At 38.8% G+C, this 55,772-nt stretch carries 63 protein-coding genes, 2 pseudogenes and 1 other annotated feature (1 of these 66 running past the window's edge); of the genes and pseudogenes, 14 read left to right on the forward strand and 51 right to left on the reverse strand.

Going from position 1 to position 55,772, the window contains the following annotated elements:
• Positions 1-91: 91 nt before the first annotated feature.
• The 4 genes from ACO1DI_RS26165 to ACO1DI_RS26180 all read right to left on the reverse strand — a co-directional run bounded on the left by ACO1DI_RS26165 (position 92) and on the right by ACO1DI_RS26180 (position 4,549).
• Positions 92-922, reverse strand: a complete 831-nt coding sequence (locus ACO1DI_RS26165; RefSeq protein ID WP_028412981.1) for a carbohydrate ABC transporter permease — start codon at positions 920-922, stop codon at positions 92-94.
• On the reverse strand, positions 922-1,854 hold the full coding sequence (locus tag ACO1DI_RS26170) for a carbohydrate ABC transporter permease (protein WP_014459692.1): 933 nt from the start codon (positions 1,852-1,854) through the stop codon (positions 922-924). Before ACO1DI_RS26170 ends, ACO1DI_RS26165 begins: the two co-directional genes overlap by 1 nt.
• 89 nt (positions 1,855-1,943) lie before the next feature.
• Positions 1,944-3,203: an ABC transporter substrate-binding protein gene (locus ACO1DI_RS26175; RefSeq protein WP_014459691.1), complete on the reverse strand. Its 1,260-nt coding sequence runs from the start codon at positions 3,201-3,203 to the stop codon at positions 1,944-1,946.
• Between the two features lie 314 nt (positions 3,204-3,517).
• The gene (locus ACO1DI_RS26180) at positions 3,518-4,549 is read right to left on the reverse strand and encodes a LacI family DNA-binding transcriptional regulator (RefSeq protein WP_423145748.1); all 1,032 of its coding nucleotides are present in this window, start codon (positions 4,547-4,549) and stop codon (positions 3,518-3,520) included.
• Positions 4,550-4,882: 333 nt separating this feature from the next.
• On the opposite strand from ACO1DI_RS26180, the gene ACO1DI_RS26185 reads away from it, so the two are divergent.
• Positions 4,883-5,638 carry a hypothetical protein gene (locus ACO1DI_RS26185; RefSeq protein ID WP_208733374.1) on the forward strand — a complete coding sequence of 252 codons (756 nt, stop codon included), beginning with the start codon at positions 4,883-4,885 and terminating at the stop codon, positions 5,636-5,638.
• Between the two features lie 9 nt (positions 5,639-5,647).
• Here the strand turns inward: ACO1DI_RS26185 and ACO1DI_RS26190 are convergent, their stop codons facing one another.
• The 6 genes from ACO1DI_RS26190 to ACO1DI_RS26215 form a co-directional block, all read right to left on the reverse strand.
• The gene (locus ACO1DI_RS26190) at positions 5,648-5,863 is read right to left on the reverse strand and encodes a DUF3951 domain-containing protein (protein ID WP_208733373.1); all 216 of its coding nucleotides are present in this window, start codon (positions 5,861-5,863) and stop codon (positions 5,648-5,650) included.
• Positions 5,864-5,939: 76 nt separating this feature from the next.
• The gene (locus ACO1DI_RS26195; protein WP_208733372.1) at positions 5,940-6,395 is read right to left on the reverse strand and encodes a GNAT family N-acetyltransferase; all 456 of its coding nucleotides are present in this window, start codon (positions 6,393-6,395) and stop codon (positions 5,940-5,942) included.
• A gap of 170 nt (positions 6,396-6,565) precedes the next feature.
• Positions 6,566-7,483: an alpha/beta fold hydrolase gene (locus ACO1DI_RS26200; RefSeq protein WP_423145749.1), complete on the reverse strand. Its 918-nt coding sequence runs from the start codon at positions 7,481-7,483 to the stop codon at positions 6,566-6,568.
• A gap of 301 nt (positions 7,484-7,784) precedes the next feature.
• On the reverse strand, positions 7,785-8,921 hold the full coding sequence (locus tag ACO1DI_RS26205; protein WP_423145750.1) for a glycerate kinase: 1,137 nt from the start codon (positions 8,919-8,921) through the stop codon (positions 7,785-7,787).
• A gap of 20 nt (positions 8,922-8,941) precedes the next feature.
• On the reverse strand, positions 8,942-10,210 hold the full coding sequence (locus ACO1DI_RS26210) for a GntP family permease (protein ID WP_140451482.1): 1,269 nt from the start codon (positions 10,208-10,210) through the stop codon (positions 8,942-8,944).
• 126 nt (positions 10,211-10,336) lie between these two features.
• Positions 10,337-11,437 carry a sugar diacid recognition domain-containing protein gene (locus ACO1DI_RS26215; protein WP_423145751.1) on the reverse strand — a complete coding sequence of 367 codons (1,101 nt, stop codon included), beginning with the start codon at positions 11,435-11,437 and terminating at the stop codon, positions 10,337-10,339.
• A gap of 158 nt (positions 11,438-11,595) precedes the next feature.
• On the opposite strand from ACO1DI_RS26215, the gene ACO1DI_RS26220 reads away from it, so the two are divergent.
• A complete protein-coding gene (locus ACO1DI_RS26220) occupies positions 11,596-12,780 on the forward strand; it encodes an iron-containing alcohol dehydrogenase (RefSeq protein ID WP_423145752.1) in 1,185 nt (394 codons plus the stop codon).
• A gap of 32 nt (positions 12,781-12,812) precedes the next feature.
• Here ACO1DI_RS26220 and ACO1DI_RS26225 read toward each other — a convergent pair whose 3' ends face one another.
• The 6 genes from ACO1DI_RS26225 to ACO1DI_RS26250 all read right to left on the reverse strand — a co-directional run bounded on the left by ACO1DI_RS26225 (position 12,813) and on the right by ACO1DI_RS26250 (position 17,836).
• Positions 12,813-13,160: a DUF805 domain-containing protein gene (locus ACO1DI_RS26225; protein ID WP_098999501.1), complete on the reverse strand. Its 348-nt coding sequence runs from the start codon at positions 13,158-13,160 to the stop codon at positions 12,813-12,815.
• 160 nt (positions 13,161-13,320) lie between these two features.
• Positions 13,321-14,322 carry a DUF3231 family protein gene (locus tag ACO1DI_RS26230; protein ID WP_014459675.1) on the reverse strand — a complete coding sequence of 334 codons (1,002 nt, stop codon included), beginning with the start codon at positions 14,320-14,322 and terminating at the stop codon, positions 13,321-13,323.
• A gap of 256 nt (positions 14,323-14,578) precedes the next feature.
• On the reverse strand, positions 14,579-14,857 hold the full coding sequence (locus ACO1DI_RS26235) for a hypothetical protein (protein WP_140451478.1): 279 nt from the start codon (positions 14,855-14,857) through the stop codon (positions 14,579-14,581).
• 112 nt (positions 14,858-14,969) lie between these two features.
• Positions 14,970-15,881, reverse strand: a complete 912-nt coding sequence (locus ACO1DI_RS26240; RefSeq protein ID WP_226555375.1) for an NAD(P)/FAD-dependent oxidoreductase — start codon at positions 15,879-15,881, stop codon at positions 14,970-14,972.
• Positions 15,882-16,061: 180 nt separating this feature from the next.
• Positions 16,062-16,871 carry an HNH endonuclease gene (locus ACO1DI_RS26245; RefSeq protein WP_226555373.1) on the reverse strand — a complete coding sequence of 270 codons (810 nt, stop codon included), beginning with the start codon at positions 16,869-16,871 and terminating at the stop codon, positions 16,062-16,064.
• Between the two features lie 152 nt (positions 16,872-17,023).
• Positions 17,024-17,836, reverse strand: coding sequence for an amino acid ABC transporter substrate-binding protein (locus tag ACO1DI_RS26250; RefSeq protein WP_182421449.1), 813 nt, complete (start codon positions 17,834-17,836; stop codon positions 17,024-17,026).
• 319 nt (positions 17,837-18,155) lie between these two features.
• On the opposite strand from ACO1DI_RS26250, the gene ACO1DI_RS26255 reads away from it, so the two are divergent.
• Entirely contained in the window at positions 18,156-19,232 is a 1,077-nt protein-coding gene (locus tag ACO1DI_RS26255; RefSeq protein WP_226555371.1) for an LLM class flavin-dependent oxidoreductase, read from the forward strand.
• Positions 19,233-19,265: 33 nt separating this feature from the next.
• Here the strand turns inward: ACO1DI_RS26255 and ACO1DI_RS26260 are convergent, their stop codons facing one another.
• The 16 genes from ACO1DI_RS26260 to ACO1DI_RS26335 all read right to left on the reverse strand — a co-directional run bounded on the left by ACO1DI_RS26260 (position 19,266) and on the right by ACO1DI_RS26335 (position 30,805).
• Positions 19,266-19,403: a hypothetical protein gene (locus ACO1DI_RS26260; protein WP_226555369.1), complete on the reverse strand. Its 138-nt coding sequence runs from the start codon at positions 19,401-19,403 to the stop codon at positions 19,266-19,268.
• Positions 19,404-19,603: 200 nt separating this feature from the next.
• Complete coding sequence (locus ACO1DI_RS26265; protein ID WP_098999499.1) at positions 19,604-19,960, reverse strand: DUF805 domain-containing protein; 357 nt, start codon at positions 19,958-19,960, stop codon at positions 19,604-19,606.
• A 51-nt stretch (positions 19,961-20,011) separates the two neighbouring features.
• Complete coding sequence (locus tag ACO1DI_RS26270; RefSeq protein ID WP_182421451.1) at positions 20,012-20,359, reverse strand: DUF805 domain-containing protein; 348 nt, start codon at positions 20,357-20,359, stop codon at positions 20,012-20,014.
• A gap of 274 nt (positions 20,360-20,633) precedes the next feature.
• Entirely contained in the window at positions 20,634-21,050 is a 417-nt protein-coding gene (locus ACO1DI_RS26275) for a DUF4275 family protein (protein ID WP_423145793.1), read from the reverse strand.
• Positions 21,051-21,134: 84 nt separating this feature from the next.
• Complete coding sequence (locus tag ACO1DI_RS26280; protein ID WP_423145753.1) at positions 21,135-22,364, reverse strand: MFS transporter; 1,230 nt, start codon at positions 22,362-22,364, stop codon at positions 21,135-21,137.
• Between the two features lie 67 nt (positions 22,365-22,431).
• Positions 22,432-22,676, reverse strand: a binding site (T-box leader).
• 42 nt (positions 22,677-22,718) lie between these two features.
• The gene (locus tag ACO1DI_RS26285; protein WP_226555365.1) at positions 22,719-23,333 is read right to left on the reverse strand and encodes an AmiS/UreI family transporter; all 615 of its coding nucleotides are present in this window, start codon (positions 23,331-23,333) and stop codon (positions 22,719-22,721) included.
• Positions 23,334-23,481: 148 nt separating this feature from the next.
• On the reverse strand, positions 23,482-24,663 hold the full coding sequence (locus ACO1DI_RS26290; RefSeq protein WP_028412960.1) for a NupC/NupG family nucleoside CNT transporter: 1,182 nt from the start codon (positions 24,661-24,663) through the stop codon (positions 23,482-23,484).
• 19 nt (positions 24,664-24,682) lie between these two features.
• Entirely contained in the window at positions 24,683-25,081 is a 399-nt protein-coding gene (locus ACO1DI_RS26295; protein ID WP_013057475.1) for a cytidine deaminase, read from the reverse strand.
• 59 nt (positions 25,082-25,140) lie between these two features.
• Entirely contained in the window at positions 25,141-25,815 is a 675-nt protein-coding gene (gene deoC / locus ACO1DI_RS26300; protein WP_013057476.1) for a deoxyribose-phosphate aldolase, read from the reverse strand.
• A gap of 21 nt (positions 25,816-25,836) precedes the next feature.
• Complete coding sequence (locus ACO1DI_RS26305) at positions 25,837-27,138, reverse strand: pyrimidine-nucleoside phosphorylase (RefSeq protein WP_057235789.1); 1,302 nt, start codon at positions 27,136-27,138, stop codon at positions 25,837-25,839.
• A gap of 182 nt (positions 27,139-27,320) precedes the next feature.
• A complete protein-coding gene (locus ACO1DI_RS26310) occupies positions 27,321-27,644 on the reverse strand; it encodes a hypothetical protein (protein WP_221780349.1) in 324 nt (107 codons plus the stop codon).
• Between the two features lie 5 nt (positions 27,645-27,649).
• On the reverse strand, positions 27,650-28,594 hold the full coding sequence (locus tag ACO1DI_RS26315) for a sugar-binding transcriptional regulator (RefSeq protein ID WP_026106623.1): 945 nt from the start codon (positions 28,592-28,594) through the stop codon (positions 27,650-27,652).
• A 174-nt stretch (positions 28,595-28,768) separates the two neighbouring features.
• On the reverse strand, positions 28,769-29,095 hold the full coding sequence (locus tag ACO1DI_RS26320; protein ID WP_115654166.1) for a nucleoside triphosphate pyrophosphohydrolase: 327 nt from the start codon (positions 29,093-29,095) through the stop codon (positions 28,769-28,771).
• A 34-nt stretch (positions 29,096-29,129) separates the two neighbouring features.
• Positions 29,130-29,756 (reverse strand): glycoside hydrolase family 25 protein, encoded by a 627-nt coding sequence (locus ACO1DI_RS26325; RefSeq protein ID WP_243556596.1) that lies wholly within the window; start codon positions 29,754-29,756, stop codon positions 29,130-29,132.
• A 244-nt stretch (positions 29,757-30,000) separates the two neighbouring features.
• Positions 30,001-30,312, reverse strand: coding sequence for a hypothetical protein (locus tag ACO1DI_RS26330; protein WP_014459656.1), 312 nt, complete (start codon positions 30,310-30,312; stop codon positions 30,001-30,003).
• A 304-nt stretch (positions 30,313-30,616) separates the two neighbouring features.
• Entirely contained in the window at positions 30,617-30,805 is a 189-nt protein-coding gene (locus ACO1DI_RS26335; protein ID WP_016764545.1) for a hypothetical protein, read from the reverse strand.
• A 465-nt stretch (positions 30,806-31,270) separates the two neighbouring features.
• Here ACO1DI_RS26335 and plsY point away from each other — a divergent pair, with 465 nt between their 5' ends.
• Positions 31,271-31,858 carry a glycerol-3-phosphate 1-O-acyltransferase PlsY gene (gene plsY, locus ACO1DI_RS26340; protein ID WP_014459655.1) on the forward strand — a complete coding sequence of 196 codons (588 nt, stop codon included), beginning with the start codon at positions 31,271-31,273 and terminating at the stop codon, positions 31,856-31,858.
• 172 nt (positions 31,859-32,030) lie between these two features.
• On the opposite strand, the gene ACO1DI_RS26345 is transcribed toward plsY, so the two are convergent.
• Together ACO1DI_RS26345 and ACO1DI_RS26350 are read right to left on the reverse strand one after the other, a co-directional pair.
• Positions 32,031-32,708: a DUF1129 family protein gene (locus tag ACO1DI_RS26345; protein WP_209366805.1), complete on the reverse strand. Its 678-nt coding sequence runs from the start codon at positions 32,706-32,708 to the stop codon at positions 32,031-32,033.
• On the reverse strand, positions 32,698-33,036 hold the full coding sequence (locus tag ACO1DI_RS26350) for a PadR family transcriptional regulator (RefSeq protein WP_013083614.1): 339 nt from the start codon (positions 33,034-33,036) through the stop codon (positions 32,698-32,700). The genes ACO1DI_RS26345 and ACO1DI_RS26350 overlap by 11 nt, the downstream gene beginning before the upstream one ends.
• Before the next feature lie 251 nt (positions 33,037-33,287).
• Here ACO1DI_RS26350 and htpX point away from each other — a divergent pair, with 251 nt between their 5' ends.
• Positions 33,288-34,160, forward strand: coding sequence for a protease HtpX (gene htpX / locus ACO1DI_RS26355; protein WP_014459652.1), 873 nt, complete (start codon positions 33,288-33,290; stop codon positions 34,158-34,160).
• Positions 34,161-34,202: 42 nt separating this feature from the next.
• On the opposite strand, the gene ACO1DI_RS26360 is transcribed toward htpX, so the two are convergent.
• A complete protein-coding gene (locus tag ACO1DI_RS26360; RefSeq protein ID WP_423145754.1) occupies positions 34,203-35,189 on the reverse strand; it encodes an MBL fold metallo-hydrolase in 987 nt (328 codons plus the stop codon).
• Between the two features lie 307 nt (positions 35,190-35,496).
• Between ACO1DI_RS26360 and ACO1DI_RS26365 the strand changes: the two genes are divergently transcribed.
• On the forward strand, positions 35,497-35,820 hold the full coding sequence (locus tag ACO1DI_RS26365; protein ID WP_115654170.1) for a YnfA family protein: 324 nt from the start codon (positions 35,497-35,499) through the stop codon (positions 35,818-35,820).
• 90 nt (positions 35,821-35,910) lie between these two features.
• Here ACO1DI_RS26365 and ACO1DI_RS26370 read toward each other — a convergent pair whose 3' ends face one another.
• The 4 genes from ACO1DI_RS26370 to ACO1DI_RS26385 form a co-directional block, all read right to left on the reverse strand.
• Positions 35,911-37,218, reverse strand: a complete 1,308-nt coding sequence (locus tag ACO1DI_RS26370; protein ID WP_423145794.1) for a suppressor of fused domain protein — start codon at positions 37,216-37,218, stop codon at positions 35,911-35,913.
• Between the two features lie 181 nt (positions 37,219-37,399).
• Positions 37,400-38,683: an ABC transporter substrate-binding protein gene (locus ACO1DI_RS26375; RefSeq protein WP_423145755.1), complete on the reverse strand. Its 1,284-nt coding sequence runs from the start codon at positions 38,681-38,683 to the stop codon at positions 37,400-37,402.
• Positions 38,684-38,753: 70 nt separating this feature from the next.
• Positions 38,754-39,581 (reverse strand): carbohydrate ABC transporter permease, encoded by an 828-nt coding sequence (locus ACO1DI_RS26380; RefSeq protein WP_013057493.1) that lies wholly within the window; start codon positions 39,579-39,581, stop codon positions 38,754-38,756.
• On the reverse strand, positions 39,581-40,543 hold the full coding sequence (locus tag ACO1DI_RS26385) for a carbohydrate ABC transporter permease (RefSeq protein WP_013057494.1): 963 nt from the start codon (positions 40,541-40,543) through the stop codon (positions 39,581-39,583). Before ACO1DI_RS26385 ends, ACO1DI_RS26380 begins: the two co-directional genes overlap by 1 nt.
• A 224-nt stretch (positions 40,544-40,767) precedes the next feature.
• On the opposite strand from ACO1DI_RS26385, the gene ACO1DI_RS26390 reads away from it, so the two are divergent.
• Positions 40,768-41,607, forward strand: coding sequence for an SDR family oxidoreductase (locus ACO1DI_RS26390; protein ID WP_115654172.1), 840 nt, complete (start codon positions 40,768-40,770; stop codon positions 41,605-41,607).
• Between the two features lie 70 nt (positions 41,608-41,677).
• On the opposite strand, the gene ACO1DI_RS26395 is transcribed toward ACO1DI_RS26390, so the two are convergent.
• The 7 genes and pseudogenes from ACO1DI_RS26395 to ACO1DI_RS26425 form a co-directional block, all read right to left on the reverse strand.
• A complete protein-coding gene (locus ACO1DI_RS26395; RefSeq protein WP_014459643.1) occupies positions 41,678-43,009 on the reverse strand; it encodes a TIGR00366 family protein in 1,332 nt (443 codons plus the stop codon).
• A 125-nt stretch (positions 43,010-43,134) separates the two neighbouring features.
• A complete protein-coding gene (locus ACO1DI_RS26400; protein ID WP_050690496.1) occupies positions 43,135-43,620 on the reverse strand; it encodes a GNAT family N-acetyltransferase in 486 nt (161 codons plus the stop codon).
• Positions 43,621-43,727: 107 nt separating this feature from the next.
• Positions 43,728-43,962, reverse strand: a pseudogene (locus ACO1DI_RS26405) (hypothetical protein).
• Positions 43,963-44,062: 100 nt separating this feature from the next.
• Positions 44,063-44,248 carry a DUF4083 family protein gene (locus tag ACO1DI_RS26410; RefSeq protein WP_013057499.1) on the reverse strand — a complete coding sequence of 62 codons (186 nt, stop codon included), beginning with the start codon at positions 44,246-44,248 and terminating at the stop codon, positions 44,063-44,065.
• 90 nt (positions 44,249-44,338) lie between these two features.
• Entirely contained in the window at positions 44,339-45,445 is a 1,107-nt protein-coding gene (locus ACO1DI_RS26415) for a CapA family protein (protein ID WP_014459640.1), read from the reverse strand.
• Positions 45,446-45,758: 313 nt separating this feature from the next.
• Positions 45,759-47,003 (reverse strand): YeeE/YedE family protein, encoded by a 1,245-nt coding sequence (locus tag ACO1DI_RS26420; protein WP_339997565.1) that lies wholly within the window; start codon positions 47,001-47,003, stop codon positions 45,759-45,761.
• Between the two features lie 173 nt (positions 47,004-47,176).
• The gene (locus ACO1DI_RS26425) at positions 47,177-48,214 is read right to left on the reverse strand and encodes an EAL domain-containing protein (RefSeq protein ID WP_339997563.1); all 1,038 of its coding nucleotides are present in this window, start codon (positions 48,212-48,214) and stop codon (positions 47,177-47,179) included.
• Positions 48,215-48,413: 199 nt separating this feature from the next.
• On the opposite strand from ACO1DI_RS26425, the gene ACO1DI_RS26430 reads away from it, so the two are divergent.
• Positions 48,414-48,746 carry a hypothetical protein gene (locus ACO1DI_RS26430; protein ID WP_339997561.1) on the forward strand — a complete coding sequence of 111 codons (333 nt, stop codon included), beginning with the start codon at positions 48,414-48,416 and terminating at the stop codon, positions 48,744-48,746.
• Positions 48,747-48,783: 37 nt separating this feature from the next.
• On the opposite strand, the gene ACO1DI_RS26435 is transcribed toward ACO1DI_RS26430, so the two are convergent.
• Together ACO1DI_RS26435 and ACO1DI_RS26440 are read right to left on the reverse strand one after the other, a co-directional pair.
• A complete protein-coding gene (locus ACO1DI_RS26435; protein ID WP_339997560.1) occupies positions 48,784-49,956 on the reverse strand; it encodes an iron-containing alcohol dehydrogenase in 1,173 nt (390 codons plus the stop codon).
• Between the two features lie 85 nt (positions 49,957-50,041).
• Entirely contained in the window at positions 50,042-50,932 is an 891-nt protein-coding gene (locus ACO1DI_RS26440; RefSeq protein WP_423145756.1) for a LysR family transcriptional regulator, read from the reverse strand.
• Between the two features lie 208 nt (positions 50,933-51,140).
• Between ACO1DI_RS26440 and ACO1DI_RS26445 the strand changes: the two genes are divergently transcribed.
• From ACO1DI_RS26445 to ACO1DI_RS26460, 4 genes are all read left to right on the forward strand, one after another.
• Entirely contained in the window at positions 51,141-51,287 is a 147-nt protein-coding gene (locus tag ACO1DI_RS26445) for a hypothetical protein (protein ID WP_013057506.1), read from the forward strand.
• A gap of 167 nt (positions 51,288-51,454) precedes the next feature.
• A complete protein-coding gene (locus ACO1DI_RS26450) occupies positions 51,455-52,366 on the forward strand; it encodes a DMT family transporter (RefSeq protein ID WP_116740784.1) in 912 nt (303 codons plus the stop codon).
• A 446-nt stretch (positions 52,367-52,812) separates the two neighbouring features.
• On the forward strand, positions 52,813-53,214 hold the full coding sequence (locus ACO1DI_RS26455; protein ID WP_014459632.1) for a hypothetical protein: 402 nt from the start codon (positions 52,813-52,815) through the stop codon (positions 53,212-53,214).
• 43 nt (positions 53,215-53,257) lie between these two features.
• Complete coding sequence (locus ACO1DI_RS26460) at positions 53,258-53,926, forward strand: VOC family protein (protein ID WP_140451463.1); 669 nt, start codon at positions 53,258-53,260, stop codon at positions 53,924-53,926.
• Positions 53,927-54,008: 82 nt separating this feature from the next.
• On the opposite strand, the gene ACO1DI_RS26465 is transcribed toward ACO1DI_RS26460, so the two are convergent.
• The gene (locus ACO1DI_RS26465; protein WP_028412932.1) at positions 54,009-54,521 is read right to left on the reverse strand and encodes a topology modulation protein; all 513 of its coding nucleotides are present in this window, start codon (positions 54,519-54,521) and stop codon (positions 54,009-54,011) included.
• A gap of 253 nt (positions 54,522-54,774) precedes the next feature.
• On the opposite strand from ACO1DI_RS26465, the gene ACO1DI_RS26470 reads away from it, so the two are divergent.
• Positions 54,775-55,005 (forward strand): hypothetical protein, encoded by a 231-nt coding sequence (locus ACO1DI_RS26470; RefSeq protein WP_013057513.1) that lies wholly within the window; start codon positions 54,775-54,777, stop codon positions 55,003-55,005.
• A gap of 43 nt (positions 55,006-55,048) precedes the next feature.
• Here ACO1DI_RS26470 and ACO1DI_RS26475 read toward each other — a convergent pair whose 3' ends face one another.
• Positions 55,049-55,408, reverse strand: a complete 360-nt coding sequence (locus tag ACO1DI_RS26475; RefSeq protein WP_014459628.1) for a hypothetical protein — start codon at positions 55,406-55,408, stop codon at positions 55,049-55,051.
• A gap of 62 nt (positions 55,409-55,470) precedes the next feature.
• Positions 55,471-55,569 (reverse strand): annotated as a pseudogene (locus ACO1DI_RS26480) (2-deoxy-D-gluconate 3-dehydrogenase); the annotation flags it as partial.
• A 63-nt stretch (positions 55,570-55,632) separates the two neighbouring features.
• On the opposite strand from ACO1DI_RS26480, the gene ACO1DI_RS26485 reads away from it, so the two are divergent.
• Positions 55,633-55,772: the 5' end (the start) of a hypothetical protein gene (locus tag ACO1DI_RS26485; protein ID WP_423145757.1), read on the forward strand. The gene runs 322 nt beyond the window's last position; 140 of the gene's 462 nt are visible here — the first part of the coding sequence; the start codon lies at positions 55,633-55,635; its stop codon lies beyond the right edge, outside the window.

Consider the following 55,772-nt stretch of genomic DNA (forward strand, 5'->3'; position numbering starts at 1 on the left):
CAGTCTCCTAAAATATTTTTTGCAAAAACTGTACTTCCCGCTCCAATAAATGTGATTTTAGACATCGTCATCTTCCTTCCTCGTATTGGTTTTATCCTTTTACAGATCCTGATGAAAGCCCTGCAATAAAGTATTTTTGTAGAACTAAAAATAAAATGGTCATTGGAAGCATCGCAATGATCGCAGCTGCTCCTACTAAGCTAAGATTATTTTGATTTTCGGCAAAAAAGCTCGCTAACGTAACGGTTAATGTATGCATTTCCTTATCTTGAAGGAAGAAAATTGCAAACTGATAGTCGTTCCAAATATAGACGCTTGCAATAATTAAAATAGACGCAGTGACAGGCTTTAGCAGCGGAAATACGATTTTAAAGAAAATCGTTAACGTGCCGGCCCCGTCGATTCTTGCTGCTTCCTCGAGCTCTTTAGAAATAGTGGAGCGAATGAAGCTCGCATATAAAAAGATCGTTAGCGGCAAAAATGCTGCGACATTATTTAAAATAGCAATTTGATACGTGTTCATCATCCCCATATTCACAACCATTTTGTACAGCGGAACTAGTGCTGTTAAAGGCGGTATTACCATCACGGCGATAAAGATAAAATAGACGTACTTATTTAGTTTCGTTTGGCGTCGCGCTAAAGGATACGCAGCCATTGATCCTAAAAAAATAAGCAGAATCGCCGAAACGAATGTAATGATAAATGTATTAACAAAAGAATTTCCTAAGTTCGCTTGCTCCCAAGCCGCTGTGAAATTTTCAAGGTGTATGCTTTTTGGAAATACCCATTTTGAACTAAAATCCCCGGTTGCCTTTAAAGAAGTCGTAACTAGAATATAAAAAGGGACAATATGAACGAGCGTTATACAAAGCGCTAGAAAGGTAAAAAATCGTTTTTTCCGTTTATTTGTATAGTCCATCACGCTTCTGTCTCCTTTCGCTTAAAGTACACAAGTGCTGATAAGCTAATGACTAAGATAATGAGCGCCATGCACACACCTTGAGTTGCAGCATAGCCGGCGTCCTGTCTTCTAAAATATAAATCATACATAAAAGTAGACATTGACTGCGATGCATCTCCAGGCCCTCCTCCTGTCAGCGCAACAATGACGTCAAACAGTTTTAAACCTCCGATAATATTTAAAACGACGTTAATTGTAATCGAAGGCATAAGCAGTGGAAGCGTGATGTTTTTAAACTGCTGAAGAGCAGATGCTCCGTCAAGCTGCGCTGCCTCGTAGTAATCTTTTGAAATACTTTGCAGCCCCGCTAAATAAATAATCATCGCAATTCCAACGAATTGATACGTATTGACGAACACAATAATCCAAGAGTTAAGCTCCGGGGTCCCCAAAGCATTAATCTTCTCAAAGCCTAAAAATACAAGAAGGTCATTTAAAGCGCCTCCTTGGTAGGCAAAAAAGAAGTACCAAATATACCCCATAATAATTGGGCTGATAATAACCGGAAGGTAGACAATTGTTCTTGTTACAGCTTTCATTTTAATGCTTTGATTGAGAAGCAAAGCATATAACAAGCCAATAATGTTTTGGAAAATTGTACTGCCTATTCCGTAGAGCAGCGTATTTTTTATCACAAGCCAAGTCGTTGGATCTGCAAGCAAACGTTTATACTGCTGGAGCCCAATCCAATCGTATGTTTGTGAAAATCCATTCCAATTAGTAAAGGAAAGTCTAATTCCGTTAATAAAAGGATAGATAATAAAAACGGTGATAATTACTAAGCCGGGAAGGTACATCCACCATAAAGAAGACTCTGTTTTTAATTTTTTCTTTCGTTTTTCCGTATCTCTTACTACAGAAACCGGCTCTTTCCTGACTATTTCATTCATCGTGTTCACTCCTATTTCAGCTTGTGTTGAAAAGAAGCAGAAGCCTATCTCCCTGCTTCTTAGCGAACAAGGAACTTTTGCACACTATTTTATTGTTTACTGAGACGCTTGTACTCTTTTTCCATCTCTTTTGATAATTGCTTTGGCGTTAAACTTCCCGCTAGCAATTCTTGACCTGTAGAAGACATCACCGCCCACATGCCGCTCGGTAAATACTTCCGGTCGAAGTATGGCTCAACTTTAATATCGCTATACTTATCGTAGTATTCAGAGTAGTAGTTTTGGGTTTTATTGTTTGTCAGAGCCGATGCTGAAGACGTTCCTTCGGCAATCTTTTTGGCAACTTCCGGCTGTGACACAAATTCAATAAATTTTTTCGCTTCTTTAAGGTGCTTAGAATCCTTCCACGCAGCAAGGGTAAAGCGCTCTCCGCCAATCCAGCTTTGCGTGCCCCCTTTATGAATAGCAGGCACCGGTACCGTTCCTACTTTTACTTCAGGGTTTAATTCAGTTGCATCAGGCCCAAGAGATCCCCCCACAAATGTAAAAGCAATTTTATTTTGAGCCATTAATTCCGTTGCTTGAGATACTTTTGCGGTTAATACATCTTCATTCAGCAGCCCTTTTTTCTTCATTTCTGCCATTGTTTCCGCTAGAGGCGTGTAGTTTGACCAATTAAATGTTCCTTTTTCTAACTGCTTAGCATAGTTCTTATTTTTTGCTGTAATAAGCTGAGGTGTAGCCAGCTGATCAAACACTTGAGCAATATTGCCATTTTCTCCTCCTGGAATCCATAAAGGAGCTACTTCTCCTTTGCTTTTCTTCTTTACTGTTTCTAACGCTGTTATAAATTCATCCATTGTGTTAGGAGGCTTTATTCCGTACTTTTTTAATAACGTCGCATTATAGCTAATTCCGTCTTTTGCTTGATTTAAAGGATACGCATACACTTTGCCGCTTTTATCTTTTAAAATTTGATTTAGCGCTGGATCCAAATGCTGAACCCAATCCATATCCTTTAAATCTGCTACATACTCCCCGTAGCGAAGCTGAGACCAGCCGTGCGTATCAAATAAATCCGGCATATCATTTGCACCCATTTTCACACGAAGCATATCTTCATAGCCGTTACCCGGAAAATTTGCATCAATTTTAATATCTGGATTTTGCTTTTCAAATTCTGCAATCGCGTTTTGAAGCGCTTTTCTCTCGCCTTTATTACTCATCGTAGAAAAAAGCGTTAACGTTGTTTTCCCATTTCCGCCTGTTGACGCTTCTTTATTTCCGCAGCCCGCTGCCACAACAGAAAAGACTAGTAATAGAACGAAAAGATACGTAAGCTTTTTCATTTATCTTCTTTCCTCCTTATACTCTATCAAGTTATAAATAACTGAATATTCAGTATTTTAATCATAGACAAATTCATTGCACAACGAAATAAAGTCACTTATAATTTAGTCCTATACTTTTACAAAGGTTCAAAGAGTCCTAGAGATGAAAAAGCTTTTTCATTTACATACTTATCTGCCAATAAGTATGTAGTTTCTAGAGCTTTTTAACCTGCCTTTTTTATGATTTTTTCTATTTTCCTTCCCCCTTATCACTCTTTATGTATGAATTCTGCTTTTTTATCACCCCCTTTCGAGTTATAGCTTTTAGGTTACTACTTCTTGAGTAAAGCTCCGCAGCTTTCACGGTAAATTAATTTAGTCGGTACCATGACTTTTAAAGGAATAGACCTGCCGCTTAGCCGATCTACTAGCATTTTAACAGCCTGCCTTCCCATTTCTTCGGTATATACTTTAACCGTGGTGAGCGGCGTGCTCGCAAATGCTGCGACATCCACATCATCAAAGCTTACAATCGCTACGTCTTGAGGAACCTTTATAGTTGATTGCTGCAGGGCACGCATCGACCCTATCGCCATTGCATCACTTGCGATAAAAAATGCCTCAGGAAGATTTCCTTGCTTAATCGCTTGTCCCATCAGCTCATATCCTTCAGTCATTGAGTACTCCCCTATATAAACTTTCTCGGAATCAAGCAGGCCTTTTTCATGCATAACGCTTTCAAAAACTGTTTGACGCTGATCTTCAATAATAGAACTTCCATTTATATAGTGTTCTCTTTCTGTCCCTCCGATATAGCCAATTCTTTTATAACCGAGGTCAAATAAATGATTTAATGCATGTTTAGTAGCTTTCTCAAAATCAATCATGACCGAATCGTACAAATCCTCATCCGCTTTGTGATTGATAAAAACAATAGTATCTAAATGATTGCTCACTTCTTGAACCGTTTCTGGACTAACTCTTCCCACTACAATTACTCCATCAAGATCCTGCAGCAACTCTTCTTGCTTCATGCCTTTTAGTCTAAATGACTTTACTGTAAAAATTTCTTTTTCTGCGCATTCACTCTCTATTCCATGGCGAATAGAAGAGAAAAAAGGGTCCACTAACTCTTCTTCAAGCGATTGAGCAAAAATAATGCCTATCCTTGGAGCTTCTATGTCTTTTCCGTTTGCCGTTCCTTTTCGTATCTTCACAGGCGTATATTGCAGCTCCTTGGCTGCATGAAGAATGCGCTCACGGGTAACCTCAGATACAGAAAGCGTATGATCATTATTTAGTACTCTGGATACGGTTGAACTGGAAACATTAGCGTACGCCGCTATATCTTTTAAAGTTGCCATCTTTTTACCTCTCTATTATAATCTTCTATTTTTACTAAATATTTATCTCTTATATTGGAAGAATAGCACATTAATAAAACGCTTTCAATAAATAATTTTAAAATTTCAGTAAATTTATTAAAATATTCTCCAAAATTCTTCATTTCTTTTGTTAGTTTCGCCGTTAAAGTGACAAAAAAGCCGCTACCACTGCCTTGTTTTTATCAAACCGCACTAAAACTTAAGTAAACTTTTAGTAAATATTAATTTTTATAAGAATTTGTTCATATTTGATATAAAACGGTTTGTTGGGGAAAATAAAAGAAGAAATACTGATAAGGAAAGAGAGCGCATATGATTAGCAAACATTCTTATTTTCAACAATGTCTGCCTGCCCTTCAACAATTGCATAATATGAATTTCACGAAAGAACAGCTGTTGCAAAAAGATTTTTTAATTCGGCAAGAAAATGGATTAAGCATGTATTACTCACCTCATAACGACTACATAAATCCAGACGCTCATATTTTCATTGCGGGCATCACACCAGGCTGGTTTCAAATGAAAACCGCTTTTAAACAATGCGTTTCCAGCCTGTCCCATCATCATCCGCTTGAACAAGTACTGTACGAAACAAAAAAAGCCGCTAGCTTTAGCGGGACGATGAGAGTAAATTTAATAGACATGTTAGACAGGTGCGGCGTTCAAAAAGCGATCGGTATAGACAGTGCCGCTGAGTTATTTGCTTCACAGCGAGATTTACTGCATACAACTTCTGTACTGAAATATCCCGTGTTTTATAAAGGAAAAAACTATACGGGCCATCAGCCGCCAATTGAACGATCAGCGCTTCTTTCTCACTATGCTTTTGAAGTGTTCACGCATGAATTGAGCGAAATAACGAATCCATGTTTAATTGTTCCACTAGGAAAAGCCGTTGAGAATGTTTTAAGAAAGCTTTCGGGTGAACCTTCGTTTTCTCGGCATACGTATTTATTTGGCTTTCCTCATCCATCCGGAGCAAATGGACATCGAAAACGGATATTTGAAGAACACCTAGATGAATTCACGGAAATTGTGGAGGGGTGGGCTGTAAACAGAAGGAGTTGAAAACAACCTTTAGCTCTTTCTGTTTGCAACATCTCCTTCTTTTTCTTCTAGTTCTCGTTCATTTTGCTCTTCATGAAACTCTTCTTCTGTTTGTGCAGCAAGATAATCAAACGGCGTATAGTAATTACGGGGAAGCTTTCGATGCCACACCGTTTTAATCATAATAATCATCAACGGAATACTCACCATTAAAATAGCGGCTAAAACTAGTAGCGAAAAAATCATAGATTATTTCCTCCTGCTTTATGAACCCTTCCTCTTAAAATAACAAAGCGGATACCCTACATTCATTCACTTATATTTAATCTACATTTACTGTCATCAGTATACGAGATTCATGAGTAACAAAACCGTTCTTTTCAAAGAAACGTTCTGGTTTGCCTTGGCCTCTTTCAGTAGACACATAGACTTCTTTCACTTCTTTTTTTATAAGTAACTCGTTAAGGAAAGATAAAAGACTCGTTCCTATGCCAGTTTGCTGAGTCTTGCTTAACACACAAATTTCATTTACATAAAACGTCTTATAGTTCGCCCACTGTTCTTCATTTCCTACTATAAATCCTATGAGTTTATTATTTTCACTATGAAAGAAACCTATCCCTATGTAACCTGGAGTTTTACTGATATTGTATAGACGAGCATAAGCAGTGTTTATACTCCAAGGCTCATTCCACGGTGACCCACTAAAAACATTTGTATAGATGATTGCTGCTTCTTCTAATTCTTTATCCCTTAGTAAACGAACTTGACTTTTCATCATGTTACTCCTTTTCCTATCAACTTTCTTAAAATTCACTTATACACAAAAAATTACAGTTATTGGTTAATTATAACATTTATATACATAGAACGAATAAATTAGTTATCGTTCTTCACTGTACTAGAAAAAGGAGATCCAATGTTCGGACTCCTTTTCTTAAATCAACTTTATTTCCTTGTACTTGAATTAATAGATGTATCTATAAAATCATTCACATATTTGCTCATTTCTCTGTACTTCGTCCAGTGTAAATAGTGATGACCTTGTAAAACAACTAGTTTTTGCGACAATACGTGACTTAATTGATCTTGATAAAACGTGATATTCGATTTTCCTTCTTTTGCTTCTTTATCTATTTTTCTAGTAAAAATCATTACGGGCATTTTTGAAGGAAACGACATATCGAGAGTTTTATTTATATTGTTGTTCAGTTCTTTTGCTTCATCAATGACGTTTTTGTTGTAGCCTTTCCAGCTGGAGATTGCTTTTGTCATTTTTAAATTTTTTGCTGTATACGTTCCTTCTTCGGCTAGCGGTAGATACTGATTAGGACTAGTAAGCAGGGCTAAGCGAGCAACTCCACTTGGCGCTAAAACACTCATCAAACTTGGTATATTCGGCGCTTCTTCTTTAAAATAATCCGGCGCTTGTGGTAACGTAGGGTCTATTCCAATAATTGCTTTTACTTCATCTGGATATTTATTGGCGTAATACATGCTGTAAACGCCAGAAACCGAGTGTGGCATTAATATATACGGACCCTTTATATTTGATTTTTGCAAAGCTTCTCTCATCTCGCTTACACTATTTTCTACCGTACGTTTTTTATTCGTAGTGTCACTCCATCCGTATCCAAATGGTTCTACTACCACAACTTTATTATCCTTCGACAGTTCATTTACTAACGGTTCAAAATCAAGTGCAGGCGCAGCCGTTCCTAGGCCGGTTAGTAGTACAATTGTATTTTCCCCTTTACCTTTTGTATATACATGAATATCTCTGCCATTAACCTCTACTAATTGACCAATAGGCGGGTACTTTTTCTTTTCCACTGCCGTCATTACTTGATTCGTTACAATCCACATGATGCATATCCCCAATATAGCTACTATCACGTTTCGTAGAATTCTCAAGAACCTAAACTTTTTTTGCACGTTTACCTCTCCTTTCCGTAAGTAGCAGTTAGTAAGCCGACGAGAATGCTAGCGAATCTTTGTAACTGCTTACTTACTATGACGCTTTAGAAAATGTTTAGTTCTATTTCCTATATAAAATTTAAAAGAATGATAGCAGCTTACTTCAGCACTAAACGAAAAAAAGGCCTCTTCTGATGAAAGAGACCTTTTACTATTTATTAAAAAGAGAACAATAAAAACTGTAACTTCTTCACTTGATGCCTAAGCGTATAACTGACGCTACGTTTTTAGCCGTTCTTTCAATGTTTTCACTCGCTTTTTCCAGCGCTTCTGACAGATCGACCGCTCCGGGCACGACGCTGAATAACGCAGAAATACCATGTTCATATACAGCTTCGCTTCCCGTTCCAATGCTCCCTGCTATCGCTATCACGGGAACTCTATGCTTTTTTGCTGTTTTCGCTACTCCAATGGGGGTTTTTCCGTAAATGGTTTGTCCATCTATTCTTCCTTCACCGGTAATGACAAGATCAGCATCTTTAATATAGCTTTCTAGCTGAGTTGCTTTAATGACTATGTCTACACCTGGCTTTAACTCCGCAGATAAAAATGCCAGCAGCCCGCCTCCTAGCCCTCCTGCTGCTCCGGCACCAGGAACGTTCTGAATATGAATATCCATTTCTTTTTCAATAACTGCTGCGTAATGAGCTAGATTACGGTCAAGCTGTTTAACCATATCCGGAGTTGCACCTTTTTGAGGGCCAAATACCGCAGATGCTCCGGTTTCACCCGTTAACGGATTGTCTACGTCGCACGCAACTTCTACTTTGACTTCAGCAAGCCGGGAATCCAGGTTTGTCAGATCAATAGCAGCTAACTGGTTTAAACTGCCGCCTCCTTCTTTTATTTCTGCTCCGTTAGCATCAATAAGCTTTGCCCCTAAAGCCTTTGCCATACCGGCTCCTCCATCATTTGTAGCACTTCCTCCGATGCCAATAATGATATGCTTCACTTTATGATCTAACGCTTTAAGAATCAGCTCGCCCGTTCCTCGCGTTGTTGTGATAAGCGGGTTTCGTTTATCGACAGGGACATGATGAAGACCTGAAGCGGCTGCCATTTCAATAACAGCCGTGTTGCCGTCTCCAAGAATTCCGTAAAAAGCTTCAACCTCTTTACCTAAAGGTCCGGTTACTCGCGCTTGTATAATATCTCCACCCGTTGCGTCTACAAGCGACTGAACAGTTCCTTCTCCACCGTCTGCCATAGGTACTTTACTAATCTCAGCGTCTGGAAAATGAGCTTTTATTCCTTTTTCAACCGCTTCACAAACATGCAGAGCCGTTAAGCTTTCTTTAAATGAATCAGGTGCAATCACAATTTTCATAGAAACACTCCTTTTTGTTTTTACCCGTATAGCTTTAATACACCAAATATAAGCGTGGATACAATTGCCATAATGAGTCCAATCAGCGATTCGTAAGGGATTAATTTTAAACGTTCTTTTATTTTCATATTTACACTTCCGCCCGTTGCGTGGAAAAAGCTTCCGTGCGGAAGGTGATCAAGTACGGTTGCTCCGGCATGAACCATAGCAGCCCCGGCTAAAGCAGAAACGCCTAGCTCTAAAATCGTCGAGCCAAAAACTTGGCTTGCGACTGCTGTTCCTGCCGTTGTCGAAGCGGTTGCGGCTGACATAAAAATACCTGAAACCGGAGCTAAAACATAAGCTGGCAATCCAATGGCAGACAAGCCTTGAATAATCACATCTTTTAGCTGAGAGTTAGCAATGATTCCTGCCAATGTTCCTGTTCCAAGCAGCATAATGGCTACACCTGACATTTTCCCTAAACCTGAAATAGCGTATGTATTAAGCTGTTTTCCTTTTTTCATCACAATGGCACCAACAATCCCTCCTGCAGGAAGTGCAACCATCGGATCAACATTAAGATCAAAAAGCGGACGCAGCGCCAGTAGCACGATGGTAACAATAGGTGCTATGATAGCCGTTAAAAACAGCGGTAAGCTGCTTGCATCCACTGTATCTATTTCTTCAGCTTGAACCATTGTTCCTTTTTTCACTAATCGTTTGGCTACTAGATAAGTGGCCGCTACGCCAAATACAGCGGGAATGATTCCTGCAGCCATCACGGATGTAAGCGGAATATTAAATGCATCTGAAGCAGCAATAGCGTTAGGATTAGGAGACATTAAATTCCCTGCCTTTCCCCCTCCAATCATTGCTAATAAAATAGCTGGCTTTGACATACCCGTACGTTTAGCAATCGCTAAAGCAATAGGAGCCACTGTGATTACAGCCACATCAACAAACACGCCTACTGTCGTAAGAATGAGTGTGGCTAGCGCTAGAGCTAAAAGCGCTTTTGTTTCACCTAGTTTTTTTACAATGGTTTCTGCTATAACCGCTGCAGCACCTGATTCTATTAATACGCCGGCTAATATTCCAGCTGCAAGAATTCGTAGCACTGCCGGAATGATGCCTTGCGCTCCTTCAATCATTAAAGTAACGGTATCAGCAATATTAACTCCGCCAATCAGTCCTCCAATTAAAGCTCCGGCTATCATTCCGTATGCTGGAGCCACTTTCTTTAAAATTAATATAATGGCAATCACTAATGCACAAATCGCGCCTAATGCGCTTACTTGAACGTCCATAAAGCATCCCCTTTCTTGTTTCCTCTATCCCCAATGCTAATTGTAAGCGCTACCTTTAATTCTTTCATTAGTCATTTCAACAAAAAAAGACCTTGCTATCACAAGATCTTTTATGCACGTGCACAATTATGAAATTTTAGATAGCAGTAGCGCTACATACAGTTCGAGAAGGTCTTTTACTTTCCTTGGATCTTTTCCCGTGATATCTTGAATTTTATCTAAACGGTAGCTTAGCGTATTTCGATGAATAAAAAGCTTTTTAGCTGCCGTGCTTCCTTCGCCATTTTCTTCTATGTAGATCGTTAACGTTTCGATAAGCTCTTTTTTCTTATCATATTCCTTAAGCTTTTCATAGTATTGCAACAAATCATGATTTTCTTGAAAACCGGCGCGTTGACGTAACAGTACTGGAATTTGATAATCCGAATAGCAGTAGAAATCAGCTTCTTGATGAAGCTTTGAACCAACCGAAAGCGTATCTTTTGCCTGCTGATACGATGTATGAAGGCCTTTAAAATCAGCTTGAACAGATCCTGCAGATAACTTATAAGGACAAACAGACGCACGAAGCTGCTTTTCCAGCTGTTCAGCATAGCTACTGGCGCTGCCCGCTCCTATAGATTTTAATATGACTACTCCGTCTGGAAGCATAGCGTATAAATCATTATTAGCTATGTATTTCTTTACAACCTTCATAACTTCATGGCGATTTTCAGTTTTAATAATTAGTGCCATTCTTGGAAGGTATAAGTTAATATTAAACCGATTCGCTCGTTCAAAAAATAAGGAATCAAGCGGCTCTTCTTGTTGAAGAAGCTGATGAACCAGCTCTTCTTTTAATCGTTCATCCCACTGAATTTCCTCTATTAAAATCATTTCTTGAAAAATCATTTCAGCCGCCATGCGCACGAGCTTTCCGTAATTACGAATCTGATCTGGCAGTCCTGTTAATCCTACAACCCCAACAATTTCTCCATTAAAGAAAATAGGCAAATTCACGCCCGGTTTGGCTCCACGCAGCGTGTCAGCCTGCTGCTGAGTAATTTCGTAGGAACTGCCGTTTTTTAATACCATCAACGCTCCTTCGTGGATTTGATCCATTCGATTTTTGTCACCAGACCCAATAATGACTCCTTTTTCATTCATCACGTTAATGTTGCAATCAATAATCTCCATTGTTCTACCGACAATTTTCTGAGCTAATTCTTTTGTTACGTATCTCAACATTTCCCCATCCTTTGCCTCTATGAAGTAAAGCTCATTTTTTTCGTGACAGCTAATTTGCATTCAATGAAAAATTTACGATACTTCATTATAATATACGTAGAAGCAAAACCACATCTTTGAAACCGCCACCAAAACAGTATCTACAGGAGGACGAAAAAATGACCATTTCAAAACTAGTTTTCACCCCTCTCAGCTACACAGGATGGGGATCACTTCAGCAACTGCTTCCGGAAGTAAAAAAATATGGCCCTGCTCATATTTTAATCGTCACAGATCCCGTGTTAAAAGACATTGGACTTGTCGATAAAGTGAGTGCTCCTCTTATCCAAAATGGATACGAAGTAGATGTATACGCAGATACGGCACCAGAGCCGCCTTTAGCGCTTGGTGAAAAACTCGTATCTTACGCAAAAAGCCGAAAATTTGATTTAGTCATTGGAGTTGGCGGCGGCAGCGCATTAGATTTAGCAAAGCTTACTGCCGTTTTAGCCGTTCATGACGGAGCTGTAGAAGAATACTTGAACTTAACTGGCACAAAACAAATTACGGAAAAAGGGCTTCCAAAAATTTTAATTCCTACGACCTCCGGCACAGGCTCAGAAGTAACGAATATTTCTGTATTATCTCTTGAAAGCAGCAAAGACGTCGTGACCCACAACCATTTACTTGCGGACGCCGCCATTGTAGATCCCGAGCTTACGCTGAGCGTTCCTTCTAAAGTAACGGCGGCTACAGGGATTGATGCATTAACTCATGCCGTTGAAGCTTATGTATCGGTAAATGCAAATCCAGTAACGGACGCCTTAGCCCTAAAGGCTATACGCATGATCAGCTCTTCTTTAAGAACAGCTGTAGAAGATGGCGAAGATAAAGAAGCGCGAACTCAGATGAGCTACGGAAGCTATTTAGCAGGTCTTGCTTTTTTTAACGCCGGTGTTGCTGGTGTTCATGCGCTTGCTTATCCATTAGGCGGTCAGTTTCATATTTCTCACGGTGAATCAAACGCCGTACTGCTTCCATACGTTATGGGCTATATCCGCAGCAGCTGCGTGACAAAGATGCGGGATATTTTTGAAGCACTAGGCGGAAACGCTACTTCTTTATCAGAAGAGAAAGCTTCTTATCAGTGTGTAAAACACCTGCAGTCACTTGTTAAAGACGTCGGCATTCCTCAAACCCTTCGCGGATTTGATATTCCAGAAAGTGCCCTTCAAAGGCTGACAGAAGATGGCGTCCAGCAAAAACGAATTCTTGCTCGCAGTCCTTTACCTCTTCATGAAAAAGACATACGAGCCATTTACCAATCGGCTTATGATGGAGCTATAGTGGAACCTGTGCACTAAAAAACTCCCCCTTATATAAGGGGGAGTTCTATTTATGCTGCTTTGGCCGTTGTACCAAAACGATTTTCTTTTGGATCGCTAGGCTGGCAGAATAACACAATTAGCCAAATACCGCCGATAAGTGGAACCAATGTAATAAGCTGCCACCATCCGCTTTTTCCCGTATCGTGGAGTCTTCTTGCTCCTACCGCTAACGATGGGACTGCAACCAATAACGAATAGATAACCGGCAGAAAAAGAGGCTTATCAATAACGAACTGAAGGAACGAAAGAATACACGAAATAACAAAGTTAACTAACACAAACATCCAGTATTCAGTTCGGCTTGCTCGACCAGAAAATACCCCGTAATTTTTTAACACCTTTATGTACCATTTCATCTGCAAAATCCTCCTTTTTTATCATATAATTGTAAATTTATAGTTTATATATCCTTTTTATTCAAAAAACAAACCGTTAAATGAACAAATAACGACATTTTTATCCAAAAGAAAAAACTTCTTTTAAAAAAAGAAGTTTTCTTGATGTATTATGATCTTTCTATTTAATCAAATCATTTCGGTCTTCCATACTTGGCGGTTCCTCAAGCCATCCGTTTTTGGCCATGATTTTTCCCCCGTCTTGCCCGTATGTTAAAATGTCTTTGGCCGTACTGACAAGAGTAAGGGGAAGATCTCCACGCAAACTAAACGCAGTGCCTAAAGCGTTGCTCCCCAGCCCGAAACTGCAGAATAAACTCACGCAGTACATCATCAGTTTATCTGAAAAAGGTGCTACTTTTGATTCTGTCGCTTTCGCTCCCCAAGTAGCAGGCGTCTGAATATCGCTCTCCAAAAGAATCTTGCTATAATTACTTACAACTTTTTTAGCCAGCTCTTTTCCTTTTATAAAATACTTTTTTACTTCAGGCTCACTTGCTACTTGAGCGAACCCTGTAATCATTTGCATGCCAAGAACGTTGCTTTCGATAGCGTAATAAATATGTGCTACCTCTACAGTATTTAATGTACGTTTACTCGAAAATAAATGGATTCCGTTCATGTAATCTGTGCCTTCAGCAAACTTCGCTGTTTTAGGTACTGAAACAGCTGGAGGTCTTGGAAGCACGTTTTTTTCCTGAAGATAATCTACACATTTGTCGTACACATCTTGCGTGAAAGCGGTAAGCTCTTTATAAAAACGAATGATGTCTTTTCTGTAGGACATCGTTAAATGCAGCGTATGTAATCCCATACTAATTTCTTTTAAAAGGCGAAGAAACATAATATCAAACATTTTATCATAGAGCTTAGAAACGCCAACATTTACGTCTTTTTCTGTATATCCAACCGGTATGGCAGCCCCTTCATTCTTTAAAATTATTTTAATATCTTCAATGTAGTTCACCACTTGGGTATACGTATCTTGCATAATTTCTTTCGCCTTGTCATCTTCTGCCTGGGCAATAAAATATTCTAAAATTCTTTGAATCATTGTCTTTTGCTGATAGGTCATCCAAAGAGTAGCAATTTCACTTGAACTTAACGGTATTTCTTGACTCATATACTAAACCTCCTGCTAGGGCTACATACGTATAGCTTTATTTATTCAAGAGTGGGTATCTGTACAAATGAAGATTGTATTCTACTTTAATGTTCATTCACGTAGTCAGATACAAAACTCTGTCTCTTCCTCAATTAATTCTGCTTCATTTACTATGCACAAACTGGAAGAATTCTATGTATTTGCCTTCGCTTTTAAATGCAGGAAACAAAAAAAGCCCCTTTCCATTAAAGGCGCTTTTTCAAAGAAAACGGTTTTATTCTGTCGTATCAGAAATTCTTCTGTAGCTTCCGCACTTTTTTAGATATTGAATAATATCTTGATCTTTTACACGCTGAATAGCTGATCCGAACAGCTCTGCCGCTATCTGCATACGTTCATGTTTATGTTCAATGGTCATAATATATCGAAGCGCATCCACAACCGGTGCATTGTGACGTGTACGACGAGTTATGTACTCGTGAATGGCTTCATTTAACCCTTCCGATTCTGCTTGTTGAAACTCAGGTTTTCTTACTGCTTGACTGTATACCACTTTTTTGCCACTCCTTCTCCTCATTTTTAATCATGTTTTATCTCTCTTTTATTTCCAGTTCCCTAACAGAAAGGAAACAAAACATGCAATCTTACTTTTTTTATAAAAATAATTATTTTTCATATAGTTCTAACAGACGTTTGTGTATCCAGATAGCTGCTTGTAAACCTTCTCCCATCGCTACTGTAACTTGTTCAGAGTGAGCCACAATATCTCCTGCTGCCCACACGTTTGAAACATTGGTTTCTTTTGTACGCGGATTTACGATAATATGCTGATTTTCTAAAAGTTCTACTCCGAGCTCATGCGCTAATTCTGTTCGAACTTTATTTCCTCCGAACGCTAAAAAACCTCTTTCTCCATAAATAAATTCATTATTTTCGAGGATGACTCCTTTTAACATTTCTGCTTCAGTTATGACTTTTTTTATTGCCTCTTGTTTATAGGTAATCCCCTTTTGCATCAAAGTATCTGCTAAAGATCCGATCTCTTTTTTGTCATGATTAATGTACGTAATTTCATTTGTCCAATATGTTAACGTAAGGGATAAACTGGCTCCTGCTTTTCCCGACCCTAGTACTAATACCCTTCTATTATTTACTTCGTACCCATCGCAGTCGGGACATACATATACCGTTTTTCCCATACAGTAATGTAGCTCTTGCTGAAGTTCAGAAGGAATCCGGTCTACGACTCCGGTCGCAAACAATAAAGTAGCTGCTTCGTAGTTAGCAGATTTTGTGATGACGTTAAACCCAGCTATTTCTTTTTGACACTGTATGACACGATCTTCTGTAAATTGAATGCCGTAGCTTTTTGCTTGCTGCCTTCCCGTTTCTCTTAGAGTTTGCCCGCTTAGTCCCTCAGGCCATCCCAATATATTTTGATAATTTTTGCAAAGATTGGAACGTCCATCGTTTGAATCAATAACTAACACGTTGCGCTTATATCTTCCAAGCTGAATAGCGGCTTGAAGTCCTGCAATTCCTCCGCCAACAATGACGCAATCATACTTGTCTGCCACAACACATCACCTCAGCTTTTATTATTTTCTAAACGAAAGCTTTAGTTTTTCATTATCTGTTTTTCTATTGTTTTTATACGCTTTATTGTCTTTATTTTTCGAAGTCATTCTACATACAAAAAACCGCCTCGGCAGCTACCCTGCCTCGAGACGGTTTTTTATAAAATAAAAAAGACGCTATTACTCATTTTTCTTTCCTGCTTCTTTTTCATTAATTTTAGTAATCAAATCTTCTTTATATACTTCACTATCTTTCCCGTAGCGTAGACGGCTATGACAGTTGGGACATAGTGCTGCAGCGTCCATTGGCTTAGCCAGTCCGCTCTCTGAAAGCTTTGAAAGATAGTACATTTGCAAAAAGGAGCTTCCATCTTTTGCGATAAACGGCGCGCTTTCTCCGCAGGCTTCACAAATACCCGCTGCGCGTTTGTGAACATATTGTTTAAGAGCTGCCGTTTGCTCATAAACACTTGTCTTTTTTTCTTTCCCTAACGCCATATAACGAAGCTGTTCAGTTGAATAAAGTGAAACATCCAGCTTTGCTGCTTTTTCCTCAATCACGGGATTTCGTTCAAGTTCAAAAATAATCGCTTCACGAAGCTCTCCGTCTGAATCCCACATAATTTCTAGTTGATGATTGATATACGTCACTTCATCAACAAACTCGACCACTCCCGGCTCCGCGTAGTGAAATAAATAAACGGCTTTTCCTGATAAAAAATGTTCACGAAGCGCTTTATTGCCTTTAATGAGCTGCATCGATCCTCTTTGACCTTCCCCCGTATAGAAAAAAGCGGTTTTATCTCTATTCCATCCGTGTCCTGTACCGTATTCACTTCCGCTTTCTTTTGTGAAAATAAAAATATATGGATGCGCTTTTGGCGTTGATATTTCGCTTTGTTCCTGTCCTTTATAAAGCTTATGAATTTGTTTTCTGCGATAACGATGTCCTTTTTGAAAGAAATCTCCGCGCTGTAAATCCGTAATCAATGAATGGCCTCCTACTGCGGTCCTGCTTTTATAGTACTTATAGCTCTACTATACACTAATTTTTGTTTTCTTTGCAGATCGTTTCTTCTATCTATTGGATTTATATCATGCAAAAAAAGCAGCTGTATGGACAGCTGCTTTTTTTGCTATAGTCAATTTTGCACCGTGTAGTCTTCTCCTAGCCATTTTGTACTGAGTTTTTTTAACGTCCCGTCTTTTTTCAGCTTTTTAATCGCTTGGTCAACTTCCGACTTTAACTTTTCGTCTTTTTTGTTAAACATAAAATACACTTTTGAATTAATCACAATATCTCCAACCGTTTTTTGCTGAAATTTTAGCGCTTGATTGCTAAAATCGATGGAAAATGGCGTCGCAAGCGTAGCATCTGCTCGGCCTGTTTTTAATTGAGTGGTAGCATCATCCGCACCTTGACCGGCGTAAACTACATCGATTTTATTGCCGTGTTTTTTATTATATTTGTCTAGATAGACAGCCGCATTGCTTGTAGCTCCTACAATCATTTTTTTCCCTTCTAAATCTTTTAATGAATGAATATCATTTCGAGTTTTAGGAACTGTTACATAAAGCGGAGAATAATTATATGTTTCATCATTAAATAAAAACTTTTTCTTTCGCTCAGCGTTCTGAGCCATGTTATGAGCAATCATATCAATTTTATTACTTTCTAAGCTAAGAAGCAGATTTGAAAATTCCATCGTTTTAAATTCAAATTTATAATCCTTTAACTCTTTGTCGATCGCTCTTACTACTTCTACATCATAGCCGGTCAGTTTGCCTTTATCATCAATAAAGCAAATGTTAGGAAACTGAGTGCCTGTTCCAACAACAATCGTTTGAACATCTTTTTCTTTCTTTTCTCCTGCACTTGAAGATACGTTTGTTCCGCACCCTGCCACGCTCACAGCTACTACAATTGAAAGTAAAAACAGCCAATATTTTTTCATACGTTCCTCCCCCGAATCCCTATATTATGTAATAAAAAAAGGCTCTTGATAAAGCATCTGCTTCATCAAGAGCCTCTGGTTAACCAGTGGGCTTACTTCGTGTAAGATTATTCACATCATAATACTAGTTAACCGATAAATCAAGTAGGTTTTAAAAAAAGATTATCTTGACAGCTTGGTGTCTACCGCTTAAGATACAACTAACAAAACAATGAAACTGCATATCTACCAGTCAACTGGAGGCAAATGGACACGGCAATGCGTGTACGTTTGCTTTTTTTATTGTCGTCCAGCATTTTATCTTTTGGAGGTAAAACGTATGAAATTTGCTTTATTTAGTCTTATTCAAAATATCCCGAACCCGGTTACTGGAGAAACATTAACTGCTCAAAAAAAATTTCAGCATGTGTTAAATCAAGCAGTGCTGGCAGAAAAATTAGGTTTTGATGCTTACGGAGTCGGCGAAAGACACGGAGCTCCTTTTTTGTCTTCTTCTCCTCCCGTTGTTTTAAGTGCAATCGCTGCTAAAACGTCTCATATTCGTCTTCTTACTACCGTTACCGTTCTAAGCATTTTAGATCCTGTACGAGTAGCTGAAGATTATGCAACGCTTGATCACATATCGGGTGGACGCCTTGAACTGATTATCGGAAAAGGCAATGATCCGCGTCATTATCCGCTTTTTGGCATTACGGAAGAAGAACAATGGGAATCTCTTGCTGAAAGATATGCTCTTTTGAAACAGCTTTGGACAGAAGAAAATGTCACGTGGAGCGGCCGTTATCGTCCGCCTTTAACTAACGTTACGACTCAGCCTCGGCCGTTTCAGCCTTCTATTCCCGTTTGGCATGGAAGCGCGTCAAGCCCGCTGTCTACAGAACTTGCGGCTAAATACGGAGAGCCTCTATTTTCATCTAATTCTTTTCACCCTCAGGCTAAATATAAAGCGCTGATTGACCATTACCGCGAACGTTTTGCTTATTATGGCCATGACCCACGCAAAGCCATCGTCGGTTCAGGGGCAAGCAGCCTATATATTTCTAATACAACGGAAGAAGCGATTCGCCGCTATCGCCCGTACTATAAAGCGTTTAGCAATACAGAGGCAGCGAAACATAATCAATCGCCGTTCACGTCACTAGAAGATATCGTTCAACACGGTCCTGCTTTAGTAGGAAGCCCAGAGCAAATCATTGAAAAAATAATAGACTATCACCGTGCTTATGGAAACGAAGTGCTGAGCATCAGCGTAGACGGTCTAAGCGAAGCAGAACAGCGCGAACAGCTAGAGCGCTTTGCAAGTGATATTGCACCTGTTCTTCGAAAAGAAATTCCCAGCAGCGTATGGGAAAATGAAAAAAAGAGATTGAGACATAATGAAATCAGTCCAATCTAAAGACGAACAAATCAGATACATGAGCTGAACCGCTTATGACACCGCCGTTGATTTCCGTGCAAGGCTTCGCTTTCCGGGGGCGGGCGCTGAGCCTCCTCGTCGCTTGTGCTCCTGCGGGGTCTCATCTCTCCCGCTTTTCCCGCAGGAGTCTTCGCCTTGCCCTCCAATCAACTGCTAGAAGAATCTACATACATAAAATTTACGTTCACCATCACACTATGAAAAAATCCGAACTAATTGGATTCTCTATCAAGAATCTCAATTAGTTCGGATTTCCCTTCAACTAAATTACTTTTGTCCCAACTTCTTTTTAATTAGAAACAATTCGCACGTTTAGTTTACTAACTTTTTAAGCTAATAAACTACTCTGGTTAAGAAGCCTGCGTGTCTGTATCGTAAATATTGGCCGTTACTTCGCTTCTTTGACAAAGTAAGATGAGCAGCCAAATGCCTCCGATAACTGGAACGAAGTTAATTAAATACCACCAGCCGCTTCTTCCTGTATCATGCAGTCGGCGAACAGTAACTGCAAGTGAAGGCAGAATCATTGCTGCTCCGTAAAGTAATACTAAAATAACTCCAAATACTGCAAGTGAATCGATAAAAACCAAGATATATGGAATGATCATAAAGATATAAGCAAATAATGTAAACAGCCAATACTCCGTACGCGTTGCTCTTCCTTGAAACGTCGCATAATTTTTTAACGCTTTTATATACCAGTACATTTTTAAACCCTCTCTTTGTTTATTAAATTAAACTACCTAACCGTTTAAGTCCTACGCAACTTTATTAGGTACATCAAAACGGTTTAACTGCGACTCACTTCTTAGACAAAGAAGAATTAATAGACAAATAGCTCCGGCAATCGGAATAATAGTAATGAGCTGCCACCAACCGCTTCTTCCTATGTCATGCAGTCGGCGCGCCGTCACAGCAAGAGATGGAATGAAGACTGCAACAAGATAAACTATACGCAAAAACGGAGGCATATCTGTTATAAGTTCAATAGCTGAAAGCACACACCATATAATAAAGTTAAATAAGACAAACATCCAATACTCTTTACGCGTTGCTCTTCCTTGAAACGTTGCATAATTTTTTAGCACATGTAAATACCATTTCATACAAAAACCTCCTTTTTAAACCGAATTTTGTAAGACAAGCTTACTAGCAGTAATTACCTTAGCATACAAAAAATTATTTTCATATCCTATTTTTTGAAAAAACCCCAAATAGTAATATAGATATAGGAGAGAGATGGATAATAGTTAGTAATAAATACCCAAAAAACCCAAAATAAAAACCATTTTATACCTATAATTACTTTTAATTAATAAAATGTTCTTTTATAACAAAAAAAACTGCCGTGTCAATAAACACGGCAGACGCTATCTTTACTTATGTTCGGTAAAAGTAAGGTCCACATGAACTTTCATGCGTGATCACATAAGTCCACGTAAAATCTTTATCCACCACATATAAATCTTCTAAATACATATTTGTATCTCCACTCAAATCAGTGGTTGATAAATTCTTACATTTAGATAGCTGCAGCACTCGTTCATCATGCTCAAATAACAAATAACAGTCGTTCTTAACTTGGTGCTCAAACGTCTGGATCGCTTGTTCTCCTTGCAAGCAAGGAAGCTTTTCATAGCTAAACGCATGCCACAGAAACTGATCCATATAAATTTTCTTTTTTTGCGATGCGCTTAAAGCACTTGCAAATTCATGTTCCCACTGCTTTCGGAAGAGCTCACCTTGATTCGGTAATTTTTTAACAAACATTCCTTTTTTCTTTAACGCATCTTTCATTTTCACTATGCTTTCTCATCCTTTATTCTGTATTCATTTCTTTTTATCGGCTTCTTAGCTTATTTGTCCATTAGTACCTATGCGTTAGATTCCTTGTTTTTTGACTAAACTTATTTTATAAAACGCCGGCTTTAACGTGCACAAAAACAGTACAACCGTACTTAAAAGCATAACCAGGCTTCCACCAATTACAGCTCCTTTAATTGAAACAATGTGTGCAGCCATTCCGCATAGGAAGGTCATAATAATAATTAGCAATGACTCAAGCAGCCCATAGATACTTCCTACTCTCCCCATCATGTCAACGGGAATGCTGTTTTGATAAAAGGTTTGAAAACCAGCACTTGCAAAAGCTAACGCAAAAGATAAGCTAAAAAATCCCGCTCCAATAGTTTGAAAAGAAGACGAACACGCATACAGCAAATAGCCAAGCGATACTCCTACACTGCCGGCACCTATTAGAAAGTTCGTGGACAGCTTCTTAGCAAACAGTGTATTAATAACTGCGCCAATCATAATGCCAGCGCCTGCTACGCTTAATAAAAATCCGTATTCACTTTCGGACAAATGAATGACTTTTGTTGCAAATGAAACTTCAAGTGAATCAATTGCCGTGGCCATGACCATTAAGAAACTGAATAATACATAAATGGTCATAATATATCTGTTAGCTCTACTGAAACGAAACACCGCTTTCCAATCTTCTCCAATTGTGTTTACAGAGAGTTTATTTTCTTTAGCTTCTGTTTTTATATCTAAGTTCGGCATTAATAAAGTAACCATTCCTGACACCACGAGCGCTGCAGCATTGGCATAGATAGCAAACGCAGGCGTTCCAATCATAAATAACGCACCGGCTGCAGCCGGACCAAGAAGAAAGCCTCCTGAGTCAATCAAACTGCGCAGTGAATTAAATCTTTTTCGCTTTTCAATTGGAATAAGCTTTGTGATATAGACCATCGATGTCGGACGAAACATCGAACTTGCCATACTGATGATAAATACCAGCACATAAATGATAAGGATGGATGAGAAAAACGGAAGGCAAACAATAATTCCGGCGCGCATCCAATCTAAAAACATCATCAGCTTCCGTTTGTTCATGCGGTCAATTAAGCTTCCAGACCATATATTTGTACAGAGCGCAGCAAGCGGCTTTATCATGTATAGTCCTGAAACCGCAAGCGGCGAATTCGTCATATCAAGCATCATGACATTTAAAGCAATTAAATAAATCCAGTCGCCGATATTGCTAGTGCCAATTCCAAACAGCAATAAACACGGGTATTTCCAAGACAACAGCTTATTTTTCATAAAAGAAAGGCCTCCGCTTCATTATTGATTTTTGCCAATAAAAAAATCCCACCCCCAAGACATCTGTCTTAGGGGCGAGATTATAAATCGCGGTGCCACCCTAGTTTGTTCATATGTCGCCATATAAACCTTATCGAGTACGGCTTTCGCTTATACTCTAGCTTTGTAACGGAAGCAGCCGTCGCACTATCACGTTAGATCCAATGCGCTGCTCAGAGGCTTGTTTCAACAGCGTTTTTCTTGCTCCTTTTCAGCTTCCGGAGCTCTCTGCTAAGAATACGCGCTGTCTACTTTTCTCTTCACGGCATTTAATTTCTAACATCTTACCATTATTATCTATTTTTTGTAAATACTTTATTTCAAAATCATTTTTTTCGGCTGAGAAAAGAATAGTCGATATCCTACGTATACAAAATAAATGATGGAAGCTACCAACACAATTCCCCACATATTGTACATATCTTTATTTCCCCATACGCCCGTTAGCGAAAACAGCGCTGGGATTGTTAAGGTCACCCAAGACTGTACAATCGCCACTTTCCCTACATATGCAGATACATCTCTTTTGCTCGTATTAAGCACATAAAATAAAAACCATAAAAACGACCAAAGAATCCATGTAATGGCATTCACTACGTCATGATAGTGAACAAGAGAAACCGTCACGTACACTAAAGCGATAATGGATACCCAAAGTGAATAATAGCCCAGCCCCGTTCCCTGCATTCCTTTTAATACCGTCACGCCTACATATAAATACGTGAGGCCAAATAAAAAGATTGCCGTTCTTTCATATAAAATCCAGTTGCTTTGGTCTGACGTAATAATTAAATAAAACGGAGCAATAACTTGAAAAGCTCCAACAAATAAGTTAAATACGCCTACGTTTTTTTCATCTGCTTTTCCAAGCAGCATCAGTCCGTTTAAAAATAAAGCTGCACCTGACAGCAATAGTCCAATTTGATCCATTTTTCAGTAAGAAAAGCCCCCAGCTTTTCTTGTCCTCCTCTGTGTCGATGTTTTTCTTTAGGATGTGCGGAGTTACGGTTTACATGTAAAAAAGAAAAAGCAATTCCTTTTGAAAAGGAAACTGCTTTTCTTTCTGTTTCTATTACACTTATAAAATGAAGCTGACAACAATCGCTGACAATACGCTTACAAGCGTAGCTCCATACAGTAAACGAAGACCAAAGCGCGCTACTGTATTTCCTTGCTTTTCACTTAAGCCTTTAACCGCTCCTGACACGATTCCAATTGATGAGAAGTTAGCAAATGATACTAAGAATACGGATACAATTCCAAGCGTTTTAGCACTGAATGTTGAAGCCATATCTGAAAGACTCATCATTGCCACAAATTCATTTGTTACAAGTTTTGTTGCCATAATTCCACCCGCTGCCACAACTTCTGAAGCAGGAACACCCATGATGAATGCAAACGGTGCAAACACATAGCCAAGCAAATGCTGGAACGACAGACCAAATAACATTTCAAACACGTTATCAATCGCAGCCATCAGCGCAACGAAACCAATTAGCATCGCACCTACGATAATTGCTACTTTAAATCCATCCATAATATATTCGCCAAGCATTTCGAAGAACGTTTGCTTATGACCAGTTTGTACTTCTAAAATATCTTCTTGATCCGTTACTGTGTAAGGGTTAATGATAGAAGAAATAATAAATCCGCCAAATAAGTTAATCACAATTGCTGTTACCACGTATTTTGGTTCAATCATTGTCATATAAGCACCGACAATAGACATTGAAACAGTCGACATAGCTGATGCACAAAGCGTATATAAACGGTTTGGCGGCAGTTTGTCTAGTTGCTTTTTAACGGTAATAAATACTTCTGACTGACCTACAATTGCAGAAGCTACTGCGTTATAAGACTCTAATTTTCCCATTCCGTTAATCTTACTGAGAACCAACCCAATCCATTTCATAATGAACGGAAGAATTTTAAAGTGCTGCAAAATCCCGATTAAGACAGAGATAAAAACGATTGGAAGCAGCACGTTTAAGAAAAACGGCATTGATCCTTTATTCGCGATTCCGCCAAATACGAACTCTACGCCTTCATTTGCGTATGAAAGCAGCTTTCCAAAAACGCTGGCAATCGCATTAATAATAATCAAGCCAAACTTCGTGTTTAGAAGTAAAGCTGATAAAAGAAGCTGAATCACAACCATAATAACGATTGGTCTATATTTGATTTCTTTACGGTTATTACTTGCAAGATACGCTAATCCAAAGACAACGAGTAATCCTAAGATGCCAATTAAATATTTCATAGTATCCTCCACTGCTTACTTATTTTTGTAAGTCTTTTGATGAAAAATAGCCTGGTAAGATTTCGTTAATGTTTGTAATCACAAAATCTCCTTTTAGGTTTGCTAAGATAATTTGTGTGTGATCATCACAGAACTCAGCTAATACTTGTCTGCATGCGCCGCAAGGAGAAATTGGGCCGTCCGTATCTCCTACAACTGCAATAGCTGAAAACTGCTTGTCCCCTTCTGAAACAGCTTTAAAAATAGCCGTTCGCTCAGCACAGTTCGTCAATCCATAGGAAGCGTTTTCAATATTGCATCCACGATAAATCTTCCCATCGGTTGTTAAAAGAGCTGCACCAACATGGAAGTGAGAATACGGTACATGTGCTTGTTTGCTTGCTGCGATTGCTTCATCTATTAATTGTTTTGGCTCCACCGTCATCATCCTTTGCTTAGTTTACAGCAGGTTAGTTAGTACTAACCTGCTGTCATTTATTAATAATCAGAGTTGCTTAATTGACCTTTTGCAATTGATACGCCAGAGCTTGCACCAATACGTGTTGCACCAGCTTCAATCATTGCTTTTGCATCTTCTAAGCCGCGAACGCCGCCAGAAGCTTTTACACCTACATCTGGTCCAACCGTTTTTCTCATAAGCGCTACGTCTTCTACCGTTGCGCCTCCTGTAGAGAAGCCCGTTGACGTTTTAACAAAATCAGCTCCAGCTTTTACAGCTAGCTCAGAAACTTTTGCTTTTTCTTCGTCAGTTAAAAGAGCTGTTTCAATAATTACTTTTACTAGCGCTTTGCCTTTTGCAGCATCGACTACTGCTTGAATGTCGCTTTGCACTAGGTCATAGTTTTTATCTTTTAACGCGCCGATGTTGATCACCATATCTACTTCATCTGCACCGTTTTCAATTGCATTTGTTGTTTCGAATGCTTTTACTGCTGAAGTCGTAGCTCCAAGAGGAAAGCCAATTACCGTACATACTTTTACTTCTGGAGCATCTTTTAATAATTCAGCTGCTTTTTTTACCCACGTTGGATTTACGCAAACTGAAGCGAATGAATATTCTTTTGCTTCTTGTGCTAAAACCGTAATTTGCTCTTCTGTTGCATCTGCTTTTAATAATGTATGATCAATAATACCCGTAATGTTTTGACTCATTTTGTTCTTCCTCTCTCTTTCTTAATGAATTTCTTTATAAATTAACGTTGGAGCTTCTACTTTTTCAGCGACCGTGCTGTAAGAATCATAAACGATATCCATTACTTCCTGTACATCTTCGCTGTTGCTGTGGATTGTAACAAGAGAGTCGCCTTTTTTCACTGAATCTCCAACTTTTTTATTAAGCATGATACCAACTGCTAAGTCGATTTCAGATTCTTTTGTTGCACGTCCTGCACCTAGCTTCATTGCTGCTACGCCGATTTTTTCTGCAACGATTTCTGAAATGTAGCCATCTTCTTTTGCTGGCACTTCAATTTTGTGCGCTGCATCCGGTAATTTAGACGGATCGTCTGCCACAGAAGCGTCTCCGCCCTGTGCGCTTAAGAATGTTTTAAATGATTCTAATGCTTTTCCGTTTTTAATTACTTCTTGAAGCATTGCACGCGCTTCGTCTAGGCTGTTTGCTTTTTCAGCAAGTACAACCATATGACTTCCTAATGTTAAGCAAAGCTCCGTTAAATCTTCAGGACCTTCGCCTTTTAACGTGTCGATCGCTTCTTTCACTTCAAGCGCATTACCAACCGCAAAGCCTAGAGGCTGGCTCATATCTGAAATGATTGCTTTTGTGTTTCGGCCTACGCCTTTTCCGATTTCAACCATTGCTTTTGCTAATTCTTCAGCGTCTTCAAGCTTTTTCATAAATGCGCCGTTTCCCGTTTTTACATCCAAGCAAATGGCATCTGCTCCAGCCGCAATTTTCTTACTCATAATTGAGCTTGCAATTAACGGAATCGAATCAACCGTTGCGGTTACATCACGAAGCGCATAAAGTTTTTTATCCGCTGGCGTTAAGTCTCCGCTTTGACCGATAACGGCAATTTTATTTGTATTTACTAAACGAATGAATTCTTCGTTTGTAATTTCAACGTGGAAGCCAGGCACTGCTTCTAGTTTATCAATCGTACCGCCAGTGTGTCCTAAGCCGCGGCCAGACATTTTGGCAACCGGTACATCAACCGCAGCTACTAAAGGTCCTAATACAAGTGTTGTTGTATCACCTACGCCGCCTGTGCTGTGTTTGTCTACTTTAATACCTTCAATTTTTGATAAGTCAATTTGATCGCCTGATTCAACCATTGCTTGCGTTAAATTTACGCGTTCTTCCTGCGTCATTCCTTGAAAGTAAATCGCCATCGCAAATGCCGATAGCTGATAATCAGGTAAATCCCCTTTTGTATAACCTTCGATAATAAAATCGATTTCTGCTTTATTTAATTCATGTCCATTACGTTTTTTTTCAATTAAGTCAACCATTCTCATGACGTTTTCCCCCTAAAAGTATCTGCATATTGTGCATCCACTAAAACGTTTTCAACAACTTACACCCTTACTATATAATAGCTTTGAACAATTGTAAACATATATATTTACATTTGTTCAAAAATATTTATAGCTGCTGTTTTAGTGAATAAAAAAAGACTTCCGCACTCGGAAGTCTTCCCTTATTTTTCAGCTTTTATCACAAATGACAATACAATTCTGTACTTATTCTTTACCTTTTTATAAGGAATTAATACATATGGCTGATCAGGCGGCGTAAATTGTTCAATTCCTTTTTGATTAGCATCAGGAGAAAAATACATTCTTCTCCACCGTTTAATGATGTAGCCCGTCGTTCCCTTGGCAATCACTCCATCTTTTGAAGCGCCTGCTTGAAAAGGATACCGGTTTCTTTGTCCCTGCAGAGATGATGCAGAATAAGATACAATATCTTCTACTACTTCAATTCGATGAAGCTTTTGCTCTTGAAAAAACAGCGCCTTCATCTCCCTTACTCTTGTTTATCTAACAAAAAGCGCGCCGTGAACTGATCAGTAACGAGCACATTTGCAAATTTTCCTTGCAGTGCTCCGTAAATGCTGTCAATTTTCTGATCCCCGCCCGCTACTAAAATCGCGTACTCTTTCTTCTTCAGTTCCTCCAAATCAAGTCCTAGCGTCCGTTCATCCAGGCTTTCATTGCAAATTTGTCCATCTTTATCAAAAAAGCGTGAACAAATGTCTCCTACGGCTCGCGAAGAAATCATCTCTACATCTTGCTCGGAAAAATAGCCAAGCTGAAAAAGCAGCGAATCCGTTTTAATGGGTCCCGTAGTAAACACGGCAATGTTGGCTTGCTTGCCTAAATCTAAAATGCGCTTAATATGACGATCCGTTTCCATTGCTTTTTTGACTACCACATGATCGACAATCACAGGCAGAGGAAGATGCATAGGAGGCGTATTGTATGCCTTTCCAAATAAGTACATAATTTCAGAAGCATACGTGCTCGTTTCCGAATGGCTTACTCCGCCTTTTAACTGCACAACCTGAACGTCATTCACATACTTTTGTTTTAAATCGATGGCCACTTGATAAAGAGTTGTTCCCCACGTCACCCCAATAATATCTCCATCTTTTACGATGTCATAGAGATAGTCAGCTGCTGCCACGCCTAGATGACTTTTAATAATGTGATTTTCATATTGAGGCACCGGTGTGACGATTGCTTTTTTTAAATTGAATTTTTGTTCAAGTTGAGAAGACAATTTTTCACTATTGATAGATGAATCCACAATTTTAATTTGAACAATGCCCTCTTCTTTTGCTGTCTGCAGCAATCGAGAAACCGTAGGCCTCGATACACCAAGTTTTTTTGCAATTTCACTTTGATTATAATCAAGAATATAATACATCCTTGCCGCTTCAATCACCTTATTAAATTTCTCTTGATCCATCTCCATCGACTTGTTCTCCCTTACCTCATGAATTTCTTATCCCAATTTTACCAAACTTATGTCTTTAGTTTACTTGTTTGGTGAACAAAATTTCAAGAGGGGATTTTGTAACTGAGATGAAAAGAGAAATACTAAGGAATGACGGTGACCAATTTAAGATAACAAAACACGGGTCTACACTTCTTCCGTTTCCACTAAATAAATCCGATCATCAAACTTCCCGCGCTTCTTGGCCTTCTCCTCACGCACTTTCTCCAGCTGTTTGGGCGTTGCCCCGTGTACAGCTGCTAGCGCGTGCATAACTTCCAGTAAATCTGCGAGTTCTTCAATGGCATCTTGATGCGTTTGGGCTTCTATGTATTCTTGAAGCTCTTCTTTTGCCTTTTTCTTCAGCTCATTTTGATACTCATCTCGCTGCAGCACGCGTGATTTGAAGGTGTTTCCACTTTGTTCAATAATTGTGGGAATTTTATCTCGCACTAGCTTGTTATAAGTAGGCATTATTTTTTCCTCCCTCTCTTACCTTTCTAGTAAACTAGTATTTTTCAAATTCTGCTTGGTTTCCGTTAAACACATTTAAATCAATAAACGTTTCTTCACCTTTATAGCCGCTTAACCGCCCTTTGTCCGTATACTGCCAAAACGTCCATTCTTGCTGTTCTTCAAGAGTTGGCTTTTTTACAACGTCGCGAATCCAAATATCACATCCGGGATATCTGTTTTTAATGTACAAGTCATACGCTTTAGGAGTCGTATAAAGAATAACGCGCTTGTCATAATGAGATTCAAGACGTGTAATCATACTAGAAAGCTCCTTGTATACATGTTTCTGAGACGGAAGGTTTTGTTTTTTGTCTCCGTAAAATTCAACATCAATCACGGGAGGCAGATCGTTATCTTTAAGAGAAACCGTTTTGATAAAATTAGCCGCTTGTGTGGAGCCTTTACTATCGTAACTAAAAAAGTGATAAGCTCCGATCCGCATGCTTTTGCGATTTGCTTGTGCCCAATTTTGTTTAAATAAAGGATCTTGAAATGAACTCCCTTCCGTTGCTTTAATAAAAGCAAACTGAATATCTTGTTTACTCAACACATTCCAAACAATCTCCCCTTGATAAGAAGATACGTCCACACCTTTTACTTCATAGCGGTTGGCACTCATTGCATTTGGAATTACCCAGCCTTTACTCCATAGTAAAAATATAAAGCTTACAAGAGCGACTAATATAACTCCTGCGGCAAGAAATCTTTTGTTCTTTTGATTTGCTTTGTCTATTGTGTTTACCCCCTTTTTTAGAAAATACTTCTAATATTCTAACATAAAAAGGATTTCCCAAAATAATATAGCCTCCAAGTCTGTGGCATTAAATACAAAAAAACCACCTAAAAATCAGGCGGCTTTTCTTTTATACTGCGTCTTCAGATGGCTCGTTATCTTTGGCTGCTTCTATCAGTAAGAAAATAGCCGTTAAGATATGCATGATCATGCCGACAATTGGAATCCACGCAATAGCAGAACAGACAATTCCCATGATATGCCCTGTCCGAACTTTGTTTGTTTTAATCGCAAATACTAAACCTACGACGTGCAATGCGAGCATTAGAATGAGTGGCGTGTAGGCTAGACTTATAACCAAGGTACCGCCTAAGAGGGGAATCCCCCAGAGAGCCTCCAATCCTCCGCTGACCCATTTCAATATACGACTTGTTTTTCCCATTGTATCCTCCCCCTTTGCCTTCAATGTATGCACAAAAGTTTTGTTTCTGAACGTTTGTATATGAAAAAAGCGGCAAAAATGCGCGTTCTAAAATAAGCTGATAGTCCCAAACGAAAATAAGTTTTTATGTAGAAATAGTTTAATAGTGGAACATAAACGAGAGGAAAAGCGGCGTTTTACATGTAATAACGAGGAGCTCTTCGTAAAGAGAACGAATTAAACATAAACAAAAAAGCCGAACTCAAAATGTAAGCTCGGCTTTTTCTTATATAACAAATAAAAGTATTATAAAATGTTTTTAGTATTAGTGTTCTCGACTCTTCTCAAATTTTTCAACAGCCTCAAAATCAAGCTCGGCTGATATCCAATCGCCTTTTTCCGGGAATTCTAGATTTCGAACGACTATTTTATTCGGCCCTTTTTTTTCTAAAATTTTCGCCTGGCAGTTTTTGTACATAACTACTTCTCGTTCTTTGATATCTGTCCACAACAAGTGCAGAACCCCTTTCAATTTTAAGAAGTTAATATTTCGAAACACTGTTTTACATTTTATTATATTTTTTTGGATTTGTTAATTTTTTTGTCTTGTTTTTCATAAAAAAATGATCAAAACGCTTTTTTCTACTACAATATACCCAAAATATCTTTTAACCTTTAAATATTTATGTTATATTTTTAAAATTGTATTACAAGTTTTTTGTTTTTTCCTTTTCGTTTCTCCTCTTTTCTTCTTTTTACGTATTCACAATAGACATCTCAACCTATACTAATACGTATCAAGGCTTAAAAGTTCAAAAATATCTTAACATATCAAAAATTATTGGGTTGTTCACTAGAAATCCAATCGAATTTACAAAAACTCCACCGAAAAAACTAGAGGCCTTTAGCCATACAAAAGACTGCTTTTACCGCATTTATATTTTAATGAATACTAACAACACAATTTGAGGTGCCAATAATGAACGTACTAACAAACGCTATAATTATCTTATTAGCTTATTTAATTGGATCAATTCCTTTTGCTTTAGTGATTGGAAAAGGGTTTTACAAAACCGATGTTCGTAAGCACGGAAGCGGTAACTTAGGAGCTACTAATACCTTTCGCACTTTAGGAAAGAAAGCAGGTATTATAGTATTGATCGGCGATATAGCAAAAGGCTCGCTAGCCGTCTGTTTACCGCTTATGATGAATAGTCACTTGCATATGCTTGTCCCTGGATTTATTGCTATTCTCGGACATAGCTATCCGGTTTTTGCAAGGTTTAAAGGAGGAAAATCTGTAGCGACTGCCGCTGGTGTATTCCTTGCATTTTCACCATTAGCTTTCATTCTAGGGATTCTTGCTTTTTTAATTTCTCTCAAAATTTCTAAATACGTATCCTTATCTTCACCTATTGGCGCATTGGTTGCCTTTTTGGCATCACTCTATGTAGGTGATGTTGTACTAATCGTATTTGCAGCCATTATTTTTGTTTTCATTACATGGAAGCATATTAAAAACTTCAAACGAATTAAATTGGGTACAGAACCTAAGGTACATTTTTAAACGTACTAAGGTTAGTAATCTTTAAATGGTGTTACCAAAAAGGTGTTCATGAGTTGAACACCTTTTTAATTATTTTAGTACGTCTTGTCCCAAGATAGACGTAAATTATGAAATTTATTTAAACATGCTCTTGATTATAGACTAAACAATACATTTTGCTGCTTCCTATATCTCATTTTGTAATTTGATATTTACTATTTAACCACCTTAAAACGATGAGCGTTAAGGCACCAGCAGCTAAATATAAGAAGCCTCCAATTTCTATTACATAGCCAAAAGGTGGAATAAGCTTTGGTAAAAAAACCATCCCTGCAAGAGAAATAAAAATTAAGACAAAGAGTAGAAAAAAGTCCTTAATCTTATTCGTAATTTTGTAAACAGATTTTTGTATCCATTTTAAAAGCAGAAAAACATCAAGAGAAATAATAGCTGCAACAATAACAAAAGTGACGATTGCCGTTCCGATATAAACAGTCTGGCTGCTATCCTTAACATAATGTACAACAATATTTCCTATCCCGCTTACTATAGCCATCAAGCTTGCAAGCTGTAACAATAAAAAGCTTATAAAAAAAGCAGTGCTTTTTAAGGGTTCTTTAGGTAACTGTTTAATCATTTCATCACAGTACGTCTTAAGGTTTTCTCCAAACACCTCTTCAGCACGCTTCCCTTCCGCTTGTGCGTCAATAAGGTGATCTAAAAGCTCCATCAATAATTCTTCAGCCTGCTGTTCAGAAACTGACACACTTGTTCGAATGTAAACAAGCATATTATCATAGTACTCTTCATTTTCCTTGGTCAGCTCTTTTCGCTTCTTATTATTTAATTTAATTAATTCCTTAGCGTTCATCGTAAAAACTCCTATTCAACAATTTATCTACAGGGTTTTGAATGTTGATCCATTCCTCTTGGATTTCACATAATGCGCTCTCACCAGATGCCGTAAGATGATAGTACTTTCGTTTAGGACCCGAAGGCGATGCTTTCATTTCTCCCTTTATTAATCCCTCCTTTTGAAGACGTAGTAAAATTGGGTAAATCGAACCTTCACTCACATCATTTAATCCATATTGTTGAAGCTTCTGGGATAGCTCATAGCCATAAACCGTTTCTTTTTGAATGATTGATAAGATACACCCTTCTAAAATTCCTTTTAACAATTGACTTCTCAAAGACATATCGATTTCTTCCTTTTCACTATCTTGTTATACAAGATACATTTTTAAAGTAAAGCTACCTTGCAAGACAAGATAGCTTTACATCACTCATAATAACCGATTTATGGTAAGTATTCAACCATTTATTTACTTTTTTTATTAAACCACTTAACATAGTAATCTTTTTAGTAAATTTGAATAAATAAATGAAACCTTTCCTCTCTACTAACCGTATACCTATCATGCACGTATTAGTTAAAGGAGGAAGACTTGTGCTAAAACGAATTTCACTGTTTATTTTCGTTAATATTTTAGTATTAATTACAATCACAACGATTACATCTTTATTAGGTGTTCAAAGCTATATGGGAAGCGGCGGTTACGGCGGCCTGCTGGCATTTAGCGTCATTGCCGGCTTCAGCGGCGCGATTATTTCTCTTATGATGTCACGCTTAATGGCAAAGTGGATGATGGGTGTTCAAGTTATTGATGAACGTTCCCCTCAAGGTGAATATGAACGATTTGTTTTAGAAGAAACGCACCGACTTGCATCTGTTGCAGGATTAAGAAAAATGCCTCAGGTCGGAATTTATCACTCGGCGGAAGTTAATGCTTTTGCAACAGGGCCAAGTAAAAGACGCTCACTTGTTGCTGTTTCAAGCGGAATGCTTGAACGAATGGACCGCGATGCGATCAGCGGCGTTATCGCTCACGAAATAGCGCATATTAAAAGCGGTGATATGGTCACAACTACGCTTCTGCAAGGAGTATTAAATACATTCGTTATTTTCTTCTCTCGTTTAGTAGCCAAAGCGGTGTCAAACTTTGTGCGAGAAGAGTTTGCGATGGTTGTTTATTTCCTTACATCGATTGTATTTGAGATTCTCTTTAGTATCTTAAGCAGCCCAATTATTTTCTGGCATTCAAGAAGACGTGAATTCAAAGCCGATGAGCTTGCAGCTAAACTCGGTGGTAAAGAAAAAATGATTTATGCGTTAGAATCGCTTCGTCATACTACTTCATTAGTAGATGACCGTCAAAAATCAATTGCCGCTTTTAAAATTAGCGGTAAAGAAAAATTCTCACGCTTATTTTCTACTCATCCACCGCTTGAAAAACGCATTGAGCGCTTGCATTCACTGTAAGCAGACAAAACCAGCTTCTTTAAAGAAGCTGGTTTTTTTATGTTATGACTGAGGAGCAAGCACACGTGCAGCTTCCCACAGCAAGACGCCGTCTTTATTTTTTGTTAATTCCACGTAGCCTTCTTTTTCTAGATACGTAAGCTGGCCGTACACTTCTGAGAAAATAAAGTCAGGTGCTTTTTGATACATATCCGGGAAAAATGCAGCGCTGACTTCAAGCGTTGTTTTCTTTCCTTCCCCCATCGCTTGTAACACGCGCAGCGCCCATTTATGCTGCTTTTGAATACGTTCCATAATTAAAGAATGAATGTCACTAAGCGGTTCACCATGACCGCTGTAAATCAAATCAATGTCGTAGTTCAACGTTTTTTCTAGAGACGCTAAGTAGTCCAATAGCGGCGTTGGCTTAGGGTTTTGAATGGTTGGCTCTAGGTATGGATTTGACGGGACTTTTGGCAAAATATGATCTCCGCCAAACGCGACTTTTTCTTTTCGATTGTAAAACATCAGCTGACTCAAAGAATGTCCCGGCGTTTCAATTACTTCCCACTCACTCGCATACGGAAGTGTATCGCCTTCTTTTAAATAACCTGCCAGCTTCTGCCCTTTAGGTGAATAAACTTGAATCGCAGCCGTTGCTTTACGAAGCCATTCTTCCATTACATCATCACTGACTCCAAACTCTATAAGGAAATTACGGTATAACTCATTATGCTGCTGAACAAACTCTTCATCTTGGTAAATCCAAGGCTCCACAAGCTTATGACCGTAAACCGGTATATCACTCGGCAGCCATTCTAAAAATCCAGTGTGATCCGGATGCTGATGAGTAAGAATAACTTGTTCAATATCTGTTACTTTATATCCTTCTTTACGAAGCGCCTCTTCAAAAACGCTCCACGCTTCTTTGGTTTTCATACCTGCATCAATTAACGTTAACTTGTCTGCTTTTAATAAAAACACATTCACTGGTCCAATTGGAAATGGCGTAGGCAGTTCAATGCGTATCACTTTATGATCTAAACTCATTTTACCAAACCCCTATATCTGCATTCTTTTTACTTTTTTATACTGTTAAACGTCTTATTCTTTTAATTAGTCAATTTCCTGCTAACGTCTACCTGTAAAAGTACTCTGAGCAGCAGTCATTACATAGCTCTTTGCACTCGTACAAACAGTCACATAAACTCATACTATTAATAGTTTAGCAGGTTTGAAGACAAATTGATAAAGGAATGCTTTCCAGTGTACTTATTTAAAGCAAACGAATGGTTCATCAAACGAAAAAAGTAAGATAGAATAAAGAGACGAAATGATGATATAAGGAGTATAGGTTATGATTAAAGCGATTTTTCTTTTTATCTTAGCGGGTCTTGCTGAAATTGGCGGAGGCTATATGATTTGGCAGTGGCTGCGCGAGGGAGCATCAAGCTGGTTAGGACTTCTGGGCGGTATTGCTTTGGTGCTGTACGGCGTTATTGCTACGTGGCAGTCGTTCCCCGACTTTGGACGTGTATATGCAGCTTACGGCGGTATTTTTATTGTTTTAAGCCTGTTTTGGGCGTGGTGGGTTGATAAAAAAATGCCCGATACATACGATTGGATTGGCGGACTTGTGTGTCTGATTGGCGTAGCGGTTATGCTTTGGCCAAGAAGTTAAGCAATCACACAGGAAGGAGCGCGCTTTTTCCCCTTTTGTTCAGAGGAACCAAAATAAAAAGTAGCCTATATATAGGCTACTTTTTATTTATCACTTGTTGAATCTGCCGAAAAAGCCTTTTCTTTTTTCCTTAAACGTATTAGGTCTATGTAAGTTAAATAAGTGTTCGATGCCATTTTCCATCATCTTTTCTAGCGAAGCTTCTTGTCCATGCTGGAAATAGTACTCCATTTCTTCTTCATACAAAGGGAGAAGCGTATGGAAATAGACTGGCCACTCTCCGTGGGTTTCTTTTCCGTTTTCAAGATACGGCATCATAAATGCCTCTTGGCACTGCGGAAGAGGAGGCACGACCATAACACCACAAAAGCTGCTTTCTGGTGAATACGGTTGAACGTGTAAAGGCAGCTTCACCTTTTCACCTGTTAACATTCGTTCATAAGTATCCACGTAGCGATCCAGCTCTTGATTTGGAAACACCATCCACTGACCAATCCAATTCATATGGTTTACCGCAAAGCTTCCTACTTGATGCATGACTTGTGGAATCCAGCTGTACCGTTTATCTTCAAACGGATCTTGATCTGCATGCATCACCAGTTCAACGTACGCGCTGTCTAATCCAGGGGGTGCCGGCAGGCGAAGCGTACTATAACCATGTGTTGCTACCGTATAAAACGGCACTGATTCTGTAGGAGCCATTTCATAAAAACCTGCCTCTGTCACCTCAGCTGATTCTGCTTCAACACGGCGGATAATTGGCCCATAATATGCTTGTAAGTGAGCTTCCACATCCTCATCGAGCGATTCGCGAACAAATGGATTTAACTCTTCAACTGAAGCTTCTGCTTCCTGTGATGACCATACTTCATAGAAAGTAAAACCGGTTAGCCCGTTTTCTAGCACTGCCTCTCGAAATGCATCAGAAACATAAATTTCTGGAGAGATAATAGGAAAATCTCCTAGACTATGTTCGGTATACTTTATTCGAAAAATTGGCTGTTCCTTTACCTTATCCTCTATAAAGGATAACTTGTCGAACCCTCCAAAATCATCAGGTATTGATTCTGAATAGTTCACACATTCGTTTATCACATTAACAATATTAACAGCGTAGCACTTGTATTCAGGGTGAGTAAGAGGAACAAATTCTACAAACTCAGAAATTAGTTTTTCTAAGCTCTGAACAGCATATCCATCGATAATTGGAGGAGTTGCAAAGCCTTTATAAGTTAAAAGGTTATTTAACTCTCCTTTTTCATATGTTTCAACTGGAAGATTTGTTTTACTATGTAGATACTCTCCTTCCTGCAGCAGATTTCTAAATAGTGTTTCGTCATCTTCCTTGTTAGCAGCGGCTATTTGCTCACTTTCTAAACTCGTACTTAATTTCCACATTTTCACAATCAACACCTCTAGTTTCTATATAGGAAGTGTATCCATTATAAAATTTCCACTGTTCTATCCGAATAGGAATATATAACCTTTTACGCACAATTAATTCTACCATAAGGATAGAAACCTAAAAGTATTAGGCTTTTGATTGCGAAAAAAGACAACCCAAAGGTTGTCTTTTCCATTACTTCAATTCAGCCCATCTTTTATCTAATGATTTTAATAGCTCATCTTCAGATGTTTGGCCGCCAATGTATTCTTGTACATCTGCTCCAAATTTTTGCGTTACGCCTTCAGGGAATTTTGTCCATTCCCAAGGAAGCGTTTTTTGCTCCTTAGAATATTTAAGAAGTTCTTCACCTAAAGGTCCGATGTCTTTTGCTTCGATTGACTTAAAGGCTGGAATGTACTTGAAGTCTTCTACTAGCGCTTTTTGACCTTCTTTAGATGTGACCATCCAGTTTAAGAAGTCTTTTGCTGCTTTTTTATCTGCCGCTGGTGCTTGTTTGTGAATAACCCAGTTGCTTGGAACGTCAATTGCAAGCTTGTCAGATGCAGCTGCATCGTCGCTTAGCGGCATAGGTAGAATCCCTACATCCATGTTCGGCGTAATTTTATCAAGCATTGGCTGAATCCAGTTTCCTTGCTGAATCATCGCTGCTTCACCGTTCGCAAATTTCGTTACTTGCGTGTTATAGTCCGTCGTTAACGGATTTTTGTTTCCATATTTTACTGTTAAATCAAGCAGCTTTACATACTGTTTGAACTGCTCGTTTCCTGCGATTTTTGTACTGCCGTCATTTAATCCTTTAATAAATGCATCCGGATCTTTTTGACTGGCAAATGGAATATTTAAGCCGTGATTTCCAAGCACCCACCACTCGCCGTAGCCGATAGAAAATGGCATAACGCCGGCAGCTTTTAGCTTTTTAGCCGCTGCTTCTAATTCTGAATATGTTTTTGGAAGTTCTTTGATGCCTGCTTTTTTGAACAGTTTTTTGTTATATGTAAATCCATAGCCTTCAAGACTGATTGGCTGTCCATATACTTTACCGTCCATCGTCATTGGTGTAAGTGTGTTTTCGTATGCGTCATCAATCCAAGGCTGATCTGATAAATCTTCTAATTTATTTTTCCACGTTTTCGCCTCTTGATATCCGCCGTTTGTGAAAAGGTCAGGTGCATTCCCCGACGCAAACTGCGCTTTTAAAGCAGCTGCGCCGTCAGCTCCTCCACCAACCGTTTGGATATTAAACTTTACGTTTGGATGTTCTTTTGTATATTGATCAGTTAGAGCTTTTAGCTGGTCTGCAATTTCAACTTTTCCTTGAAATACATCTACTACCACTTGATCTCCGCCGCTTTTTTTATTACCAGATGCGCTTTCGTTTGAGCATGCGGTTGAAAATAAAAGCGTAGCCGATAAAACACCTGCCGCTAAAGGCCATTTTTTCATTTTAAATGCCATTTTCCGTTCCTCCCTATTTGCTGCTGGTTTTGACGCCTCAGCCTCAAAACCAGCCCTGTTGCCGATACTATTATTTAATTGAACCGCTTGTAATTCCTTTAACAATGTGTTTTTGCATTGCAAAGAAGAAGATTAATAGCGGGATAATACTGATTACAAGTGCTGCTAGTGCTAAATCCCACTGCTTTGTATACTGACCAAAGAAGAAGAATGTCGCAAGCGGAATCGTTCTTAGCTCAGGATCTTGCAGAACAAGAGACGGAAGTAAGAAGTCATTCCAAATCCATAGGCTGTTTAAGATAACGACGGTTACTGTAATTGGCTTTAATAACGGGAATACAATTCTCCAGAATACGCCTAGACGTGAGCATCCGTCGATGATTGCCGCTTCTTCTAGCTCAACTGGAATTCCTTTAATAAATCCGTGGTATAAGAAAATCGTCATACCTGAACCGAAGCCTAAGTACATGATCACAATACCCCAAATGCTGTTTAACAGATTTAAGTTTCCTGCTACTTTTACAAGTGGAATCATGATGGATTGAAACGGAATAACCATTGCCGCTACGAATGCCATAAAGATAATGCTGCTGATTTTTTTCTTTGTTCGAACCAGCATGTAAGCTGCCATTGAACAGAAGATGACTAGAACTGCGTTACTGATAACAGTAATGATTAGCGAGTTGCTAAGCACCTTTAAGTAATTCATTTGGTTGAATGCATTAACAAAGTTTTGAAACTGAATCGTCGTCGGCAGTGCCGATGTGTTTGATAAAATTTCTGCAAATGACTTCAACGAGTTTGAAAGCACGTAATAAAATGGAACCAAGAACACCAGTCCAAGCAGGACTGCCAAAATTTCAACAATAAAGGTTTTGCTCGTATATTTGTTTCCCATCACGATTCAACCTCCTTCTTCTTGGTGTATGTTACTTGAATAATTGTAATTGCTGCTACGACGATAAAGAAAATTAAGGCTTTTGCTTCACCTAGACCGTATCTGTTATTCACAAATGCTTCTGTATAAATGTTAAGCGCTAACATTTCTGTTGATTTAAATGGACCACCGTTTGTTAATGATAAGTTGACATCAAATACTTTGAATGACCATGAAATCGTTAAGAATAAACAAACCGTTACTGCCGGTGCTACCATTGGAATTGTGATGTGACGAAGAATTTGCCATCTGCTTGCTCCGTCAATTTTTGCTGCTTCAATTAGCTCTTGCGGTACGTTTTGCAGCGCTGCTGTGTAAATAAGCATGATATAACCTGCTCCTTGCCATACACTTACAATCACGATGCCCCAAAATGCTGTTTTTGCGTCTCCCAACCAAGGAAGTTCAAAAAGCGAAATTCCCGTGATTTGTCCGATAGATGCAAATCCTTTTACAAAAATGAACTGCCATACAAATCCTAGTAAAAGTCCGCCAATTAAATTCGGCATAAAGAAAACCGTACGTAAAATGTTTCGTGTTTTTAACATTTGAGTAACAAGGATTGCTAACACGAACCCAACCACATTCGTTAAGATAATTGCAACGACCGTATATTTTGTTGTGATCCAAAACGACTGCTGAAACTGCTTATCTTCGGTGAACAAGTACTTAAAGTTATCAAGTCCCACCCAGTTAATCGTGCCGTTTACTCCGTTCCAGTCTGTAAATGAGTAATAAATCCCTGTAAAAAATGGTATAAGTACAATCACACAAAACGCTAAAAGTGCGGGCCCTACAAATAGAGCAAATAAACCTACATTTTTCAAATTTTTACGTTTTTTCGTATTAATAGATGGTTCTCTTTTAAGTTCTTGCTCTAAAGGAACATATTCTGTCTCCTGTAATTTACTTTGGCTATTCATCTTACTAGCACCTCCCTATGTCTTATTTTAGCGAAATCCGTTATTTATGAAACCGCTTTAATTGACAAGTAGGGTGTAAAATATTGACCTTTGTGCAACATTTTCTCCCCTGTGCACATTTTACGCATTTTTTTAAAGCATGCATGAAAGAAAAGCTAGAAGTGGACGACGTATCTTCTTATCCTATACACTAGAAAAAAGATGTAGTTGGGAGGAACATACTCATGACAGCCAAACGAGCGTTAATTACGGGTGCCAATTCTGGAATGGGGCTGGCCACAACGATTGAACTAGCTAAAAAAGGATTCGAAGTCATTATGATATGCCGAAATGAAGAAAGAGGAAATGCCGCTTTAGAAGAAGCGAAACGCCAAAGCGGATCGGATTCCATATCTCTTATGACCTGTGACCTAGGTTCTCTTGACAGTATCCGGGCTTTCAGTGAAGACTTTACGTCTCGCTACAGTGTACTTGATGTGCTGATTAATAACGCAGGTGTGGTGACAATTAAGCGTGAAACAACACAAGACGGATTTGAAATGATGCTTGGTGTCAATCATTTGGGTCACTTTTTATTAACTAATTTGCTTTTAAATCCGCTGAAAAAATCTCAGCAAGGACGCATTATAAACGTTGGCTCCGGTGCTCATAAAGCTGGAAAAATAGACTTCACCAACCCTCATTTAACAACGGGATTCGGAATATGGCGAGGATACTCTCAGTCTAAATTAGCAAATAACTTATTTACGGTTCATTTAAGTAAAAAGTTAAAAGACACTTCGGTAACCGTAAATTGCCTTCACCCCGGAGCAGTTTCTACCGCTATCGGCGTTAACCGTCAAACCGGCTTTGGAAAAAGCGTTCACGCCGTGCTTCGGCCTTTCTTTTTAACGCCTCTTGAAGGTGCCGAAACAGCTATTTATTTAGCGGACAGCCCTGAAGTAACGCATATTAGCGGCGCTTATTTTTATAAAAAACGCGTGACGCCCCCTTCTTCAAGAGCAAAAGATGAGCGGCTAGCAGAAGAATTTTGGGACTGGAGTGCGCGCGAAGTTGGTTTATAAAGTAGATAGATACGCTTGGGAAAGAAGAAAGCAATGAAAAAAGGTCAGCTTTTCAGCTGACCTTTTCGTATTAGAAAAACGTTAGTCCTATAGCAAAAATAAAGCCTGATACAATTAACGTCGTCACGCAATAGCCCATTATATCTCGTGCTCCCAGTCCTGCGATGGCTAGTGCAGGCAGTGCCCAAAACGGCTGCGCCATATTCATCCATGCTTCTCCATAAGCAATGGCCATCGCAGCGACTCCCGGATCTACGCCGAGCTGTTCAGCTGCCGGCATAATAAAAGGTCCTTGTACAACCCAGTGTCCCCCTCCCGACGGAACGAAAAAGTTCACAACGCCGGAACTTAAAAACGCGAGAAACGGAAATGTCGTTTCATTTGAAATCGAGATAAAGGCGTTCGTTAGCTTCCCGCCTAAACCTGATAGCTCCATCATGCCTTGTATACCTGCATAAAACGGAAACTGAATCACAATCCCAGCGGTGCCTTTCGCAGCATTTGAAACGGCATTCATATAAGATAAAGGCGTGCGGTGAAGCAAAATACCCGTCGTAAAAAACAATAAATTCACTGTGTTGATATCCATTTTAAAGCCGTTTGTAGCAAAATAATAAATTAAATATGAATACCCAAGAAGTGCAATTGTTAGACTTAAAAACCTGCTGTTCTCCATGCGTACAGCAAATGTTGGCTTAGAAGAAGTTGTCTCAACAACTGTAGCAGGAGCCATTTCATCTTCTGCCAATAGTCTTGGATCAATTTCTACCACTTCTTTTCCCGTCGGCATCATCAGTCTTGTCATAATAGGAAGGACAATCAACAATCCGAGGGTAATAAATAAGTTGTAGCCTGTAAAAATTGTGTCTGACAGCGGAATAAGTCCAGCCGTTTTTTCCATTGGGTTTCCAGGTGTAGCAGCGACAAGAGGAATCGAACCTGACAAGCCCCCGTGCCATGTTAAAAACCCTATGTAAGCACAGGCAATTAAAAACCGATAATCAGATCCCGGCACGCGTTTCGCTACTTCTTTCGCAAACAGCGCACCTACAATTAAGCCAAACCCCCAGTTAATCATACAGGCCATAGCTGCGCCGAGCGTGACCAGAATAACCCCTTGCGCCGGAGTTTTGGCTAACAGTGCTATGTTCACAAGCCACTTCTTTACAAGGGGCGAGCTAGCAAGCGCATGCCCCGTGACAAGCACTAAGCTCATTTGCATCGCAAATGCCAGAAGGTTCCAAAAGCCGCTTCCCCAAAACTGAACCATCTCAATCGGCCCGTGAGGAGTAAAAACAATACCTGATACAAATAAAATTAGCGTCAGGATTAAAGCAAATACAAACGGATCAGGTAAAAAGCGCTGCACAAGCGCCGTAAAGAAATTAGATAACGCTTTCATTTTACTCCTCCTTTACAGGAATACTCCTGTGAATAAATGTCGACAAGCATCTTTAATTATACATAATTTGTTGAAAATTGTTAATATTTAGTTTAACAAAAACCCTTCTGGTTTTCAGAAGGGTTTTACACACTAAATGTTTGAATAAGAGTTGGCTCTCCGTCAAGTTCAATTTTCTTTTCTTGAAAGGAAATATGTAAGCTTTCATAAATATGTTTCCAAAATGAAATAGCCCGCTTGTTGCCTGCAAGCTCAATAATCATATACGTTCCTTTTCGATGAGAGAAAATGTCTTTTACCGTTTTCGAAGCGATGCCCTGCCCTCGGTATTTGTTTAAGATAAAAAAATCATTGATGCAGTAATCTGCTTCTTGCTGAAGTGCGGGCTGTTCTAGAAGTAAAAAAAAGCCCGTCAGCTTATCATCTACTTTAATAAAGTATGGCGAGAGGCCTTCTACTTTCCAAAACAGGGGCAGCTCTTCAAAATGAAAAGCTCCATCTTCGCGAATATCTAAAGAAGGTGTATACGCAGATAAATCATGGAGATAAAGAGAATACAAATTTTGCAAAACGCCCGCTTGGTTTTTAGGTACTTTTTCAATCGTAAGCATTCTTAGTTCATCCCCTTCTTTTCCTATCATAAGGGTTTTTTGTGAAAGTTTACAGTAAAAATGTTTGGGGCAGAGTACAGAAAGATAGATAGTGAAACAGCTCTTTTTCATTTTGTGGATAAATTAAATGCAAACAAAAAAACGATTATCTCCGGTACTGTACGCTCCGTCTGATAATCGTTTTTTATGTTTTGTATGCTGATGCTGAAGTTTTTCCTGCTTTGTTTTAGTTTTGCGCGTTTCCATGTCTGCAAATACAAACAGGCTGCGGTTTAATTCTGGATTTCGCTTTCCTTCACGCGTCATTTTATCACGCATTTTTTTTGCTTTTGACTTTGCCATGTAACTTCCTCCCTATATAAACGATGTATACATATCTTACTGCTTTTTTATAAAATGTCAAGTGCAGAAGCACTGATGTATTCACAGTGCTTCTGTATAGTCAAGACTCTTTGTTTTTCAGCATATCATCTAACTTTTGCTCCATGCGCTGAAGCCTTTTTTCATTTGCCCCCTGCTTTTGAATCAACCTTTTTAAGCCTATAATAAATGCAATTATTACTCCTGCTATTCCTATGAGGATAAGCAGCATAAGAATTTGAAAAATAATATCACCTATATTAACCATAGTTCCACCTTTTATCTATTTTTTTACATTATATCATTTTTTAGTTATTTCTGCTTTATTTTACAAAAAAAGCTCTCAGTGCTGAGAGCTTCATTTACTATCTTCATCGTAGACCGTCCACTTTTCCTGTTTGATTTGATTGGAAACATCAATCAGTTTATTTTTCACTCGATCCTTTTCTGCTCCTGTTAAAGGCGTAGGTCGGTAGTCGTTTCGCGCAGTTGTGGAAGAAATGCGGAATGGAATCACATTGATGTCTTTGTTTGTCGTTAGCTTTCCATCTTTAATCGTAAACGTCTGTTGAAATACAAATGTGTCCTTATCACTTGGATTTTTGTTTCCGCCAAACATAAAGTTTCCTAAGCTATAGACAATAAATTTATTTTTGTACTCTTCAATTCCTTGAACAACATGAGGATGATGACCTAAAATTAAATCTGCTCCGTTATCAATTGTATACTTCGCCAGTGCCTGCTGCGCTGTATCAGGAACATAGTGTCGTTCAGATCCCCAGTGGAAATGCACAATAATAATTTTAGCGCCTTTTTCTTTTAAAGACTTAATTCCGTCTTTAATCTGACTTCTTACTTCTTTTGTGTCATCCCAGCCCGGATATCCAAGCAATCCTACTTTGACTCCTTTTACCGTTGTAATATATGTATCTTCATAGCCAAAATAGCCTATTCCGCTTTTCTTTAAGTTTTCTCGTGTATCATCATATCCTTGCTGTAAATAATCATGCGTATGATTATTAGCCAAGTTAACGGTTTCAATACTTCCTTGCTTTAAAATATTTACGAACGAAGGATCACCTTTAAAACGAAATGTTTTACTTGCTTTTTCCGTCGCAGTTGTCAGCGTTGTTTCTAAATTAACCGTTGTTAAGTCATCTTGCTCAAAGATCGATTTTACATTTTGCGTAAAATACGGCAGGCCATTTCTTGCTGCTACGTCGTTAAAGGTAGAATCGTACCCAAAGCTTTCATCGTTTCCTAAAGTAAAATCTCCTGCTGCGCTAACTTTAATAGTTGTATTGATTGCGTCTTTTTTCTCTTTTTTACTCGCTTCTTCTTTAGACTTTACCGTTTCTTCTTTTTTCTGCGGCTCAGAAGAGGTTTGTTCTCCTGCTCCTCCGCACGCTCCCAATAAAAAACACAAACTTCCATAAATAACAGCTTTTTTTAAATACTTGTTCATGTAACGTTAAAACCCCTTTTTACGTTTTGATAACTGTGTCTGGACTTGGTGTTTACTGCTTATTTCGCCAAATACATACAATTCTCCTGTTATATCGGCAAAATAAGTGAAAATTTTATAAAAAAAGGAAGTTTTTATATTCTTTTTGGGTTAGAACAAGAGATTTTAGCTAAGAGAAAAGTAGCGCAAACGCTGCGGAGAAAACTGATGAGCTGTACTAAACTTCAAGTGATTCACAAAATAGCACAGCGATTCCAAACATCACCTAAAATAAAAACCTCCTTTGCTCATGCAAAGAAGGTTTTATCTAAACTTAACAAATCGAATCATTAGATTTAGGGTTTTTGAGTCCAAATAACGGTCGGATAAATAGTGCTAAGCCTGTTCCAAGCATCGCCATAACCATCCATACCCATCCGTGAAGACTAAATGAAGCAATGCCGCCAAAGTATGCGCCGATGTTACAGCCAAAAGCAAGACGCGCACCATACCCCATTAAAAGGCCGCCAACAACAGCTGCTCCTGCGACGCCGGGCTTAATTTTCCCTGGTTTGAACGTTCCTTGCGCCGTCGCTGAAATGAAAGCTCCTAGGATGATCCCAAAGTTTAACACGCTGGTAGAGTCTGCTAGCACACTTTGCGTTAGCGCTTCTCCATTTGCACCTTGGAAAAATCCCCAGCTCGATACATCTATCCCGGCTGCCATCATGGCTTTTCCGCCCCATAATGCAAAAGCAGAAGTGATTCCCCAAGGGTTTCCTCTTACAGCCAGCGTCAATGCATTTAATACAGCCAGCACAATCGCCGCAGTAAATAGAGGCCAAGAGCCGCGAATGATCTTTTTCCACCCTTTTGTCGTAGGAAGCTGCTTCATCATCGGCGGATTTTTCTTTTTGGCAATTTGAATCGTAATCCAGTAAATCGCTGCGAACGCGATAAGCTGTACAATCCAAGCACCAAAATAACCAAGGCCTGTCGATTCAGCTAATGAAATAGGGGGAAGCGAAGGTTGTTTTTGCCAAAATGGCAAATGATACGCCCCGAACATAGAACCTACAATAAAGGATAAAAGCGTTAAAATCATGGAAGAAGAGCCGCCGCCTAACGAATACAGCGTTCCTGAGGCACATCCATTTCCTAACTGCATGCCAATTCCAAACATAAACGAACCAACTATCACGCTGACTCCTACAGGTGAAACATATCCTTTTGGCGTTACGCCTGTAAAGCTAAAGCCTGTACTTAAAATGATAGCAAACAGCGTTGAAGCAATCGCTAGCATAAGCATATGCGCCTGTAAACCTTGAACATTTCCGACAGATACCAGTCGGCGAAATGCTGATGTAAAGCCAAAGCGTGCGTACAGAAGCGTCATTCCTAGTGCTAGACCGATAATAAATAACACACCTTGCGTCCAGTTAGTCGTTAGTACAATTGCAAGAAGCAAAATAACTGCTGCTATAGCCCCTCCTGCAAATAATGGCTTTTGCATAGGGCTTAATTCTGTTACAACAGTAGTTGACTTCGATTTATATGATGAGTGCAACGTTTGTGCCAAATCCATCCACTCCTTTTCTGATAGAAATACTAAGAATTAATATTTATCATCTTATAGCACTTCCCTTTCTCTGTAAACTATTTAGCAAAATGAAAGTGAATTGTTTATTTTTTGAGTATTCTTACTTTCATTCATACAAAAAGCAGAAGTTTCTGTTCTTCTGCTTTTGGCTGCTAAACGTAAATAGAATGAATCTCTTTTAACGGTTTAGGATTAGGCTTTGCAAAATAATACCCTTGAAACAAATCATAACCCATCTCTATCAGGCATTTTAAATCTTCTTCTGTTTCTACTCCTTCTGCGAGAGCCTGTGCCCCCATTTTATGGGTGATAGCTAACATCTCTTGGGCCACTTTTTTCTGTTTCTCATTCTTACTGACTCCGTTTGTGAATTCAAATGCCAATTTCACGACGTCAGGCTCCACTTCTAAAAGCCGATTCAGCGTATTATAGCCAACTCCTACGTCATCTAAAGCATATTTAAATCCGTGGGAACGATAATAATTCAAAATGTTTTTTAAATGCTCAATATCTTGAACATCCTCCGTTTCAATCACTTCAAATACAATTTGCTCGGGCTTTATATTCAATTCTTGAATTAATGTAAATGTAGATGCTAAGCAATGCTCAGGGTTATATATTGCTGTAGGAATAAAGTTAATAAAAATCAGCTGATGATCAATAATACTAGCATTTTTTACAGCTTCTAAGCGGCAGGCTCGGTCAAGAGCGAAGGTTTTATTTCTTATTTGAGCAGCTTCAAACATTTTAAAAGGCGGTATAATACTTCCGTCTTCTTCTAATCCTCTTGATAAAATTTCGTGGCCAATGATATGCACGCGTTCATGATCAACCGATACAATCGGCTGATAATATGAGCAAATTCGCTTGTCTTCAATCAGCTCATCAATCCACAAGGCATCTTTCATTTTTTGGAAAGCGGTGATTGGCTCCATACGCGGCAGGTTTTCAAACGGGCTCCGCTGCTTGGCTTCTACAGCCCGCACATGCCGAGGGTCTAAACGCTGATGAACATAATCCATAAAACTCCAAAAGATATCTTCCCTCATCCAGACCATATCTTCTCCAAGAGTCTTCCATTGGTTTTGAGAAATATCTTTAAAGTATTTTTCCAATTTCTTCACATCGCTTGATTGCTGAAAAGAAACCGTATATCCTGTCCTAATTGGCAGACACGCGTCGCACCCCATAGCTCATCTTCTCCCTCATTTATCATCAGTTTTTTGTATGTATACATGGATAGTTCTTAGGAACTATACCACTTTTAAGAAACTTGCAAACCCTATTTTTCCGCTAAAATAGAATGTACCAAAAAATTTTGGTAAAATGATAGACGTGTTTTATTGTCTACATCATAAGACGCACTTGATAAAAGGAAGTGAACCATACATGAGCAAAAACCGTTTTACGAAGTGGTTTTTATTTTCTTTACTACTCTTTGCCTTAAGTACTGGAGCAATGTATTATACGCTCTATATATCGTACTGGGCGTATTCTATTAAGCTGTTTTTAATCGTGGTGCCTTTTTTTACATTATTATCGGTTGCTTTCGGTTTGTTGGTAATCGTTCATGAGCGCAGAAGAAAACGCGTATTTCATCTACAAAACGACGGAGATAGTCCTAAAAGTACTTTTATTCAAGGCTTTTCGGAAATAGCGGTAGGAGCAGGAGGCATCTTGCTGTGCTTTTTTCTTTTTCTTTACTTTCTAATGGATTATTGAGTACATATAAAAAAGACGAGCAGACAGCTCGTCTTTTTTATTTGGATCTTTCTAGAATATCTCTAACGCTTGCATGATCAAGCTTTTTATAAGTTCCAACACCTGGTTTTACAAAGGTCTTTTCAACAATAGCATCAAATTCAGAATCATCAATATCATAGTCACGCAAGCAGTTCGGGGCTCCTAAATCATTCCAGAAAGTACGAAGCGCTTTTGCACCTTCCATTGCTGTTTCTTCATCGCTTTTTCCCGCTGGATCAATACCAAATACGTTTACAGCCAATTGTTTTACACGAGAAGGATCTTCTTTTAAGACATGCTCCAGCCAGTTAGGGAACAAGATAGCAAGGCCGCCTCCGTGGGGAATATCATACACGGCCGACAGAGCATGTTCAATACGATGAGTAGCCCAGTCTCCCCCGTCCGTTCCGTTTGCTAAGCTTCCGTTAAATGCCGTCGTGCTGATATACATCATCGTTTCACGATACTTATAAGAAGTCAGGTTTGTAAGAAGCTTAGGACCTTCTTGTACAGCCGTTCTTAGCAATGATTCAATAAAGCCGTCGATCATCGGCGTATTTTCTGTACGATGAAAATAGTGTTCAAGCGCATGCGACATACTGTCAACAATTCCATAGACGGTTTGATCGCGCGGCACTGAAAACGTGTACGCCGGATCTAAGATAGAAAAGACAGGAAATACGTGAGAAGACGTCCATCCTAGCTTTTCTTTTGTTTCCCAATTTGTAATAACAGAAGTTGAATTCATTTCAGATCCTGTTGCTGCAAGTGTTAAGACCGTTCCAAAAGGAAGAGCACCTGTAATCTCTTCTTTACGTGTAATTAAGTCCCATGTATTCCCTTCATACACGGCTCCAGCTGCGATAGCTTTTGTACAGTCGATCACGCTTCCTCCCCCGACGGCTAAGAGAAAATCAATGTTTTCTTTTTTACATATGTCAACGCCTTTAGCAACCGTAGTCAAACGAGGGTTCGGTTCTACACCAGACAGCTCGTGAACAACTGCGTCAATAGACTGAAGTTCAGCTTTCACTTCGTCGTATACGCCATTTCGTTTGATGCTTCCTCCTCCGTATACTAACAGAACCTTTACTTGTTTATGATAAGAAGCAAGCTCTTGCGATAGCTTCGTAATTTGATTTTTTCCAAAGTATAACTTTGTAGGATTGTGCTGCAAAAATATATTCATGTTCTACACCTCTAGTTTTCTTTTCTTATAAAAAGTGTATCATGAAAGCAGCTTCATCATTATTGAAGATTCTCTATATCTATTATCAATATTTTTGATAACCTTCTTGTACAAGTGAAATGAATTGTTGAATGGGTGCCGTCAGCCATTTTTTCTTTTTGAATATGAGCTGTGAATAAAGATAAAACTCTTCGTGGTCAAACGGGATTTTAATCAGTTTTCCACTTTCCATCTCTTGTTTTACCGCTATTTCTGGTACAAGAGCAATACCTAAGTTATCCGCTACGCACTGTTTAATAGCTTCGAGGCTGCTAAATGAAATCACCGATTGCATATGAATACCGCTGCTGCGCATCATCTCTTCTAAAAGCGTGCGATAAGGGCAGCCGCTCTCAGTTAAAATGATGGTTTCCCCTTCAAACTCTTCCATTAGAACGCTGTTTCTTTTACTAAAAGAATGGGAAGGCGAAGCAATCATAACCATCTTTTCTTTTCGAATAGGAATCACTTCTAAGCTTGAAGATGTTTGAAGGCGATCAAGCAAAACGGCTACATCATACTTTCCGTCAATAATTCCTTGTGTTAAATTTGGACATAAACCCGCTTCTAGCATAATCTTTAGAGAAGGGTGCTGCTTTTTTAATTCACGAATATACGGTGTAATAAAATAAGCGGCCAGCGACTCCACGGTTCCTATTGAAACGGTTCCTCTAGCATCTTCGTTCGTAGTAAGGCACTCTTTTGCTTCATTTAATAACTCGGTTACTTGATTCACATAATAAAGCAATTCTTCACCAGGCTGAGTCAGCTTCATTTTTTGTCCTGTTCGTTCAAATAGTTTTTGACCGTAATGATCCTCTAATTTTTTTATATGAGTGGTAACGCTTGACTGAGCATACCCTAACTCCTCGCCCGTTCGTGTATAGCTCCCCCACTTCGCTACTTCTTTAAATGTATATAAATAATTAATATCCATGTGCTGCTCCTTATGTACCACTGGTTTGTTTCGTTATCTCTGTGCTAAAGCTGTTCTAGTAATCAGACTAGAATCATAGTACAGTATAAACGAACTCGTTTTGCCAAGCAATTTTATCAACCGTAAAGATTATTTTTATATTAGGCAATTACGCCGCTTTTTGTTCATAGAATGAAAAACAAACCTATGAAAAGAAAGGGTGTATCTCGTGACAGCCTACAAAGAAGTGTTATATAAAGGAAAACGCTTTGTACTAATTCACGTATATGATTCAGGATACTGTGAAATTCGACCGATTGATCATGCTTTTAAGGTCGAACTTGTGCGATTAGATGAGATAGAACAATGTGGATAACAGTCATGAACGCAGCTAATGCAGCTGCTTTTTTATTTGTGTTAAAAACAAGTGGATGAGGTAAAAATAGCTGAATTGGCTGGCCTTTTACATAATTTCTTCCTGTATACTTTGTAACTAAGGATATTCGCACTTATTTAGTTTCTATACTTACTCGAGGTGATGACATGAAAAAAGGCTGGCTGGAATGGATATTATTATCCGTAGCGTTAATTTGGGGAGCCAATTATACAATCGGAAAATTTGGAGTTGCTCATATGTCTTCCATTCAATTTAGCGCACTGCGTTTTATAATGGTCGCTCCTATTCTTTTACTTATTACAGGAATAATAGAGCGAGGCATTCGGATCGAAAAAAAAGACTGGGGGCGTTTAATAGCGGTCAGCATAGTAGGCGTTACGCTCTATCAAACGCTGTTTATGGTATCTGTTAAGTATACGACAGCTACAAATGCTTCTTTACTTATTTCCATGTCTCCTATTTTCACAGGAATCTTAGCTATATTATATAAGCATGAAGCTTTTTCGTTAAAAACACAGCTAGGCTCTGTGCTTGCTTTTTTCGGGGCTGCGTTTGTACTGCTGTTTGGTCACTCTAGTCATGCGCTGTCGCAGCTTGCATGGTTCGGAAACATCATGGGGATTGTGGCAGCCATTGCTTGGGGCTGGTACCCGATTTTAGCAAAACCTTTAGTCGTAAAATATTCTGCCTTGCGCGTGACTGCCTGGTCTGCTTTGATCGGAGCTATTCCACTTACTGTCTACTGTCTTTTCACCTATCAAACACTTACCTGGCCAACAGATATAGGCAGCTGGAGCTCTTTGGCATACTCTGTTTTGTTCGTGACGGTGTACGGGCTGGTAATGTGGTACGTAGGAATTGGAAAAATTGGATCTACAAAAGTAATGGTTTACATGTATGTTATTCCTTTGTTCGCCGTTGTTTTTGCTGCTGTAGCCATTGGAGAAACCATCAATTCCATGCAGCTGCTTGGAGGACTTATTATTTTTAGCGGTTTATATATTGTTAAAAAAAGCCCTGCTCCGAAAACAGCTCTCAAACTCAAAAAAGCAAACTAAAAAGAGTAACAGGTTTGGTCAATACGGAAAAAATGCTAAAATCCATGTAAATAAAAACCTAATTGGCAATGTGAATGGTAATGAATAACGCTGAGATTTTTTCTGAGCGTTATTTGTATATTATTTTAATGTCCTAAATTGAATTAAACGCCCGTTGGTTTGATTAATGAACATTTAGTATATTGATTTTTGGTTTATATTCATGAGTAATTTTATGTTCTGCTAGTAGCTTTGTAAGAAAGACAAAGCCTTTCTTCTGGCTTTCTATTAACAACTCTTTTATATCATGCTCCATAAGATACGTTAGCCTGATGACAATTTTTTCTCCTTTCTGTTAGACATAACATCCAAAGGGATAATATATTTTGTTAATTTTTACCTTTCTAAACTATAACACTATTTGACGAAATCCAAAACTATCTATAATTTAGTAGATGGAGGTTTTTATGTTTAAATATAGTTTTCTTATTGTTCTTATTGCTTTTTTACTTATTAACTTTAACGGCCAGGAAAATCAAATTGTAGGTGGGAGAATAAAAAAAGAGCGCAGTGAGGTTTTCTTTGGAGAATATGACAGCTTTACAGGTCGCTACTCTCGGAGCATTAAACTCAAAAAAGGCGTAACCTATGCTTTTACGCTATCTAAAAACACTAAAAGTGGAGACCTTTCTCTATATGTAGAAGATCCAAGACGAACACGTTTCTTTGAAATGACTAATAACTCTCTTTATTTAACACCTGAAAAAACGAAAAGATATCGCGTTAACTTTATAGGCTCGGAGCATAAAGGCTCTTTTCAGCTTCACTGGAAAAGCAGCGTTCAAAGGGATAATGAAACATCTGTTTAATGCCATGTGATTTAGACAACGTTTAAACGAGGAGGAATGGTTTATGATGATTAATCAAGCTGTCCTGTACACTCATCTACTGGACGAAATGAAGGATTTTTATGTGAATTCCCTCAATTTCCCATTAAGCGCCGCTTCACCGCGTTCTTTTTCCGTTGGAGTTGGTGAAAGTGAGCTAACCTTTAAAGAGACTTCTGTACATACAAAGCCCTTTTACCATTTTGCTTTTAATGTTCCAGCAAACCGCTTTATGGAAGCAAAGAAATGGGCTACTCAGAGAGTCTTCCTCAATACAGAAGAGAAGAAAGATGAGATTTATTTTGAAGCATTTGATGCTCATTCGTTTTATTTTGAAGATCCTGCTCATAATATTGTTGAATACATTTCAAGACATTCAGACTGCCCGCCATCCAACGACCCCTTTTCTTCAAAGTCGCTTTTAAGCATAGGAGAAATCAACTTGACAACGCCTCATGTCCGCTCTGTAGGGACACAGCTTATTAACTCCGGTATCACCGTGCGCAACAACAGGCCGTTAAACGAGACCTTTAACTTTTTAGGAAGCGGCAGTGCATTTTTTCTTGTAGGGGCGCCTAAAAGACGGTGGTTTTTTTCGGACCGAGACTCTGAAGTTCATCCATTAACGGTGAAGGTCAATCATTCTTTAACAGTTGCGCTGGACGAAAAAGGAATGCTGAAGATTACACAATAAATGATTGTTTTTTTAATATAGCCATGTAACAAGCGAACTTGTTACGTGGCTGTTTTTGTTCAAAATTCAGCTCGTACTCCACCTATAGGTTTTGTATATAGTTTTCGATGTCCTTTCTATTCATCAGCATAAAAACCTTGCAATCCTCATCGTTTCTAAGCTTTTCAAACCGTTTTCTCATTTTTTTTTGCCGCTCTCTGTACGTCGTAAGAATAAATGTAAAAAATGACCAATCTACTTTTTCAGGACATCCTTTTGCCATATCTTCACGCGTTTTTCTTGCATACACAATCCTCCGCTTTATCACTCGGTACACACAAACGATTAGCGGAAGCTCTAAATAAATAATGGTATCTGCACGCTTCACTCGCAGATCATACGAATTGCTGTAGTTCCCGTCGATAATCCAGCTGTCTTTTTTTACAATGTGCTCCTGCAATTCTCTAAAACTATCATTGTCTCTTTCCGTCCAGCCCGGCTGCCAATACAGGCTGTCTAAATGATGTACTTCTAGATCAAGCTTTTTCCCTAATTTCTTGGCAAATGTGGACTTTCCTACTCCTGGAGAAACGCCCATTACCAGCACTCTTTTCATCTCATCACCTTACCTTTTTAAAAAATAAAGCTAATTGAAGAGAAGGCAACTGTTTATACTGACTCGGTGTACTAAAAGCAGACTGCTGTATAAAGAAGCTTCATGTTAGCAATTTTATTCACATAATTTTCAGATAACATATAAACATTCATCATAAATTTCTGTATTCCTTCTTGCTTTGTAGTAAATAGGTTGCTTTTATTAATCGTTTCCTTTACCTTAAATGTGAGTATATAAAAGTAAGGTGAAAAAAATGAATGCATCTATGCTAAAGAGATTTTTACGAAACCTCGGGATTTTTATTTATATTGTCATCGCAGCTATTAATATTTACTTAACGAGAAATGACTTGGGCGATATGCTTACTCGCCTTGTGCTGTTGACTATTTTACTTCCTTTGTTTTTTAGTTTTGTGTATGCGTTAGGAAAATCACATTTTAAAAGACAAGAAGAGCTCGCTGAACAAGAGAAGAAAAAAGAGTAAAAAAAGCCTTTTATAGAGGGGGATTCCCCTTTCTAAAAGGCTTTTACTTTTTTTCATATAACTGAACATTAACTACATCAGGATTAACGTGATACTGCTTGGCAAGTTGATTTACGACTTGCTGAACCTCCTTCTTCTTATAGGAAGAAAGTTGTTCGGCGGGCAGAAGAACGAGAACTTGAGCTTCCGCATAGTCATTCAGCACTCTAACCTCTTGAAAACCATACTGCGTCAAAGCTGATTTTAACTCTTTTTCAAAGTCGCTGCTTTCTTTTGGGACAGCTATGGAGAACTGATTGTAAGAAACTAGCGACACCTCTTTCTCTTCAGGCTTTGTATACACCGCCCAAGCAGTTGTCAGCACTGTGACAGCAATACCAACATTCAATACCCACACTTTCATACCATGAACGCCCCTTTTAATCGAGTTTGTTCATGATATGAAAAAATTTATTGGTTCATGCGTTATCTTCCTAGCCATCCTCCGTCTACGGCAAGCAAGTGCCCGTGAATATAAGCAGACGCATCAGATGCTAAAAAGACGACCGCTCCTTTAAAATTATCTAAATGTATATTTTTACAATTCTTTCTTACACTAAGAACTACTGATAAATAAAAGGTGGGAAGATGAATGAATCAAATTATATTATGGGGATTCTTGTTATTCCATGGTTTTTACTGCTGCTCCTTGATAAACAGCGTGTTAAACGATTTTTTACTGTAGGGTTGTTTGCTGCATTAATGATGACAATCGCCTATCAAGTAGC

Source organism: Priestia sp. 40 (assembly GCF_049368575.1).
Lineage (GTDB): Bacteria > Bacillota > Bacilli > Bacillales > Bacillaceae_H > Priestia > Priestia zanthoxyli.

Excerpts from the sequence above, each read along its gene's own strand:
- ACO1DI_RS26280 (WP_423145753.1), bottom strand. The coding sequence starts at position 22,364 with ATGAAAAATAAGCTGTTGTCTTGGAAATACCCGTGTTTATTGCTGTTT.
- ACO1DI_RS26275 (WP_423145793.1), bottom strand. The coding sequence starts at position 21,050 with ATGAAAGATGCGTTAAAGAAAAAAGGAATGTTTGTTAAAAAATTACCG.
- ACO1DI_RS26435 (WP_339997560.1), bottom strand. The coding sequence starts at position 49,956 with ATGAATATATTTTTGCAGCACAATCCTACAAAGTTATACTTTGGAAAA.
- ACO1DI_RS26215 (WP_423145751.1), bottom strand. The coding sequence starts at position 11,437 with ATGTTGAGATACGTAACAAAAGAATTAGCTCAGAAAATTGTCGGTAGA.
- ACO1DI_RS26345 (WP_209366805.1), bottom strand. The coding sequence starts at position 32,708 with ATGAACGCTAAGGAATTAATTAAATTAAATAATAAGAAGCGAAAAGAG.
- deoC (WP_013057476.1), bottom strand. The coding sequence starts at position 25,815 with ATGAGTCAAAACATTACGGGTATTATTGATCATACATTATTAAAAGCA.
- ACO1DI_RS26290 (WP_028412960.1), bottom strand. The coding sequence starts at position 24,663 with ATGAAATATTTAATTGGCATCTTAGGATTACTCGTTGTCTTTGGATTA.
- ACO1DI_RS26225 (WP_098999501.1), bottom strand. The coding sequence starts at position 13,160 with ATGAAATGGTACATAAAGGTGTTAAAAAATTACGGGGTATTTTCTGGT.
- ACO1DI_RS26170 (WP_014459692.1), bottom strand. The coding sequence starts at position 1,854 with ATGAATGAAATAGTCAGGAAAGAGCCGGTTTCTGTAGTAAGAGATACG.
- ACO1DI_RS26395 (WP_014459643.1), bottom strand. The coding sequence starts at position 43,009 with ATGAAAGCGTTATCTAATTTCTTTACGGCGCTTGTGCAGCGCTTTTTA.
- ACO1DI_RS26350 (WP_013083614.1), bottom strand. The coding sequence starts at position 33,036 with ATGTCTTTGAGAAGTCAATTGTTAAAAGGAATTTTAGAAGGGTGTATC.
- ACO1DI_RS26165 (WP_028412981.1), bottom strand. The coding sequence starts at position 922 with ATGGACTATACAAATAAACGGAAAAAACGATTTTTTACCTTTCTAGCG.
- ACO1DI_RS26370 (WP_423145794.1), bottom strand. The coding sequence starts at position 37,218 with ATGTGGAAATTAAGTACGAGTTTAGAAAGTGAGCAAATAGCCGCTGCT.
- ACO1DI_RS26460 (WP_140451463.1), top strand. The coding sequence starts at position 53,258 with ATGATGATTAATCAAGCTGTCCTGTACACTCATCTACTGGACGAAATG.
- ACO1DI_RS26390 (WP_115654172.1), top strand. The coding sequence starts at position 40,768 with ATGACAGCCAAACGAGCGTTAATTACGGGTGCCAATTCTGGAATGGGG.
- ACO1DI_RS26415 (WP_014459640.1), bottom strand. The coding sequence starts at position 45,445 with ATGAACAAGTATTTAAAAAAAGCTGTTATTTATGGAAGTTTGTGTTTT.
- ACO1DI_RS26425 (WP_339997563.1), bottom strand. The coding sequence starts at position 48,214 with ATGGGGTGCGACGCGTGTCTGCCAATTAGGACAGGATATACGGTTTCT.
- ACO1DI_RS26185 (WP_208733374.1), top strand. The coding sequence starts at position 4,883 with ATGATTAGCAAACATTCTTATTTTCAACAATGTCTGCCTGCCCTTCAA.
- ACO1DI_RS26320 (WP_115654166.1), bottom strand. The coding sequence starts at position 29,095 with ATGCCTACTTATAACAAGCTAGTGCGAGATAAAATTCCCACAATTATT.
- ACO1DI_RS26475 (WP_014459628.1), bottom strand. The coding sequence starts at position 55,408 with ATGAAAGTGTGGGTATTGAATGTTGGTATTGCTGTCACAGTGCTGACA.
- ACO1DI_RS26250 (WP_182421449.1), bottom strand. The coding sequence starts at position 17,836 with ATGAAAAAATATTGGCTGTTTTTACTTTCAATTGTAGTAGCTGTGAGC.
- ACO1DI_RS26360 (WP_423145754.1), bottom strand. The coding sequence starts at position 35,189 with ATGAGTTTAGATCATAAAGTGATACGCATTGAACTGCCTACGCCATTT.
- ACO1DI_RS26230 (WP_014459675.1), bottom strand. The coding sequence starts at position 14,322 with ATGAGTCAAGAAATACCGTTAAGTTCAAGTGAAATTGCTACTCTTTGG.
- ACO1DI_RS26400 (WP_050690496.1), bottom strand. The coding sequence starts at position 43,620 with ATGCTTACGATTGAAAAAGTACCTAAAAACCAAGCGGGCGTTTTGCAA.
- ACO1DI_RS26205 (WP_423145750.1), bottom strand. The coding sequence starts at position 8,921 with ATGAAAATTGTGATTGCACCTGATTCATTTAAAGAAAGCTTAACGGCT.
- ACO1DI_RS26325 (WP_243556596.1), bottom strand. The coding sequence starts at position 29,756 with ATGAGTGCCAACCGCTATGAAGTAAAAGGTGTGGACGTATCTTCTTAT.
- ACO1DI_RS26365 (WP_115654170.1), top strand. The coding sequence starts at position 35,497 with ATGATTAAAGCGATTTTTCTTTTTATCTTAGCGGGTCTTGCTGAAATT.
- ACO1DI_RS26285 (WP_226555365.1), bottom strand. The coding sequence starts at position 23,333 with ATGGATCAAATTGGACTATTGCTGTCAGGTGCAGCTTTATTTTTAAAC.
- ACO1DI_RS26455 (WP_014459632.1), top strand. The coding sequence starts at position 52,813 with ATGTTTAAATATAGTTTTCTTATTGTTCTTATTGCTTTTTTACTTATT.
- ACO1DI_RS26220 (WP_423145752.1), top strand. The coding sequence starts at position 11,596 with ATGACCATTTCAAAACTAGTTTTCACCCCTCTCAGCTACACAGGATGG.
- plsY (WP_014459655.1), top strand. The coding sequence starts at position 31,271 with ATGAACGTACTAACAAACGCTATAATTATCTTATTAGCTTATTTAATT.
- ACO1DI_RS26210 (WP_140451482.1), bottom strand. The coding sequence starts at position 10,210 with ATGGACGTTCAAGTAAGCGCATTAGGCGCGATTTGTGCATTAGTGATT.
- ACO1DI_RS26450 (WP_116740784.1), top strand. The coding sequence starts at position 51,455 with ATGAAAAAAGGCTGGCTGGAATGGATATTATTATCCGTAGCGTTAATT.
- ACO1DI_RS26315 (WP_026106623.1), bottom strand. The coding sequence starts at position 28,594 with ATGGATCAAGAGAAATTTAATAAGGTGATTGAAGCGGCAAGGATGTAT.
- ACO1DI_RS26200 (WP_423145749.1), bottom strand. The coding sequence starts at position 7,483 with ATGTGGATTGTAACGAATCAAGTAATGACGGCAGTGGAAAAGAAAAAG.
- ACO1DI_RS26175 (WP_014459691.1), bottom strand. The coding sequence starts at position 3,203 with ATGAAAAAGCTTACGTATCTTTTCGTTCTATTACTAGTCTTTTCTGTT.
- ACO1DI_RS26465 (WP_028412932.1), bottom strand. The coding sequence starts at position 54,521 with ATGAAAAGAGTGCTGGTAATGGGCGTTTCTCCAGGAGTAGGAAAGTCC.
- ACO1DI_RS26380 (WP_013057493.1), bottom strand. The coding sequence starts at position 39,581 with ATGGGAAACAAATATACGAGCAAAACCTTTATTGTTGAAATTTTGGCA.
- ACO1DI_RS26310 (WP_221780349.1), bottom strand. The coding sequence starts at position 27,644 with ATGAAGGCGCTGTTTTTTCAAGAGCAAAAGCTTCATCGAATTGAAGTA.
- ACO1DI_RS26410 (WP_013057499.1), bottom strand. The coding sequence starts at position 44,248 with ATGGTTAATATAGGTGATATTATTTTTCAAATTCTTATGCTGCTTATC.
- ACO1DI_RS26330 (WP_014459656.1), bottom strand. The coding sequence starts at position 30,312 with ATGGGAAAAACAAGTCGTATATTGAAATGGGTCAGCGGAGGATTGGAG.
- ACO1DI_RS26430 (WP_339997561.1), top strand. The coding sequence starts at position 48,414 with ATGAGCAAAAACCGTTTTACGAAGTGGTTTTTATTTTCTTTACTACTC.
- ACO1DI_RS26180 (WP_423145748.1), bottom strand. The coding sequence starts at position 4,549 with ATGGCAACTTTAAAAGATATAGCGGCGTACGCTAATGTTTCCAGTTCA.
- ACO1DI_RS26255 (WP_226555371.1), top strand. The coding sequence starts at position 18,156 with ATGAAATTTGCTTTATTTAGTCTTATTCAAAATATCCCGAACCCGGTT.
- ACO1DI_RS26375 (WP_423145755.1), bottom strand. The coding sequence starts at position 38,683 with ATGGCATTTAAAATGAAAAAATGGCCTTTAGCGGCAGGTGTTTTATCG.
- ACO1DI_RS26385 (WP_013057494.1), bottom strand. The coding sequence starts at position 40,543 with ATGAATAGCCAAAGTAAATTACAGGAGACAGAATATGTTCCTTTAGAG.
- ACO1DI_RS26190 (WP_208733373.1), bottom strand. The coding sequence starts at position 5,863 with ATGATTTTTTCGCTACTAGTTTTAGCCGCTATTTTAATGGTGAGTATT.
- ACO1DI_RS26195 (WP_208733372.1), bottom strand. The coding sequence starts at position 6,395 with ATGAAAAGTCAAGTTCGTTTACTAAGGGATAAAGAATTAGAAGAAGCA.
- ACO1DI_RS26470 (WP_013057513.1), top strand. The coding sequence starts at position 54,775 with ATGAATGCATCTATGCTAAAGAGATTTTTACGAAACCTCGGGATTTTT.
- ACO1DI_RS26265 (WP_098999499.1), bottom strand. The coding sequence starts at position 19,960 with ATGTACTGGTATATAAAAGCGTTAAAAAATTATGCGACGTTTCAAGGA.
- ACO1DI_RS26440 (WP_423145756.1), bottom strand. The coding sequence starts at position 50,932 with ATGGATATTAATTATTTATATACATTTAAAGAAGTAGCGAAGTGGGGG.
- ACO1DI_RS26270 (WP_182421451.1), bottom strand. The coding sequence starts at position 20,359 with ATGAAATGGTATTTACATGTGCTAAAAAATTATGCAACGTTTCAAGGA.
- ACO1DI_RS26305 (WP_057235789.1), bottom strand. The coding sequence starts at position 27,138 with ATGAGAATGGTTGACTTAATTGAAAAAAAACGTAATGGACATGAATTA.